This is a genomic window from Peribacillus glennii (assembly GCF_003429105.1).
Taxonomy (GTDB): Bacteria; Bacillota; Bacilli; order Bacillales; family DSM-1321; genus Peribacillus; species Peribacillus glennii.
Genome location: NZ_QVTD01000013.1, coordinates 57,672 through 115,342, shown reverse-complemented (window position 1 = coordinate 115,342; position 57,671 = coordinate 57,672). Strand labels below are relative to the sequence as shown.

At 43.8% G+C, this 57,671-nt stretch carries 54 protein-coding genes (2 of these 54 cut by a window edge); 9 read left to right on the top strand and 45 right to left on the bottom strand.

The window, feature by feature from the left end:
- Together miaA and D0466_RS17660 are read right to left on the bottom strand one after the other, a co-directional pair.
- Nucleotides 1-576, bottom strand: partial view of a tRNA (adenosine(37)-N6)-dimethylallyltransferase MiaA gene (miaA, locus tag D0466_RS17665; protein WP_117323873.1) — the 5' portion only. 381 nt of this gene lie to the left of the window's left edge; the window shows 576 of its 957 coding nt (coding positions 1-576); its start codon is at nucleotides 574-576; its stop codon lies off the left edge, out of view.
- Nucleotides 577-698: 122 nt separating this feature from the next.
- Nucleotides 699-1,313: a LysE/ArgO family amino acid transporter gene (locus tag D0466_RS17660; RefSeq protein ID WP_117323872.1), complete on the bottom strand. Its 615-nt coding sequence runs from the start codon at nucleotides 1,311-1,313 to the stop codon at nucleotides 699-701.
- A gap of 117 nt (nucleotides 1,314-1,430) precedes the next feature.
- Between D0466_RS17660 and D0466_RS17655 the strand changes: the two genes are divergently transcribed.
- From D0466_RS17655 to D0466_RS17645, 3 genes are all read left to right on the top strand, one after another.
- Nucleotides 1,431-2,891, top strand: coding sequence for an aminotransferase-like domain-containing protein (locus D0466_RS17655; protein WP_117323871.1), 1,461 nt, complete (start codon nucleotides 1,431-1,433; stop codon nucleotides 2,889-2,891).
- A gap of 114 nt (nucleotides 2,892-3,005) precedes the next feature.
- On the top strand, nucleotides 3,006-3,200 hold the full coding sequence (locus D0466_RS17650) for a hypothetical protein (RefSeq protein WP_117323870.1): 195 nt from the start codon (nucleotides 3,006-3,008) through the stop codon (nucleotides 3,198-3,200).
- Nucleotides 3,201-3,214: 14 nt separating this feature from the next.
- Nucleotides 3,215-3,517, top strand: a complete 303-nt coding sequence (locus tag D0466_RS17645; RefSeq protein WP_117323869.1) for a spore coat protein — start codon at nucleotides 3,215-3,217, stop codon at nucleotides 3,515-3,517.
- A gap of 61 nt (nucleotides 3,518-3,578) precedes the next feature.
- On the opposite strand, the gene D0466_RS17640 is transcribed toward D0466_RS17645, so the two are convergent.
- The gene (locus D0466_RS17640; protein WP_233522691.1) at nucleotides 3,579-4,070 is read right to left on the bottom strand and encodes a DinB family protein; all 492 of its coding nucleotides are present in this window, start codon (nucleotides 4,068-4,070) and stop codon (nucleotides 3,579-3,581) included.
- Between the two features lie 264 nt (nucleotides 4,071-4,334).
- Here D0466_RS17640 and D0466_RS17635 point away from each other — a divergent pair, with 264 nt between their 5' ends.
- Nucleotides 4,335-4,970, top strand: a complete 636-nt coding sequence (locus D0466_RS17635; protein WP_158555940.1) for a CGNR zinc finger domain-containing protein — start codon at nucleotides 4,335-4,337, stop codon at nucleotides 4,968-4,970.
- 196 nt (nucleotides 4,971-5,166) lie between these two features.
- Here D0466_RS17635 and D0466_RS17630 read toward each other — a convergent pair whose 3' ends face one another.
- A complete protein-coding gene (locus D0466_RS17630; protein ID WP_117323866.1) occupies nucleotides 5,167-5,370 on the bottom strand; it encodes a 2-hydroxymuconate tautomerase family protein in 204 nt (67 codons plus the stop codon).
- Nucleotides 5,351-6,547, bottom strand: a complete 1,197-nt coding sequence (locus D0466_RS17625) for a YbfB/YjiJ family MFS transporter (RefSeq protein ID WP_117323865.1) — start codon at nucleotides 6,545-6,547, stop codon at nucleotides 5,351-5,353. The genes D0466_RS17630 and D0466_RS17625 overlap by 20 nt, the downstream gene beginning before the upstream one ends.
- A gap of 124 nt (nucleotides 6,548-6,671) precedes the next feature.
- Here D0466_RS17625 and D0466_RS17620 point away from each other — a divergent pair, with 124 nt between their 5' ends.
- Nucleotides 6,672-7,571, top strand: coding sequence for a LysR family transcriptional regulator (locus tag D0466_RS17620; RefSeq protein ID WP_117323864.1), 900 nt, complete (start codon nucleotides 6,672-6,674; stop codon nucleotides 7,569-7,571).
- 84 nt (nucleotides 7,572-7,655) lie between these two features.
- On the opposite strand, the gene D0466_RS17615 is transcribed toward D0466_RS17620, so the two are convergent.
- The gene (locus tag D0466_RS17615; protein ID WP_117323863.1) at nucleotides 7,656-8,510 is read right to left on the bottom strand and encodes a DUF4037 domain-containing protein; all 855 of its coding nucleotides are present in this window, start codon (nucleotides 8,508-8,510) and stop codon (nucleotides 7,656-7,658) included.
- 225 nt (nucleotides 8,511-8,735) lie between these two features.
- A complete protein-coding gene (locus D0466_RS17610) occupies nucleotides 8,736-9,635 on the bottom strand; it encodes an alpha/beta fold hydrolase (protein WP_117323862.1) in 900 nt (299 codons plus the stop codon).
- 230 nt (nucleotides 9,636-9,865) lie between these two features.
- Here D0466_RS17610 and D0466_RS17605 point away from each other — a divergent pair, with 230 nt between their 5' ends.
- Nucleotides 9,866-10,348 carry a hypothetical protein gene (locus D0466_RS17605; RefSeq protein WP_117323861.1) on the top strand — a complete coding sequence of 161 codons (483 nt, stop codon included), beginning with the start codon at nucleotides 9,866-9,868 and terminating at the stop codon, nucleotides 10,346-10,348.
- On the opposite strand, the gene D0466_RS17600 is transcribed toward D0466_RS17605, so the two are convergent.
- The 4 genes from D0466_RS17600 to D0466_RS17585 form a co-directional block, all read right to left on the bottom strand.
- A complete protein-coding gene (locus D0466_RS17600) occupies nucleotides 10,341-10,934 on the bottom strand; it encodes a TetR/AcrR family transcriptional regulator (RefSeq protein ID WP_117323860.1) in 594 nt (197 codons plus the stop codon). The genes D0466_RS17605 and D0466_RS17600 overlap by 8 nt on opposite strands.
- 136 nt (nucleotides 10,935-11,070) lie before the next feature.
- Nucleotides 11,071-12,960, bottom strand: coding sequence for a DNA mismatch repair endonuclease MutL (gene mutL / locus D0466_RS17595; RefSeq protein ID WP_117323859.1), 1,890 nt, complete (start codon nucleotides 12,958-12,960; stop codon nucleotides 11,071-11,073).
- Between the two features lie 16 nt (nucleotides 12,961-12,976).
- Complete coding sequence (gene mutS, locus D0466_RS17590; protein ID WP_117323858.1) at nucleotides 12,977-15,622, bottom strand: DNA mismatch repair protein MutS; 2,646 nt, start codon at nucleotides 15,620-15,622, stop codon at nucleotides 12,977-12,979.
- A 231-nt stretch (nucleotides 15,623-15,853) separates the two neighbouring features.
- Nucleotides 15,854-16,390: an outer spore coat protein CotE gene (locus D0466_RS17585; protein ID WP_117323857.1), complete on the bottom strand. Its 537-nt coding sequence runs from the start codon at nucleotides 16,388-16,390 to the stop codon at nucleotides 15,854-15,856.
- Nucleotides 16,391-16,651: 261 nt separating this feature from the next.
- On the opposite strand from D0466_RS17585, the gene D0466_RS17580 reads away from it, so the two are divergent.
- Nucleotides 16,652-17,131: a hypothetical protein gene (locus D0466_RS17580; protein WP_117323856.1), complete on the top strand. Its 480-nt coding sequence runs from the start codon at nucleotides 16,652-16,654 to the stop codon at nucleotides 17,129-17,131.
- A gap of 147 nt (nucleotides 17,132-17,278) precedes the next feature.
- Here D0466_RS17580 and D0466_RS17575 read toward each other — a convergent pair whose 3' ends face one another.
- The 4 genes from D0466_RS17575 to tdh form a co-directional block, all read right to left on the bottom strand.
- A complete protein-coding gene (locus tag D0466_RS17575) occupies nucleotides 17,279-17,704 on the bottom strand; it encodes a RicAFT regulatory complex protein RicA family protein (protein ID WP_117323855.1) in 426 nt (141 codons plus the stop codon).
- Nucleotides 17,705-17,706: 2 nt separating this feature from the next.
- A complete protein-coding gene (gene miaB / locus D0466_RS17570; protein WP_117323854.1) occupies nucleotides 17,707-19,251 on the bottom strand; it encodes a tRNA (N6-isopentenyl adenosine(37)-C2)-methylthiotransferase MiaB in 1,545 nt (514 codons plus the stop codon).
- 234 nt (nucleotides 19,252-19,485) lie between these two features.
- A complete protein-coding gene (locus tag D0466_RS17565) occupies nucleotides 19,486-20,664 on the bottom strand; it encodes a glycine C-acetyltransferase (RefSeq protein ID WP_117323853.1) in 1,179 nt (392 codons plus the stop codon).
- Between the two features lie 66 nt (nucleotides 20,665-20,730).
- Nucleotides 20,731-21,771, bottom strand: a complete 1,041-nt coding sequence (gene tdh / locus D0466_RS17560) for an L-threonine 3-dehydrogenase (RefSeq protein ID WP_199484584.1) — start codon at nucleotides 21,769-21,771, stop codon at nucleotides 20,731-20,733.
- 227 nt (nucleotides 21,772-21,998) lie between these two features.
- Here tdh and D0466_RS22310 point away from each other — a divergent pair, with 227 nt between their 5' ends.
- Entirely contained in the window at nucleotides 21,999-22,394 is a 396-nt protein-coding gene (locus tag D0466_RS22310; RefSeq protein WP_158555938.1) for a hypothetical protein, read from the top strand.
- A 130-nt stretch (nucleotides 22,395-22,524) separates the two neighbouring features.
- Here the strand turns inward: D0466_RS22310 and D0466_RS17550 are convergent, their stop codons facing one another.
- The 20 genes from D0466_RS17550 to D0466_RS17455 all read right to left on the bottom strand — a co-directional run bounded on the left by D0466_RS17550 (nucleotide 22,525) and on the right by D0466_RS17455 (nucleotide 45,075).
- Nucleotides 22,525-23,391: a 2-oxoacid:ferredoxin oxidoreductase subunit beta gene (locus D0466_RS17550; protein ID WP_117323851.1), complete on the bottom strand. Its 867-nt coding sequence runs from the start codon at nucleotides 23,389-23,391 to the stop codon at nucleotides 22,525-22,527.
- Entirely contained in the window at nucleotides 23,363-25,129 is a 1,767-nt protein-coding gene (locus D0466_RS17545; protein ID WP_117323850.1) for a 2-oxoacid:acceptor oxidoreductase subunit alpha, read from the bottom strand. The genes D0466_RS17550 and D0466_RS17545 overlap by 29 nt, the downstream gene beginning before the upstream one ends.
- Before the next feature lie 254 nt (nucleotides 25,130-25,383).
- Nucleotides 25,384-26,304 carry a dipeptidase gene (locus tag D0466_RS17540; protein WP_117323849.1) on the bottom strand — a complete coding sequence of 307 codons (921 nt, stop codon included), beginning with the start codon at nucleotides 26,302-26,304 and terminating at the stop codon, nucleotides 25,384-25,386.
- 308 nt (nucleotides 26,305-26,612) lie between these two features.
- Entirely contained in the window at nucleotides 26,613-26,873 is a 261-nt protein-coding gene (gene spoVS / locus D0466_RS17535) for a stage V sporulation protein SpoVS (protein WP_003181955.1), read from the bottom strand.
- A gap of 203 nt (nucleotides 26,874-27,076) precedes the next feature.
- The gene (locus tag D0466_RS17530) at nucleotides 27,077-27,874 is read right to left on the bottom strand and encodes a TIGR00282 family metallophosphoesterase (RefSeq protein WP_117323848.1); all 798 of its coding nucleotides are present in this window, start codon (nucleotides 27,872-27,874) and stop codon (nucleotides 27,077-27,079) included.
- A 304-nt stretch (nucleotides 27,875-28,178) separates the two neighbouring features.
- Nucleotides 28,179-29,741, bottom strand: coding sequence for a ribonuclease Y (rny, locus tag D0466_RS17525; protein ID WP_117323847.1), 1,563 nt, complete (start codon nucleotides 29,739-29,741; stop codon nucleotides 28,179-28,181).
- A gap of 261 nt (nucleotides 29,742-30,002) precedes the next feature.
- Nucleotides 30,003-31,046, bottom strand: coding sequence for a recombinase RecA (gene recA, locus D0466_RS17520; protein ID WP_117323846.1), 1,044 nt, complete (start codon nucleotides 31,044-31,046; stop codon nucleotides 30,003-30,005).
- 337 nt (nucleotides 31,047-31,383) lie between these two features.
- A complete protein-coding gene (locus D0466_RS17515; protein WP_117323845.1) occupies nucleotides 31,384-32,622 on the bottom strand; it encodes a competence/damage-inducible protein A in 1,239 nt (412 codons plus the stop codon).
- 18 nt (nucleotides 32,623-32,640) lie between these two features.
- Nucleotides 32,641-33,225: a CDP-diacylglycerol--glycerol-3-phosphate 3-phosphatidyltransferase gene (pgsA, locus tag D0466_RS17510; RefSeq protein ID WP_117323844.1), complete on the bottom strand. Its 585-nt coding sequence runs from the start codon at nucleotides 33,223-33,225 to the stop codon at nucleotides 32,641-32,643.
- Between the two features lie 78 nt (nucleotides 33,226-33,303).
- On the bottom strand, nucleotides 33,304-34,212 hold the full coding sequence (locus D0466_RS17505) for a helix-turn-helix domain-containing protein (RefSeq protein WP_325048737.1): 909 nt from the start codon (nucleotides 34,210-34,212) through the stop codon (nucleotides 33,304-33,306).
- 8 nt (nucleotides 34,213-34,220) lie between these two features.
- A complete protein-coding gene (locus D0466_RS17500; RefSeq protein WP_233522689.1) occupies nucleotides 34,221-35,015 on the bottom strand; it encodes a DUF3388 domain-containing protein in 795 nt (264 codons plus the stop codon).
- A gap of 346 nt (nucleotides 35,016-35,361) precedes the next feature.
- Nucleotides 35,362-35,619 (bottom strand): DUF3243 domain-containing protein, encoded by a 258-nt coding sequence (locus tag D0466_RS17495; protein ID WP_117323841.1) that lies wholly within the window; start codon nucleotides 35,617-35,619, stop codon nucleotides 35,362-35,364.
- Between the two features lie 89 nt (nucleotides 35,620-35,708).
- Nucleotides 35,709-36,431, bottom strand: a complete 723-nt coding sequence (gene ymfI / locus D0466_RS17490; RefSeq protein WP_117323840.1) for an elongation factor P 5-aminopentanone reductase — start codon at nucleotides 36,429-36,431, stop codon at nucleotides 35,709-35,711.
- Nucleotides 36,432-36,517: 86 nt separating this feature from the next.
- Nucleotides 36,518-37,804: an EF-P 5-aminopentanol modification-associated protein YfmH gene (gene yfmH / locus D0466_RS17485; RefSeq protein WP_117323907.1), complete on the bottom strand. Its 1,287-nt coding sequence runs from the start codon at nucleotides 37,802-37,804 to the stop codon at nucleotides 36,518-36,520.
- Nucleotides 37,804-39,081 (bottom strand): EF-P 5-aminopentanol modification-associated protein YfmF, encoded by a 1,278-nt coding sequence (gene yfmF / locus D0466_RS17480; protein WP_117323839.1) that lies wholly within the window; start codon nucleotides 39,079-39,081, stop codon nucleotides 37,804-37,806. Before yfmF ends, yfmH begins: the two co-directional genes overlap by 1 nt.
- Nucleotides 39,082-39,404: 323 nt before the next feature.
- Nucleotides 39,405-40,325, bottom strand: coding sequence for an ABC transporter permease (locus D0466_RS17475; RefSeq protein ID WP_407675646.1), 921 nt, complete (start codon nucleotides 40,323-40,325; stop codon nucleotides 39,405-39,407).
- Between the two features lie 39 nt (nucleotides 40,326-40,364).
- Nucleotides 40,365-41,411, bottom strand: coding sequence for an ABC transporter permease (locus tag D0466_RS17470; RefSeq protein WP_407675645.1), 1,047 nt, complete (start codon nucleotides 41,409-41,411; stop codon nucleotides 40,365-40,367).
- Between the two features lie 37 nt (nucleotides 41,412-41,448).
- Nucleotides 41,449-42,984, bottom strand: coding sequence for an ABC transporter ATP-binding protein (locus D0466_RS17465; RefSeq protein WP_117323836.1), 1,536 nt, complete (start codon nucleotides 42,982-42,984; stop codon nucleotides 41,449-41,451).
- A gap of 189 nt (nucleotides 42,985-43,173) precedes the next feature.
- On the bottom strand, nucleotides 43,174-44,265 hold the full coding sequence (locus tag D0466_RS17460) for a BMP family lipoprotein (RefSeq protein ID WP_117323835.1): 1,092 nt from the start codon (nucleotides 44,263-44,265) through the stop codon (nucleotides 43,174-43,176).
- Nucleotides 44,266-44,349: 84 nt separating this feature from the next.
- On the bottom strand, nucleotides 44,350-45,075 hold the full coding sequence (locus D0466_RS17455) for a GntR family transcriptional regulator (RefSeq protein WP_117323834.1): 726 nt from the start codon (nucleotides 45,073-45,075) through the stop codon (nucleotides 44,350-44,352).
- 435 nt (nucleotides 45,076-45,510) lie between these two features.
- On the opposite strand from D0466_RS17455, the gene D0466_RS17450 reads away from it, so the two are divergent.
- Entirely contained in the window at nucleotides 45,511-45,804 is a 294-nt protein-coding gene (locus D0466_RS17450) for a DUF6509 family protein (RefSeq protein WP_117323833.1), read from the top strand.
- 64 nt (nucleotides 45,805-45,868) lie between these two features.
- Here the strand turns inward: D0466_RS17450 and D0466_RS17445 are convergent, their stop codons facing one another.
- From D0466_RS17445 to D0466_RS17395, 10 genes are all read right to left on the bottom strand, one after another.
- A complete protein-coding gene (locus tag D0466_RS17445; protein WP_117323906.1) occupies nucleotides 45,869-48,229 on the bottom strand; it encodes a DNA translocase FtsK in 2,361 nt (786 codons plus the stop codon).
- A gap of 131 nt (nucleotides 48,230-48,360) precedes the next feature.
- A complete protein-coding gene (locus tag D0466_RS17440; protein WP_117323832.1) occupies nucleotides 48,361-48,576 on the bottom strand; it encodes a YlzJ-like family protein in 216 nt (71 codons plus the stop codon).
- Nucleotides 48,573-49,301 carry a ClpP family protease gene (locus D0466_RS17435; RefSeq protein ID WP_117323831.1) on the bottom strand — a complete coding sequence of 243 codons (729 nt, stop codon included), beginning with the start codon at nucleotides 49,299-49,301 and terminating at the stop codon, nucleotides 48,573-48,575. Before D0466_RS17435 ends, D0466_RS17440 begins: the two co-directional genes overlap by 4 nt.
- A 432-nt stretch (nucleotides 49,302-49,733) precedes the next feature.
- Nucleotides 49,734-51,446 carry a ribonuclease J gene (locus D0466_RS17425; protein ID WP_117323829.1) on the bottom strand — a complete coding sequence of 571 codons (1,713 nt, stop codon included), beginning with the start codon at nucleotides 51,444-51,446 and terminating at the stop codon, nucleotides 49,734-49,736.
- Between the two features lie 829 nt (nucleotides 51,447-52,275).
- Nucleotides 52,276-53,142 carry a 4-hydroxy-tetrahydrodipicolinate synthase gene (gene dapA, locus D0466_RS17420; RefSeq protein WP_117323828.1) on the bottom strand — a complete coding sequence of 289 codons (867 nt, stop codon included), beginning with the start codon at nucleotides 53,140-53,142 and terminating at the stop codon, nucleotides 52,276-52,278.
- Between the two features lie 29 nt (nucleotides 53,143-53,171).
- Nucleotides 53,172-54,416: an aspartate kinase gene (gene dapG / locus D0466_RS17415; protein ID WP_117323827.1), complete on the bottom strand. Its 1,245-nt coding sequence runs from the start codon at nucleotides 54,414-54,416 to the stop codon at nucleotides 53,172-53,174.
- Nucleotides 54,417-54,486: 70 nt separating this feature from the next.
- Nucleotides 54,487-55,542 (bottom strand): aspartate-semialdehyde dehydrogenase, encoded by a 1,056-nt coding sequence (asd, locus tag D0466_RS17410; RefSeq protein WP_117323826.1) that lies wholly within the window; start codon nucleotides 55,540-55,542, stop codon nucleotides 54,487-54,489.
- Between the two features lie 175 nt (nucleotides 55,543-55,717).
- Nucleotides 55,718-56,317: a dipicolinate synthase subunit B gene (locus D0466_RS17405; RefSeq protein WP_117323825.1), complete on the bottom strand. Its 600-nt coding sequence runs from the start codon at nucleotides 56,315-56,317 to the stop codon at nucleotides 55,718-55,720.
- Nucleotides 56,314-57,216, bottom strand: a complete 903-nt coding sequence (dpaA, locus tag D0466_RS17400; protein WP_117323824.1) for a dipicolinic acid synthetase subunit A — start codon at nucleotides 57,214-57,216, stop codon at nucleotides 56,314-56,316. The genes D0466_RS17405 and dpaA overlap by 4 nt, the downstream gene beginning before the upstream one ends.
- 196 nt (nucleotides 57,217-57,412) lie before the next feature.
- On the bottom strand, nucleotides 57,413-57,671 hold the 3' portion of the coding sequence (locus D0466_RS17395; RefSeq protein WP_117323823.1) for a YlmC/YmxH family sporulation protein. Its footprint extends 26 nt past the window's final position; 259 of the gene's 285 nt are visible here — the last part of the coding sequence; its start codon lies off the right edge, out of view — the gene reads right to left on this strand; its stop codon occupies nucleotides 57,413-57,415.

The window sequence follows — 57,671 nt, the reverse complement described above, 5'->3', positions numbered from 1 at the left end:
ATATTTCAGTCTGTTCGGTTGTCCAGAAAGTTGCTCGCTCATAGTCTTGCCAGTACAATGGTGTATTTCAAGAGCCCGGATCACCCTCCTTACATTGTTCGGATGTATCCTTTCCGCACTTTCAGGATCAATGGCACGCAGTTTCGCAAAAACAGGTTCTATGCCTTCTTCCTCTACCTGTCTTTCAAGCTGGCTGCGGTATCCTGGATCGGATGGTGCTTCTGAAAAATGATAATCATATATCACAGATTGTATATATAACCCTGTACCGCCGACAATGATCGGAAGTTTCCCTCTTTTATGTATCTCTGGTATTATTTGATTCACACAGTCCTGGAATTCTGCCGCATTAAATGGTTCATCCGGCTCCTTTATATCGATAAGATAATGGGGAATCCCTTCTTTTTCTGCTTCAGTGATCTTGGCAGTACCGATATCCATCCCCTTATACACCTGCATGGAATCGCCGCTAATCACCTCTCCATTGAACCTTTTAGCAAGCTCGATGCTCAATTTTGTTTTCCCTACCGCGGTAGGCCCGATGATCACAAGAAGTTTAGCTGTTTTGGTCTCCAAATACTCCACTGCCTTACTTATTTTTCCCTATCTTACCATAATTGGAACGATAGCTGTTAAACATCTACTCATTATGTACAAAACATACGTAATTTATTCGGGATTTTTCCTTCATTAAAAAATTAATTAGGAAATATTGCTTTCGCCAAATAAATGGCAATTCCCCACATGATGAGGGCGGATATTTTATTTAAGAAGGTCATCAGCTTTCCTGAGGAATCAATCCGGCTTAACATTCTGCCAGCCACGGCCAATGAGGCAAACCATACCCATGAAACGGTGATACAAGATATACTGAATACAATCTTGGCGGTTCCGGAATATTGCAGCGAACTTGTGCCAATGACACCGATTGTATCGATGATTGCATGAGGGTTTAATAGAGAAATGGTGGCAGCAAAGACCATCTGCCTTTTAAATGAAAATGCTTCTGCTTTATCCTCGATTTTGGCCGGACGGCTTTTCCATGTCATCCAACCCATATACACTAAAAAAATGACTCCGCTGCTCATTAAGACAACTTTAAACCAATCATTTGCCAATACCAGGACCGAAATCCCTGTCACAGCAAGGATAATAAGGAGCGTGTCACATACAGCCGCTGTAATTACTACAGGCAGAGCCCTCCAGAAACTTCTCTGCGAAGCACCCTGCTGAAAAACAAACACATTTTGTGCACCTAAGGGCAGAATCAAACCAAATGCCAGTACTATACCATGCATCAGTACATTAAACATGCAAATCCTCCTTTACCACTTTTTCTTCATTTTATAAAACTGCTGAATTTATGTCTCCATCCATTTGGATGGTAGTGACACCAACCAAATTATATAATGTAAAGGAGGTGGATGAGTATGAAAGATTTAGGCTGGAAACCAAATCGCAAGTCGCATGTCCCATTGCATAAGCAAATTGAGGAGTATATAAAAGGGAAAATACTGAAAGGGGAGTGGCCTGTAGGCACAAGAATACCTTCACAGAGGCAACTTTCTGATATGCTTGAAGTGAATCGAAGTACCGTTGTTTCCGCCGTGGATGAACTGGCAGCCCAAGGGTTGCTTGCAGGGAAAAAAGGCGGTGGAACGAGGGTTATTAATAATACATGGAGTGTCCTTGCTGCAGATCCTCCATTGGATTGGGATACATACGTTCAATCTGGTACATATAAGCCAAACATGCCGACCATCCAGGAGATCAACCGAGCAGAGTTTCATCCAAACATAATTCGGCTTGGAACTGGAGAATTGTCCCCGCACCTATTGCCGCATGGTCAGATGCATAAGATATGGAACCGTACGTCTAATCGGCAAATTTCTTTAGGGTACCCTGAACCAAAGGGAGATTTATTCTTACGGACAGCGCTCGCTGATCATTTACAAAGAATCGGCATTCAAACTACCCCTTCTTCCATCCTGATCGTATCCGGTGCCCTGCAGGCTTTACAGTTAATTTCAGTCGGCCTATTGCATCGAGGTTCTAGCGTACTGCTTGAAAAACCTTCTTATCTAAATTCTGTCCATGTTTTTCAATCTGCAGGAATGAAATTAGTCGGAGTCCCGGTGGACCAGGAAGGCATTCAACCATCACTCGTTTGCAAATATAAAAGGCAGTATGGCGGTGATTTGTTATATATCATACCATCCTTCCATAATCCAACCGGCATTCTCATGTCCGAAAAACGAAGACACGATTTACTGGCTACCAGCGAACAACAAAGGCTGCCCGTAGTGGAGGACGATGTATACAGGGATCTTTGGCTTGATAATCCGCCCCCGTTGCCGTTAAAGAGCCATGATAAAAATGGAAACGTCCTTTATGTGGGCAGCTTTTCCAAAACCGTAAGTCCAGGATTGAGGATCGGCTGGATAGCGGGCCCGGAACCCGTGATGGACCGATTGGCGGATATTAAAATGCAAACAGATTACGGTTCCAGTTCATTATCACAATGGGCTGCGGCAGAGTGGCTGTCAACAGGGCTATATCAAGACCATTTGAACCAAGTCAGGAAGGAATTAAAATACCGAAGAAATTCAACAATCAAGCTTTTGGAACAACATTTTGGAGGAGTTGCATCGTGGAGCGTCCCAAGCGGCGGTTTCTACATTTGGCTCCACATCATTCCCTCGATTTCCATGCGGGAGCTTTTCGAAACAGCTTTGAAGGAAGGGATCCTGCTTAATCCGGGTACTATTTACGACCGGGATGCGGACCAATACATAAGAATTTCTTATTCCTATGCCTCACTTGAGGAAATGGAACAGGCTATTTCGAGGCTCTCCTTAATAATGAACGATTTAATCAACAGGAGAGAATAATATTTTTCTTCCCTACCATAATAAAGGTGAAAGTAAAAAGTTTTCTCTATTGACCGTTTTGTTAATAAGCGGGTAACTAATGGGATTAAAATTATCCAGTGGAGGAGGTAAAGTATGCAACAGAATTTAGGGCTTCACGAAACCCTCGAATTGCACGAGTTATTGACATTCAAAAATAACTGTTTAACAAAATCTTCTACGATGGGTGCATTGGCGAAAGATGACGAGTTAAAACGCCTGCTTGCGCTAGATGTCAAACAATCCAAACAGGAAATCGAGCAATTGCTTCAGTTTATGCCAAAACAATAGGAGGTAATTCAAAAATGAACGAGATTATCCAAAATATAACCGGCATGGGCGACATGACTGATCAGGTGATTGCCACCGATCTTTTGATCGCGGCGAAGTCTGCAGTGAAAATGTATTCATTTGCAGTTACTGAAACAGCCACCCCTGAGGTCAGGGCTGCTCTCCATTCACAATTAAACACTGCTATCAATATGCATGAGCAAGTCACAGACTACATGATTTCAAAAGGGTTTTACCATCCATACAATATGAATGAACAACTAAAGGTCGACTTAACAACTTCGCAAACAGCGTTGAATTTACCCCAGCCGCAGTAAAAGAAAAGAAGAAAGGACTACTGGCAGCCAGTTCTTTCTTCTTCAATCGTATTATTGTGCATTAATCCACTCCCAGTTCAGGACCCCAGGACCCTTGAGTTTTCCTGATGTGCACTATTTGACCGATATGGTAGGCTGTATGGATCGTTAGGTTTGACAGCGCTTGGCCCCATGTCGTCCCCGAATCATGTGGCACGGGACTATCAAGCTTTTCCTGCTCACATTCCTTCACAGCATTGTGCCACTCTCTAAATATTTCCACTACACTCGCGATTGTTTCTGCCCAGTTTAAATGATCCAGGTTTATAAAAGTGCTATCATTATCCCCCTCCATCTTACCAGTTACAATTCCTTTAAAACTGTTCAAATAACGTTGATTCCAAAATCTCAGGTGGTTTACTATCTCCCATATCGAATTAGTGGATTCCCCTGTCTTCCATGAAGCCTGCTCACTTGTAAGCCCTTTAACGGCATGATCAAATGATACAAACCACCCGTCCCTATTGTGGAGCATCGTCAACTGCTGTAAAAGCACCGATTTTTTATCCATCATAATCTCCTTTCAACCCGCTCTCGTCTTATTATTTTCCTTTCAAACAAGTACGTGTGAATGTTATGGAAATAAAAACCGAACATTAGCCAATCCAAAGAGCCATAGATCCAACGATAAGAAAAGGTAATGAGAATGGTTGGCAAGCATCCCCCCTTAGGACATAACCCTTTAAAAGTATTTTTGATGGTTATATATTATCCCATTTATTTCTAACTGTCAATTATTATCATAAGTGGTTATAATAAGCATGAAAGGAGCATGGACATGTCTAAAGACAGAAGTGATATAACGCGCTTAACTGTATTAGGTGAAAGCTTGTGCCTTGATTTTGCAAATACAGTCGGCTGGCATGCAAGCAGCGAACCGCAGGAATGGATTTCGGATTATGGCCAGCTCGCAAAATGGAGTGTTCATGCTGGAGTCATCACAGAAGAAAAGAAAAATGAATTGCTAATCCAATCTATCCAATTTGCGGATGAAGCAAACCAGGTTTATACGGAAGCAATCGAATTAAGAGAAGCAATATACAGGATTTTTAAGGATGAAATATATAAAGGAGAAATAAATAGAGAAGACCTGGCTGTCTTAAACAGGTGGATCAAAAGGTCCTTTTCTTATCTGGAGATTATTAAGCCCTCTGCAAGCTATAGACTTTCATTTAATGGTACAAAGGAGCTTGATCAAATGATATGGCCTATCGTCCAGTCAGCAATGGACCTTCTCACCTCTGAAGATAAAAAAAGGGTTAAGCAATGTGAAGGCGGGACATGCGGGTGGCTGTTCTTGGATACAAGCAGGAACAAAAGCCGCAGGTGGTGTTCAATGGAGGACTGCGGCAACCGGGCTAAAGCCAAACGGCACTACAACAGGAAAAAACATGAAAATCTGACAAAGCACTAGTTCCCAAGAACATTTTTGCATCACAAGAAAAATTGCATTTGTGCGTTTAGATACTTTCTGTTTACGCAGATAAGATAACGCTAAAAAGGCCACAAGCGGGAAAACTTGTGGCTTTTTGATATCCGTTATTTAAGGTGCGTTAACCGTTTTATGTGTGAAAAACACCTTCAACGGCCATTTTAATGAATGGAACTGTTTACAGTCCCTTTTTCCGGCGTGATGTAACATTTTCCCCCGCAATGCCCCAATTATCTGTAGATACCTCATCAATGACCACTACAGTGGTAGCCGGGTTTTTCCCCAATACATCTTTAAGGAGATTTGTTACCCCCGCAATAAGCTCCTGTTTTTGTTCAGCTGTTGCTCCTTCATTCGTTATTTTAATATTTACGTATGGCATAGTTCATCTTCCTTTCTCTTTTTTTAGTAAACAGTGTTCCAGCTGCCAACAGGAAAACGGCCAGCAATAGTATTCCTGAAGCCAGGACGAAGGCTATGGAATAATTACCTGATTTATGCACCAAAAGACCGGCGCCTGCCGGTCCAATGATCTGGCCCAAGCCATAAACAACAGTTAAGATAGCTATTATTCGATTACTCCCAGATGGTTGCAGCATCCTTGCATAGGATGTGGCCATTGCTGTGATTCCCATGAAAGTTGCCCCAAAAAGGAATGCGCCGAGTATCGCACCAAAGGGATTTTGAAACATCACCGGCAATGCTATTCCAACCGCCTGGATGATGAGTGCAGTACAAAGGGATTTTATATAATCCAATCGGTTAACTAGCGCCATCCAAAGGTATGTAGACGGAATAGCAGCAAGCCCGGCAATAATCCAGGTGAGAGAAGAAATTGCACCTGTCCCTTCAATGCCCCTCACCATATCGACCAGGAAAGTTCCGCTGACAATATACCCCAACCCCTCTAAGCCGTATGCAATAATTAGCCAAATGAGGATTGGATGGGTCGTCGTCATTTTTGTATTTTGCTGTGCATGATTTTCATCTTCGTTGAGTTGAGCTGCATTGAAAGAAATGAACACTACAACACTCAAGGATATGGAAAGGATTGAAAGGACAAGCCATATGCCCTGCCATGGAACAAAATGATTTGAAACAGGGACAATGATTCCGCTAATAAAGATTCCCATCCCTACACCGCTATAAAAAATGCCCGACAGTATACTTCTTCCTTTTCTTGCCAATTCATCCAGGACAATGCTGGAAGACAGGACAAATATTAAACCGCTTGCTGCACCAGCAATAAATCTCAAGAATAACCATGTACCATAATAATCGGCAATTCCCATCCCTGCCAATGTAAGTATGCATGCAATCAAACTCCCATTCAAGAAGATTCTGAGTTTTCCATGTCCTTTTACTAAGCCAGACATTGCCGCCCCAAGCAGGTATCCCGCATAATTGGCGGATGCTAGGTATCCCGTTTTATCTTCCGATAATCCCGCTGAGAATTTCATAAGCGGCAATATTGGTGTATAAGCAAACCGCCCTATTCCCATGGCCACTATCAATGCGCATATCCCGCCAGCAAGAAGGAAGGAAGTTTTTCTTTTCATCCATTGCCCCCTTTTTCAATTGATACTAATATTGTAAATTAATAATAGTATCGTTGAAAATGAATAAAGAAGATTATATCTATCATTTTTTTTGATACATTTCGCTAAAATGAAGGAGATTCAGATGGATACTACCAGTCTTAAAGTATTTTTGACGGTTGCAAAAGCAGGAAATATTAGCAAAGCAGCAAAAGAATTAAATTTCGTTCAGTCCAATGTCACAGCAAGAATCAAGCAGCTCGAGTCTGATCTTGGCACCCAGTTATTTTACAGGCATAGTAAAGGCGTTACCCCCTCACAAGCAGGAAAGACCCTCATTGATTATGCAAATCGAATCCTTCATTTGCTTGATGAAACGAAAAAGGCTGTACAGGACTCTCCTTTTCCTAGAGGATCTGTTTCAATTGGTTCAATGGAAACAACAGCAGCCGTAAGATTGCCTCCAGCTCTTGCAAAATACCATAAGCAATTCCCTGAAGTAAACCTGTCACTAAAAACTGGCCCCACCGAACAGCTGGTTGAAGCCGTGCTTCAATATGAGCTTGATGGGGCATTTGTAGCAGGACCCATTGAGCACCCGGAGTTAACCCAACAACCAATCCTGAAAGAAGACCTTGTTTTGGTTACAGATCCACTAAACGAAAATGGAATCGACAATGTTCGGGAAATGCTAAGAAAGCCGATCCTTGTTTTCCGCCAGGGATGTTCCTACCGCTCACGGCTGGAGGCCTGGCTAAGGCTTGAGGGCCTGCTCCCGGTTCAGGTCATGGAATTCGGAAGTCTTGAAGCGATATTAGGGTGTGTAATGTCAGGTTTCGGCATTACTCTCCTGCCAAGGTCAGTAGTGAAAGATTTGCAATCCAGCAATTCTCTAAGCTGTTACCCCCTGCCGAATGATTTTGGGAAAGTCACGACGATATTTATCCACAGAAATGATTTATTCATAACAAGTGCCCTTAAGAAATTTATCGAAATGGTAAAGGCTTCTGATACAGTAAAGCTGAAAGAAGGAACCACAGGCTAAATAATGAACTTTGTTTTGGTCAAACAAAAACCACTGTAGTCTTTTAAAAAACACAGTGGTTGCGAACCTCTGGTAACAAGTAATTTACCGGGTTATTTTTATTGCCTTTTCAAAACTGCTCACATCTATGGATGGCATATGTATTTTAATTAAATCGACTGTTTCTGCCAATAGCCTTTCCAAATCAACAACGCCATCCATTGTTTGCGAATAGATTATTTCATGAATGCGAGATTCAAGATTGATTGGCTTATATTTCATTTCGCTTAAAGTATATGATAACCACTTAAATCCCGGATGGGCCACGTACATGCCATTCAAGCCATGCAGCATTAACAGCATCTTTTCAATTACATCCATCACTACCTTTTGAAAAAGAAAAAAATCTTTCCTATTGATGAACGTGTATCGTGCGGACCACCTGCTGCTGAAGAAAAGCTGACTTTCTACCATTGCTCTTCTTAAATTTTCCGGATATACTTCAACTTCCTGCTTAAACTCCTTTATTAGTGATTCCCCATATAAGGGAACCCCATCCTTTACGGAAGATGCTATACATTGTATATCGATATCTATTACAGTGTTAATCGCTGCCTCTTTTAATATTCGCCTGATAGAGGATGATAAAAAGTTGCTTACTTCAATTTTAATCCCGTCAACGTGGTAAGCTTCAGACCATTCTTCATCTTCATAATCGTAAAATGAAATGACAGTTCCGTTTAATTGTTTAATAAACTCTTTTCGATCGATATCAGCAGGTTCACGGTCCCATAATATATATATTTCGATGTCAGAAAACTGATCATTCAACTTCCTCGATACAGACCCAGCCAGCATGACAGCATCCACATTGGGATGTTTCCCATATAATGTTGCGGCTTTTTTGTATATTTCCTCTAAATGACTCTTCATTTTCCCCTCCACTGTAACCTGATTCATTATTTAATGCGCTTATGTGCATTCCTAGTATGTATTATGATATTTTTATAATCTATGAAATTATATTATAACAATCATTTCATTAACAGAAGCAATTCAGCAATGATGATGATGTATTTCTACAATATTCTTTTAGCTGGCTGTAATAAAAAAACCAGCTGATTTGCTGGTTACAAGAAATATCATTAATAACGACTGGCTCACCCATTGCCCAATTTTCAATAATCAAGCTAACGCCAGTACCGCGTCTATTACTCTTTCAGGTGCCTCAAACGGGACAAAATGGCCGATTCCCGGCAATGTTTCTAACGTTACATCAGAAAAATGTTCCCCTAGTTTATCCGACCAGGAAACGGGAATTACTGGATCGTCCTCCCCCCATAAAACTTTGGTCGTTTGATGGATTGGAAGACTCGAATATTGATTAACAGCTTGAACAGTTTTAGCGGCCGCCCGGGCTTTATAATAGGCAATGCTTTTATTAAAATGGCCAGGCCTGCTATAAACTCTGATAATATCCGCTAAATCGCCAGCTGTTATGGTAGACTTCTTTCCTTTCCAATGATGATAAAAATGGGAAATATAATGATTGATGCTGTCAGCTGAGCCGCCTATCAGCATTTCAGCTAGCGGTAAGCTGTGAAGATGCTGGTACCAGAACTCCTTTTGGATGGAGGCGTCGAAGCGCCGGCTGCCAATTCCGGGATAAGGCGGATTCAGCAGGACCAGCCCCTTTACATACTCAGGATAATCACGCGCAATCGTTTGGGACACGGTTGCTCCTATATCATGCGCTACAAAAACCGCTTTTTGTATGTTTAATGTATTCATCAGGTTAATGATGTCACTCGCTAGATGCCCGGGAGTATACCCTTCAGACGGCTGGATCTCCGGTTTGCCCGAATCGCCAAAGCCGCGGAAATCCGGAGCGATGACATCGCAATGTTGAGATAGCCCCGGGATGACATATCTCCAATCAAACCAAAAACCAGGCCACCCATGCAACAGGATTACGGGCTGGCCATTACCTTTCCTGACATAGTGCAACGGTATATCGTCAGTTCCTTTCTCGTAAAAATGTTCCCAAGCTTTGCTATCCAAACTGGTATCGAATCCAACTGCCATGCTTTTCAACCTCCCGCTAAATCAAAAATAGATAGGTATAAAAACAAATTATCAGCAAGACTTTGATTTTTATAAGATTACGCATTTACCGACTGTAGTATGTTAAATATATTATAATATTTAGAGACCTGTCAATAATTGGACTTTTTACTGGTATTTGTTAACAAATGCTGGTTGTAGTATAATAAGAGAATGAGAGGAAATGAGAAAGAGAAAGGCAGGTCATAACCGTGCAGGCAAAAAGCAATTCATCTATATTCACAACATCCCTTTTACAGGCGTTATGCCATAAGACTGAATTAGCTGAATACTTTTTGCGGAAGCATAAAATAAATCCGGAAGATGAATGGATTTCAACAGCGAGCATGGTTGATTGTTTATTCCATGTCGAGGAAAAAGTGGGAAGCAGCACATTAAAGAGAATTGGCGCCAATATTGCCCATGCGGCCCCGGCTCCGGCCCCAATTAAGGGTTCTTTCTATGAGTTTTTGGAGGTTGACTTAAACGATATATATAAAATGAACCACCAGCAACTGAACGCAGGCTTTTCTGTCCTTCCTGTAAAAGGGAACTATCTAGTGGATTTAAATAATAATCCTTATCCAATTACATTCAATCGAGGCCTGATTGCCGGATTCTCATTCAAGCATCAGGCACTTCATAATATATTTGAAGTGGATAAAGATCGAATCATGGTCGAAAGAGTCATTTAGCCTTAAAGGCCCCGTTAACAATCAAATGAAAAATATCCCTAAACCGCTTAGGTATATTTTCTTTATTATAAACCCCTTTCACATCCAAACAGATATATTTTACTTCATAAAACAATAAGGTACTGGTATACCTCGAAACACGGGTAGTTTCTTGGTAGATTTCTTCTTTGGCCATGTTCAGGACATTAACAATGATTGTAGAAACTTCATGTATGAACACTTCTTCCAATGAGATATTAGTTTTATAAGAATCACTGATTATGATTTTTATGATTCGTTGCTTTTCGGCACAAAATAAACTGATTTTCTCAAAAATCCGCTCTAGAATATCCTGAGCAGCGAGCTGTCTATTTGTTTTAACGACAGTAAGCAAATCAGCAACTAAATCATCGATCATATTATTGTAAAACTCGATTAAGATAGCGTCTTTTGAAACGAAATGATGATAAAAAGCCCCTTTTGACAGGCCAAGGCTCTTTACGATCGAATCAATTGATACATTCTCATAGCCTTTCTCGATAAAGAGGGATATCGATGTTTCAAATATTTGCTTTTTCGTGAGTTCCTTCTGCTCTTTTCTATTCAAACAACTCAATCCTTTTAAACGATAATGTTTATAGGAAGTATATCATAGTTGTAGAGGATTGCTGTAATGGTTCAAAGCGAAAAAGCACCAATCTATATGTGGATAGATTGGTGCTTTACTAGAGACCCCGTTCGCTTCACATCACCCTCTTAAACATTTTCTCCATTTCATATGTGGAATAAGAGATGATAATCGGGCGGCCGTGCGGGCAGGTGAAGGGGTCTGTAGTCTGCCGTAGTTTATCCAGCAATGCCTGGATTTCATCATTCCGCAAATGGCGGTTGGCTTTGATGGAAGCCTTGCAGCTCATAAGGATTGCCGCTTCTTCCCTTAGCTTTTTGATATCCACCTTTTTCATCAAAAGCAGCTGTTCGATCATTTCTTCGATAATTTGCTGTTCGATTCCTGGCGGGAACCATTGCGGATGAGAGCGCACGATATAAGAATTGTATCCGAATTCCTCCAGAAAGACGCCTACGTTGGCAAGCTCTTCTTTGTATTCATTAATCCGGATGCATTCATCGGTTGCATATTCAAGTGTGATCGGCACAAGCATCTCCTGTAGTTCTTCTGCCACCTGCCCCACTTTTTCAGAGAAAAATTCATATTTGATCCGTTCTTGCGCAGCATGCTGGTCTATGATATACAGGCCTTTTTCATTCTGGGCAAAGATATACGTACCGTGCATCTGGCCAATTGGATACATTGGCGGTACCCGCGAGGCTGGCGTTTCAGTTGGTTTTTCATCCAATGTGTCGAAAGGACTGAAGTCAAAGCCGGCCTCTCCTTCAGGTGCCATGTCAGTAAAAGCTGTTTCCTTGTCTTTTATCATGTTTTGCGGTTCCGGCTCGATGGGTTCCCGTTTTAATTCCTGTGTAGGGATAGCTGGTTTGAAATCGGCCTCTCGAACAAGGGTCTGGTAGAATTGTGCAGGTTCACTGACCAGATCCCCGCTGGCTGAAATATGATCAAGTTCAAATGAAGGCTGCTCTGTCTTTGCCTGTGCTTTTTTAATGGTACCTGCACCGCTCGGAATCAGCTCCATTTTTCTCCATGCTGTTTTGATCGCCTCGGATACAAGCTGGGTCAGCTCCATTTCCTTACTCAAGCGTACTTCCATTTTAGCAGGGTGGACATTTACATCAACCAGGATTGGATCCATTTCAATCGAAAGCAGGGCAATGGGATACCGGCCAATAGGCAATAATGTATGGTACCCTTCCAGAATGGAATTGGCGAGAGGGTAATTCTTTATAAAACGGCCGTTTATCATGGTAGAAATATAGTTCCTGGATGCCCTTGTGATTTCCGGAAGAGCGATAAATCCTTTCACCGAAAAATCCAGCGAAGTCGCCTCGACCGGTATCATTTTCTTTGCAATATTGATTCCATAAATGGCTGCCAGCACTTGCCGGACATCTCCGTTTCCATTCGTGTGCAGCAGTTTTCTGCCATTATGGGTCATACGGAGCGAAACTTCAGGATGGGCAAGGGCCAGCCTGTTCACGACATCCGTAATGTTGCCAAGCTCCGTATGGACCGTTTTCATGTATTTCAACCTTGCCGGTGTATTGTAAAATAGGTCTGTAACAATAATATCCGTCCCTTTTCGGCTGGCTGCAGCCTCAAGTTCCTTTATTAATCCGCCTTCGAGTTTGATTCGTGTACCGGCGGCTTCACCTGTACTGCTTTTCAATTCGAAGCGGGAAACAGAGGCGATGCTGGGCAGTGCCTCACCGCGGAAGCCCAAGGTCCGTATCCTGAAAAGGTCATTTTCATCTTTGATTTTGCTGGTGGCATGGCGTTTGAATGCCGTCTCCACATCGTCTGGCAAGATGCCATCGCCATTATCGATAATGCGGATTTTAGCAAGGCCCGCTTCCTCCAATTCGATTTCGACAATGGAACTGCCCGCGTCGACGGCATTTTCAACAAGTTCTTTTACAACGGACGCGGGCCGCTCCACCACTTCACCCGCTGCTATTTTATTGGATAATGCCTCATCCAGCTGAACAATTTTCCCCATTGTTTACTCCTCGCTTTTATTTCAATTTCTTTTGCAGCTTATATAATACATTCAATGCCTCAAGCGGTGTCATTTCAAGGATTTCCATTGTTTTCAGCTCGTCGAGGACCTTTTTATCTTTTGGTGACGGAGCTTTTTTCTCCGGGTCATAAGGATTGGCAAAGAAGGAAAGCTGGGCTTCTTCTGCCGCAGCAGCCGCTTCTTTCTCCGTCCGGGATGTTTGCACTTTTTCTTCTTTATCCCCTACCGTTTCACTCTTGGATTCAATCTTCCAACCGGTGCTATCGTTTTGTTCAAGTTGCAACAAGATTGTATTTGCCCTGTTTATTAACGATTCCGGCAATTCCGCAAGCTGGGCTACATGGATTCCGTAGCTTTTATCGGCGGCACCTTCCTTGATCTTATGAAGAAATATAACATTCCCGTTATGTTCCACGGCACTTACATGGATGTTCTGAAGACGGGAAAGCTCGTCCGCTAATATCGTTAATTCATGATAATGGGTAGAGAAAAGCGTTTTAGCCCCGATATTTTCATGTATATATTCAATGATCGCTTGAGCCAGCGCCATTCCGTCATACGTTGAAGTTCCCCGGCCGATTTCGTCGAAGAGGATCAGGCTGTTTTCGGTGGCATTCACAATGGCATTTTTTGCCTCAAGCATTTCAACCATGAAAGTACTTTGGCCGGATATTAAATCATCAGCAGCGCCAATCCGTGTAAATACCTTGTCGAAGATCGGGAGAACCGCCTCAGCTGCCGAAACAAAACAGCCGATTTGTGCCAGGATAGCGGTGAGCGCAATCTGGCGCATATAGGTGCTTTTTCCTGACATGTTTGGTCCGGTAATGAGAAGGATTTCACGGTCGGCATCCATGATGCAGTCATTTGGCACATACTCCTGTGTTTGGAGTACCTTTTCTACAACAGGATGACGCCCTTCGTTCAGGACAATTATCCGTTCATCGGAAAAAACCGGCTTTACATAATGCCTTTCCTCGCTGACCGTTGCAAAACACTGAAGCACATCAAGCTCGCTGATCGCTTTTGCCAGTGCCTGGAGCCTCGGTATAAATGATTTTACCTGTTCCCGGATTTCAAGGAACAAATCATACTCCAGGCCGATGCTTTTTTCTTCAGCCTCCAGGATAAGAGATTCCTTTTCCTTCAATTCAGGGGTGACAAACCGTTCGGCATTGGTCAGCGTCTGCTTCCGTTCGTAAAGGCCTTCTTCAAGAAGATGGAGATTGGCCCTCGTTACTTCAATATAATAGCCAAACACGCGGTTGTAACCAATTTTCAAGGATTTGATTCCCGTTTTTTCCCGTTCATGCCGTTCAAGCTGAGCGATCCAGGTCTTTCCGTTCCGGCTTGCATCCCTGTAGGTATCCAACTCGGCATTGTATCCATCCTGGATGATGTTCCCTTCCTTAATGGAAAGAGGCGGGTTGTCCACTAACGACGATTCCAATAGATCGGTAACTTCCTCGCAAGGATCGAGCTTCTTTGTGAGAAAGGCAATCTCATCATGTCCCATGGAAGCCGCAACTTCCCTGATGGCGGGAATCTGCTGGAGTGACTTTTTTAGCTGGATCAAATCTCTGGCATTCACATTCCCAAATGCGACACGTCCTGCAAGCCTCTCTAAATCGTAAACATCTTTCAGACGCTCGCGAAGGTCCTGTCGTTCAAAATAGTTGTTTTTCAAAATTTCTACGAGTGTTTGTCTCTTTTCAATCTCTTTTCTATTGATCAGTGGCCTTTCGATCCACTGCTTCAAAAGCCTTCCGCCCATCGCTGTCTTTGTTTCATCCAGCAGCCAGAGCAACGAGCCCTTTCTTCCTTTGGAACGGATCGTTTCTGTCAGCTCCAAATTTCGCTTCGAATAATAATCAATTTTCATATAGGAGTTTGTTTCATAAGGCAACACAGGCTGTAGATGGTCAAGGCTGCGCTTTTGTGTCCTGTATAAATAATGCAGCAATCTTGAAACTGCAAGCCTCTGCTTTCTGTCTTGCAAAAATTTCAGCACGGATTCAAAATTCTGGCTTTCATCGGTGGCTTCTTCAAAGGAAAGGGCAGAGATTCCCCTTTCCTTCATTTTATGCTGCCAATCCGGCTCAAACCCGCTGCTTATCACAACCTCTTTTGCCCCTATAATAGAAAGCTCGTTTAAGATGTCATCAAAGCTGCCTTCAAGGATGGTCACCCTGGTTTCACCGGTGGATAAATCATTGTAGGCAAAACCGAAATGCCCATCCGCAAAACTGGAAATCGTGGCTATGAAATTGTTTTCCTTTTCATCCAGGCCCTTACCGTCCATTTTCGTTCCCGGGGTAATAAGCTGGACAACTTCCCGCCTGACGACTCCCTTTGCTTGCTTCGGATTCTCCGTCTGTTCGCAAATTGCTACCTTGTAGCCTTTTTCTATCAACAAATCTATATAATTGGCAGCGGCATGATAGGGAACGCCGCACATCGGGATCCGCTCGTCGCTTCCCCCATCCCTGCTGGTCAATGTAATTTCGAGCTCCTGCGAGGCCTTTAGGGCGTCTTCAAAAAACATTTCATAAAAATCGCCTAAACGGAAAAATAAAAAGGCATCCTGGTACTCTGCCTTGATTTTTAAATATTGTTGAATCATTGGGGTATAACCGGACATAGCTTCAAAACCTTTCTGCCAAGTATTGCTCTATGTAATCATGTACTATATTATATCATAAGAAATGGTGTTAGAAATAAATCCGGCCCCATGTTCATGACTTTGGATATTTTGGATAAAAATAAAGCCGGATGAAAATGACTCATCCGGTGATTACAAAACCTTATTATTCCACAAGCCGAGATTTCCATAGGGACTGGCCAAGCCGCAAATAGTCATCATTTGAAGTTCTTATTCGTCCTCAAAATCAACAAGGAAATCCGGATTCAAATCCTCAAACTCTGCATCAGAGTCGGAGCCCCATTCATCATCTTCACAGCCATTCGGATTAACAGCGACACAAATCTTTGTTTCTCCTACTACTTCCACGAAGAATTCCCTTTCCACATGTACCACGATTTTTTTTCCATCCGGTGAGATGCTGGCTTCGATGCAGTTCGGCTGTTGCACTGCCTTGGCAATAATGTCGTCATCATCATGGTAATCAGGATCCCGATACTTCAAAGAAACAGTATCTGAATATTGCACTTTTTCACACACAAGATCCGTTTTTGTATTATGTTGGGTAGAATACCAGACGTTAATTTCAAATGTACCGCGTACTTCCACTTTTTTGCCGATTTTTTTTGCCTCATACTTATGATTGATGATCCAGCAACCGAGAATGCTTGATGGTTGATGTGCCGGGGAAATGGTATGTGTAGACTTTGTATATTTACGCCCTTTTCCAACCACGGCCTTTGTTATGATTTCTCTGTATTGTGCCATTCTAGCGAACCCTCCTCATACAGTTTCCATTCATCCTATGCGTGTGAAATGTCTAGTGTGCTAATTATTTTTTATAAAAGAAACTGATATATGAATATTTGATTGCACTATTTTATGCTGTCATTTAATGTTATGTGCCAAAACATGCATTTATGGTTGCGGGATATGAAATTTCAAATTAGTTTTTTAACTTTACATAGGTAAAGTAACAAATGTAAGAGATATTCATATTTTATAGTGCTTATCAAAAGGAGAGCTGCTATGTATCCATCAATTTTTTCCTATCCAAATAATCAGCCCTTGCCCATAGATCCACCCTGCCGCTATCCACACATGGCTCATTATCGTTCAATTTACAATCCAAACACGCTTCCATATCTTCCTGTTGATAAACAGGCTAGTCCCAAACATCAGCCCCCATTCGATCCATTTAGGCAACAGTATCCTCCTGTGGACATCAAAGTGTTTACCGAATCTATCCATACTTTTCAATTTCTTATGCAACAGGGAGGCATTTTATTAGGTAAGCTTTCGAATCCTGATTTTTCATACAAGTTAATGGAATTGGCACAGCGAGGCAAACAGCGGGAAGTGGATGCACTGATTCAAACAATTGGTTTACAAGTGCGGGTGAGTACAGCTTTTACACCGACCGGAGTGATTTTTACAATAAGGCCAAAAGGCCAGCAGGACGGTCAGGATTGTTGTACGTTAACAGTTGCCATGAAGTGGGAAAAATAACCACGATATCTTGCTTTATGTGAGTTGCGAAGCAAAAGAACTTGACCCTTCCTGTCCCAAATAAAAAACTGCCTGTCACCGCTGAATTAGCAGGATAGGCAGTTTTTTTATTAGAATGGTAAACTTTGTGGCCTTATTTCAGGGAGGTCAGCAGCTTCCGCCGCCAGCCCGTACCTTTGATCCGGTTTCACCGCTCAGCAAGTCGCCGCCGGTGGATTCAATGATTAAGTCTGTTACACTATTGGACACTTGGGAAGCGACCATTTGCAGCAAATCATTAACGTCTACTTGAGATTGTTTGAACTCCTGGACAATCGGAATCTCATCCAGTTCGCGCTCGAGTGCATCAATTTTATCCTGTACCTGCTTATATGCCCTTTCTTTGCCATAATTCTGGAAATTAACGGCTTGCTTTTGCAGGCTTTTGATGCTGGCGATCATTTCGCGCACCTTTTGGTTATCATTGATTTGTGCTTCTGCACGCTTGAAGAAATCCACTTCATCAGTTTCTGCGATCATTTTCGCAAGGTCTTCCGCTTTAGCCAGTATGTCGTCTTTTGTATACTTCGCCATCATTATTCCACCTCTACCGCTGTAGCTTCTTCTACCATTTCTCCGTTTAGTGACCATGTTTTTGCTTCCGTGATTTTCACTTTTACAATCCGGCCAATGGCGGATTTAGGTCCTATGAAGTTCACAAGCTTATTTTTTCTGGTATAGCCGGCCAGAACATCCGGGTTATTCTTGCTTTCCCCTTCAACAAGCACTTCCACGATCTGCCCTTTCATTTCTTTCATTTTCTTGGCAGAAAACTCGTTAACAAGTGCATTCAGCTTCTGAAGGCGTTCTTTCTTGACTTCCATTGGTACGTTATCTTGCATTTTCGCTGCTGGAGTACCCTCGCGAGGCGAATAGATGAACGTATAAGCAGCATCGTACCCGACTTCCCGGTATAGGGACAGGGTTTCCTCAAATTGCTCTTCTGTCTCATTCGGATATCCGACGATGATGTCAGTTGTCAGTGCAACATCAGGGATGGCCGCTTTTATTTTTCTGACAAGTTCCAAATACTGCTCACGCGAATACTTGCGGGCCATGATTTTCAACACATCGGTGCTTCCTGATTGGACTGGGAGATGGATATGTTCCACAAGATTGCCGCCTTTGGCGAGAACATCTATCAGGTGATCATCGAAATCGCGTGGATGGCTTGTCGTAAAGCGTAAGCGCGGTATATCGATTTTTCGTATCTCATCCATCAAATCTCCAAGGCCGTACTTGATATCTTCGAAATCTTTTCCATATGCATTTACATTCTGGCCCAAAAGTGTGATCTCCTGGTAGCCTTGGGAAGCAAGATGGCGAACTTCCTGGATGATATCTTCAGGACGGCGGCTGCGTTCTTTACCCCGTGTATATGGGACGATGCAGTACGTACAGAACTTATCGCAGCCGTACATGATGTTAACCCACGCCTTAGTCTGGCCTTTCCGCACTTTGGGAAGGTTTTCGATGACATCGCCTTCCTTGGACCAAACTTCGATCACCATTTCCTTTGACATGTATGCATCATTCAGGATGTGCGGCAAGCGGTGGATATTATGGGTTCCGAAAATCATATCGACAAACTGGTGCTTAGAAAGGATCCGGTTGACTACTGATTCTTCCTGGGACATGCAGCCGCATACGCCAAGCAGAAGGTCCGGTTTTTCCGTCTTCAGTGCCTTTAAATGGCCGAGCTCGCCAAATACTTTGTTTTCAGCATTTTCACGGATCGCGCATGTATTTAGCAGGATTACATTGGCATCTTCAACTGTTTGGGACGGCTCATACCCAAGCGCCATGAAAATGCCGGCCATAACCTCTGTATCATGTTCATTCATTTGGCATCCGTACGTGCGGATGTAAAATTTACGGCCCTCGCCCATCCCGCGGAATTCTTCCGGTATCGCGAAGTCGTTATGGTATTGAATTTCTTCTTTGCCGCGTTTTTTTGCTTCCTTCAAGGAAGGCGGGACGTATACGGCCTGGAAGTACTTGCTGAAGTCCTTTTCGGATTTTTTGTCCGCTGGATTTTCAGCTTGCACTTTCTGTGAATCTAATCGTTGCTTTTCGTTCATGATTATCCCCTTTCCGGTAAGCCAATTCCCCATAAGGGCAAACTTTTGCTAGATATCTTGCGTACAGGGTGTGACTTGCTTCAGACGTATACCATACACATTACTATAGTATATAGCTTTTAATAGGAAGAAACAATACTTCACTCGAGGGGGGAGGGAATTGTTGGAGAGTTGTCACAGTCTTATATGTAATGCCTGAGGCAGGATGATCCTATTTCCCGCCCCAAATCATGTTTATCCAATAATGCCGAGATCCTTCCCTGCTTTTTCAAAAGCGTCAAGCGCCTGCTGCAGTTCTTGTTTGGAATGCTGGGCGGTTACGATTGTACGCACTCTTGCAGATCCCTTTGCAACTGTCGGAAAGGCGATACCCTGTGCAAAGACGCCATATTCCATCAACTTATCGGAAAATCCATGGGCAAGCGCTTCATCTCCCACGAATACCGGAGTTATTGGCGTTTCGCTCATTCCCGTGTTGTAGCCGAGGGTAATCAATCCCTTTTTAAAGAACTTCGTGTTTTCCCATAGCCTTTCTATTAACCCGGGTTCCTCCAAAAGAACATCAATCGCTTCCATGCATGCCATTGTGACACCTGGAGGATGGGAGGTGCTGAATAAGAACGGCCTTCCTTTATGAATCAAGTAATCTATCAATGTCCTGGTGCTTGCGACATAGCCGCCAAGGACGCCAATCCCCTTGCTCAAAGTACCTACCTGGATATGAACCCGGCCATCAAGTCCGAAATGATTCACGGTACCGCGGCCATTTTTTCCAAGAACGCCTGATGCATGGGCATCATCTACCATGATCAACGCATCATATTTTTCCGCCAGATCTACGATTTCAGGCAGAGGTGCGATATTTCCATCCATCGAGAATACTCCATCTGTAACAATAAGTCGTGTACGGTAATTTCCGGTTTCCTTTAACGCCGTCTCAAGCGATTTCATATCCACATGTTTATATACCCTTCGTCCTGCTTTTGTCAGGCGGATGCCATCTATAATAGAGGCATGATTCAATTCATCGGATATGACTACATCTTCAGCTGAAAGTATGGCGGATAGCACTCCTTGATTTGTTGTAAAACCGGATTGAAAGACAAGGGATGCTTCTGTACGTTTAAATGTGGCGAGTTTTTTCTCAAGCTGTTCATGCATTGTTAGTGTTCCGGCAATTGTTCGGACAGATCCTGTACCAGCCCCGAATTTTCGGGATGCATCGATGGCGGCTTGCCGGAGTCGCGGATGAGAAGTCAATCCTAAGTAGTTATTCGACGAAAGCTGAATGACTTCCCTTCCGTCAATCGTTACTTTTGACCCCTGCGCTGTCTGGAGAGGTACCAGCTTGCGGAATGTCCCAGCCTTCTTCATGTCATCTAACTCTGCTTGTAAATACTCAAAACCTTTCAGGCAAATCTCCTCCTCAACTATTACCTATCTATTATTTATTTTCAACAGGCATTAGAGAATACCTTTTTATGGATAAAGAATGACTTTTCCGCATTCTCCCTTGATCATTAAATCAAATCCCTTCTCATATTCGTCGAGAGGAAAATGGTGTGAGATGATTGGCGTAAGGTCCACCTGTCCTGATGAAAGCAAACCCGATACCTGCTGCCAGGTTTTAAACATTTCTCTCCCGGTAATTCCCTGTGCTGTTATCCCCTTAAAGACTATATCTTCCGTAATATTGATTTCCACGGGCTTTGACGGGAGGCTTAATATCGAAACACGGCCGCCGTTAGTCACCATTTTAAAGCCCTGGTTAATAGCGATAGGATTCCCGCTCATTTCACAAACTACATCGACTCCATTCCCCTCCGTCAATTGGTGCACTGCCTTTACAGGGTCCTGTTTTGCGGAATTGACCACAATGGCCGCCCCCATCTGTTTTGCCAAGGCAAGGCGATAATCATTCAAGTCAAACGCATAAACTTCAGATGCACCAGCTGCTCTGGCTACACATACAGCCATTATGCCAATAGGGCCGCAGCCGATTACCGCAACCTTCCTTCCGGCAACATCACCTGCAAGTACCGTGTGGACAGCATTCCCCATCGGTTCTTGCAGCGAAGCAACATCATATGGCATTTCCTTTGAATTTTTCCACACGTTTCCCTCAGGTAACACCACATACTCTGCAAAGCATCCCTGGGTATCCACACCGATGATTTTCGTATATTTGCAAATATGATACTTTCCGGACAGGCATTGCGGACATCTGCCGCAGGCGATATGCGTCTCTGCAGAAACATAATCACCGGGATTAACGCTCTTAACCTTTGAACCTACCTCCACCACTTCCCCGGAAAATTCATGGCCGAATACGTACGGGGGATTAACCCTGCGCTTGGACCATTCATCCCAGGTGTATATATGGACATCCGTTCCGCAAATCGAACTGGCTTTTACTTTAATCAAGACTTCTTCGTCATTGAATTTGGGAATGCCCACATATTGAATTTCGGCCCCAATCCCGCGGCGATGCTTCACGAGCGCTTTCATTTTTCCTTCCACATGTACACTCTCCCTTACCAGGATGAGATTATTCTTTCTGTAATAAATCATATTCCCGGAAGTTTCGGTTTGGAATGTGCGTTTGAATAAAAATTCAGAAAAGATGGACATAGTCCTATGCAGCTTGTCATTTGATACATACAATATCTTGGTAAATCAATTCCATTGTAAAAGAGGTGATATGATGGCGAAAAAAAGGCAAAGCAAGAAAAAACGAAATATATTTGATGACTGTTGTGACTGTGATTGTGATTGCGGAAATAATTATAATGACTATGATGAGGAAAAAAAGGAAGAATCCCACAAAGAAGACCGCCCTTGCAAGGGCTTGTTTGGAGGATGTCTGGATTCTAACAACAATGATGATAATTACAATGAAGAAGGCAATGAAGATAATCGGAACAAAGATGATGACAACCACAGCAATAGCAATAACAATAGTAATAATCGCAGCAGAAACTCTTTCAGCATCCGGAATAGAAGCAATGTTAATAGCCGCAGCAACAACAACAATGATACAAGGAACGGCCGAAAAAATGAGAATGAGAACAGACACAACAGACGTCGCGGTTTTAATTGGTTCTGAAGCGTCCGCGCGCCCTGACTGTGTTTTTCGGGCATAAAAAGATCCGGCTCCAATCCCTGCCGGATCTTTTCATCGTGTTCATTCTTAACACTAGCTGTAATTTTTACATAAGCTGGACTAACAATTTTGAATTTTACAGTCAATATTGTTATGTTTTGCTTAGGACATTACATAAATTCTGAAGCGAGTTTATCAAAGCTTTCCTGGCTTAGCTGCAGTTCTGCTTTAGTAAGAGATTCTTCCGCATAGCCTGGGATTAGTTCCTGATAGGACTGACGATCTTTATTTTGGTAAATGATGCCTGTTACCAAGCCATCATGTTCCATCACTGTTTGCATGGCCATTTCCCGGTTCGTAGAGTCATAGCCTTCAATAGTTGCAAGCTTCGTTAAGTTCTCCTTAAACCAGTCATACGTATTGATTTTATTATACGTTACGCAAGGGCTGAATACATTGATGAAAGAAAAGCCTTTATGCTGGATTCCAGCTTCAATGATGGCAGTTAAATCTTTCAGGTCCGTTGAAAAACTTTGAGCCACGAAAGTTGCTCCTGCTGACAATGCCAATTCCATTGGAGAAATCGCCTGCTCAATAGAGCCATCGGGAGTTGATTTCGTCTTAAATCCTGCTGCCGATCTCGGGGAAGTCTGCCCCTTTGTCAATCCATAAATTTGGTTATCCATCACAATATAGGTAATATCGATATTGCGGCGGATAGCGTGTATGGTATGTCCCATTCCAATCGCGAATCCATCCCCGTCCCCGCCAGAGGCAATGACAGTCAGCTCGCGGTTCGCCATTTTGACACCCTGGGCGATTGGAAGCGACCGGCCATGGATTCCATGGAACCCGTAGGATTTAATATAGCCGGAAATACGTCCTGAACAGCCAATCCCTGAAACAACGGCAAGTCCTTCCGGTTCAAGGCCGACATTGGCAGCAGCACGCTGAATCGCAGCCTGGACGGAAAAGTCGCCGCAACCTGGGCACCAGTTTGGTTTTACATTATTGCGGAACTCTTTGAATGTAGCCATTTTCGACCAACTCCTTGCATTGGGAATGTATTTCATGCGGCAAGAACGGATTTCCGTCATATTTAAGGATGCTCTTAATCTTCTTTACATTGCCCACATTCATTTTGATAATGTTGGCTAATTGCCCTGTGGCATTATTTTCAATTACCACCACATTTTTGGCAGCGTCCACAAACGGATGAATTTCGTCAGCAGGGAACGGATGGATCAAGCGGATGTGCGTGTGATTCACTTTGATGCCATCTGCCTCCAATCTGGCCATAGCTTCTTCAATGACCCCGCGGGTAGAGATGAAGCCAATGATCAGAAGGTCTGCTTCTTCATGTGGAGCATTTTTATAAACCGGGTTTTTAAAAGAAATCTGCTCAATTTTCCTCATGCGTTTATCCATTTGTGCTTTACGGTTCCCTGCAGATTCGGACGGCTTTCCTGTTTCGTCGTGCTCAACGCCTGTTACATGGAATATGCCGTTTGCTGTTCCAGGCAATACACGAGGAGATATCCCGTCTTCCGTCACTTCATAACGCTTGAAGTATTCACCGTTTTCCAATGCAGGAAGCTCCCCGGTAACCAGCTTGCCACGCCTGATTTCAACCTTGCTGTAATCAAGTGGCTCAACAGTCTGTTTACCAAGCGACAGCTGCAGGTCTGACAATACGATGACCGGGCATTGGTATTCTTCCGCTAAGTTGAACGCTTCTGCTGTATCGTAAAATGCTTCTTCCACCGTGCTTGGTGCCATGACAATTTTCGGGATTTCGCCGTGCGTGCCGTAAATCATAGCCATAAGGTCAGACTGTTCCTGTTTTGTAGGAAGACCGGTAGACGGGCCCCCGCGTTGTGTATCAACAATAACAAGCGGCGTTTCGGTAATGCCGGAAAGCCCGATCGCTTCCATCTTCAGGGATAGGCCAGGGCCTGCCGATGCAGTAAGCGCACGGATCCCGCCATAGTTTGCCCCAATTGCCATCGTTGCAGCGGCGATCTCATCTTCTGTCTGGATCACAGTGCCTCCAAGGGCAGGAAGCTTTTTAATTAAATATTCCATGATTTCGGATGCTGGGGTAATCGGATAAGCTGCCATAAATCGGCAGCCGCCTGCAAGTGCCCCTAAGGCGATCGCATCATTGCCAATCATGAATAATCTCTTTTTGCCATCCGCTTTTTCAAGTTTCATAGCGCCTACTTTGTCGCCGAGCTTTTCTATCATATATTCATAGCCTGCTTTAATTGCATCCATGTTTTTCTGAACAATCTGCTCGCCTTTACGGCCAAAAATTTCCCCGACTACTTCGGAAAATACATTGATATCCAGTTCAAGAACGGCACTGGATGCCCCTACAGCTACCATGTTTTTCATAAGGGATGTTCCAAGGTCAGCCGCTATTTCAGTAAATGGCACAGCATACATTGCCGCTTTCGCATCTTCCGGACGTACGGGGTTAAACTTGGCATCTGCAATGATGATTCCGCCACCATGAAGCTCTTTATAGTTAACGTCAATCGTCTCCTGGTCAAATGCTACAAGAATATCCAAGTCGTCGGAGATGGATCGTGTTTGCGCAGTGCTGACACGAATTTTGTTGTTGGTATGCCCTCCTTTTATACGAGATGAGAAATGACGGTATCCATACAAGTAGTAGCCTAACCTGTTGAGGGCAATGCTGAAAATTTCCCCCGTGCTTTCAATACCTTCCCCTTGTTGCCCTCCAACTTTCCACGAAAGTTGATTGATCATGTTTTACACCCCTCCAGATACGGTTAATATATTATTCTCTCGTGAAAACTACTAATGAGACACCTCTCTTAATAAATGGAAACAACCAAATATGTATAAATATACGCTCATTTTATCAAAGGAAAGGTGTACTAAACGCTTTCAATTCTAGACCTAAACCCTTAAAAAAGCAACCCTTTGCAAACAATAATTACCAGTTTCAGAGACAATTTTTTGTATATTTCGATAATTTCCCAGGAACAGTGGAAGCTTAATTATACCGGGAATCTAGATGTGAAATTTTCAAACAAAATTCCTCTTACAAAATCTTCAGTATAATGTTTTTGCAGCTCTTCTATCAGATTCCCATAGTCTTTATAAGATGATAGATTATCGACAGTCTGGGCAATGCCGTCAAAGTCAGAACCGAGGCCAATATGCTTCGCACCGCCCAAACCGGCTATGTAATCAATTTGATTAAGTACGTCCCTGATGCCTGCACTTGGTTTTTGCGTTAAAAATTGCGGAACGAAGGTGACCCCGATTACACCGTTCTTTTTAATCAATGCTCTAATTTGGGCATCTTTAAGATTTCGGGGATGCGGACAAATACTGTGGACATTCGAATGGGACGCGATTGGAAATTCAGCCAATTCAAGAGTGTCCCAGAACGAACTCTCAGACAAGTGGGAAACATCACACCACACAGATTGCTTATTCAACTGTTTTACCACTTGTTCCCCAAATACGGTCAGGCCTCCAGCCCGTTTTTCCATTGCGCCATTAGCTACCCGATTGGCGAAGTTCCACGTCAAACCAACGGCCGATACACCCAATCGAAGCAAGGTTTTCAGCTTTACTAAATCATCCCCGATGCAATCACAGCCTTCCAATGTTAAAACAGCACCGATTTCCCCTTCTCCAAGCGCCTCAATATCCTTTTTGCAGGTTACATGCTTTATACCGGGATGCGCCAGGATTTTTTCATAGAACAAATCAACCATAGCAAGCGCTGCCGGGAACCTTGCATCAGGATGGATTTCCTCCGGGACATAAATCGCAAAGCATTGGACCTTGCTGCCTGCAGCTTTTAGCGATTGATAATTAATATGAAGGCTTTCATCATATGAAAATGGGATAGATGGATCAAGAAACAATTTCATCAGAACATCACAATGAGCATCAAAGATTTTCATTCATTTCAATCCTTTCGCTGCAACTTTTATCGTAATAATCATATATATATTATTCCTGTTTGGAAACCTTCAATTAACAGCCTCTGTCATGATAGAGGGGATTCAGGACAGGAAAACACACCATTCCTTAACCTTGTAGAAAACTCGCTGATTTGCGAGGCTTTATAAAGGCGAAGACAGAAGGATGTGGCGGTACCTCCCTGTGTTCGGCTTTATGCAGGTAATAAAGTTTATACTTTCTTACCTGCCAAAAAAAGAACCTGTCTGCAAAAACGCAAACAGGAACACCCGATCAGTGCATCAGCCAATTATCTCGGCTCAACAATAAGCTTAATGGCCGTTCGTTCTTCTCCATCAATCTGGATATCTGTAAAGGCAGGAATACAAATCAAGTCCACTCCACTAGGTGCCACAAACCCTCTTGCGATTGCTACTGCCTTGACGGCTTGGTTTAACGCACCGGCACCGATTGCCTGGATTTCGGCCGCTCCTCTTTCTCTTAACACTCCGGCCAGTGCGCCTGCTACAGAATTAGGATTAGATTTTGCTGAAACCTTTAATATTTCCATCCCTAGTCCTCCTTGTTTTCCCTTACCCATTGGAAATTAGGTTCAATAGGTATATCTCTTTCCATTGTTACTATATTCAGAGAATAAACCCTATATGACAATTTCATCCGGGACTTGTCTAGAAAAAGGGAAAGGATAGGAGCTTTTTAGAATTTAGAAGCCAATATTAGGGTCATGAGGAAACCCCTCAGAAAACCTGGGTTTTACGAAAAAAACGGATGGTCATCATTTATCAGGATGCGATCGATTTTTCGTGACTTGCCTGTTTGTTCATCAATATCGAGTAAAACTGCACTTAAAATAGTTCTCCCGGTTTTCGGGACCTCAAAGCGAACAGGCAGGCTTGTCAAGAACCGATGGATGACCGCTTCACGTTCCATGCCTAATATTCCATCATAAGGGCCAGTCATCCCAACATCTGAAAGAAATGCCGTACCGTTTGGAAGGATCCTGTTATCCGCAGTTTGGACATGGGTATGGGTTCCGACGACAGCGGATACCTTACCATCAAGGTACCATCCCATAGCCTGTTTTTCGCTTGTGGCTTCTCCATGGAAATCAACAAAAATCATCGGCGTCCTTTTCCTTGCCTGTTTGGCCAGTTCATCCGCTTTAGCAAACGGACAGTCGAGAGGAGGCATGAACGTGCGGCCCTGAAGATTGATAATCGCAATCTCATATTGGTTCCATTTCAAAAACTTTAATCCCTCGCCGGGTGTCTCCGCCGGGAAATTTGCAGGCCGTACCAGGTATTTCGCTTTATCAACAAACTCAAAAATATCCCGATTATCCCATGCATGGTTGCCCAGTGTTACCGCCTGTGCTCCCCATTCCAAAAACTCACGATAAATTTTTTCAGTTATGCCGCGTCCGGCGGCAGAATTTTCCCCATTTACTACTGTAATATGCGGCCGGTATTTTTCCTTAATCCTTGGAAGGTATTCCTTCAGCATTTCTCTGCCGGGTGAACCGACTACATCTCCAACAAAAAGCAATTTCATTATAGGTTCCTTTCTAACTAGCCAATCCTTAAGGCGGACTTTTTTGGGGAGGTAAGAGAAGAGATAACTTTCTTACCTGCATAAAGCAGAACACAGACTAAGCACGCCACAATTCCTTATGTGTACGTCTGTGCCGCCCATCCAGCGCTTAACTACGCCTCTGTCTTCGCCTTTACAAAAGGCTTGCGAATCGGACTGTTTTTCATTAGCTTATGTATATATTGTAACATAATTCTTCAATGGGAGGCATTGCCGCTACACGGAGAAAGAGCATAAAAAAAAGCAAAGCGGTGAAAACACCACTTTACTTTGCATACTCCACAGCTCTCGTTTCACGGATGACCGTTACTTTGATATGGCCAGGGTAATCCAATTCTTCTTCAATGCGTTTACGGATATCCCTTGCAAGCCGATGTGCTTCCAGGTCATCAATTTGTTCGGGCTTTACCATGATTCGCACTTCACGTCCGGCTTGGATGGCAAATGATTTCTCCACGCCATCGTATGATTCAGAAATCTCTTCAAGCTTTTCCAGCCTTCGGATATAGTTTTCAAGCGTTTCGCTTCTTGCCCCAGGCCTTGCGGCTGAAAGTGCATCCGCTGCGGCGACAAGGACGGCGATGATTGAAGTTGGTTCTGTATCACCGTGGTGGGAAGCTATACTGTTAATGACAACAGGATGCTCTTTGTACTTGGTTGCCAATTCAACGCCTATTTCCACATGGCTGCCTTCTACTTCATGGTCAATCGCTTTTCCGATATCATGGAGCAATCCGGCACGACGGGCGAGCGTTTCATCTTCACCAAGCTCCGCGGCAAGCAATCCGGATAGTTGGGCGACTTCCATTGAATGCTTTAAAACGTTTTGGCCATAGCTCGTACGGAACTTCAAGCGGCCAAGAATTTTTATAAGATCCGGATGGAGCCCGTGAACACCAACCTCAAAAGTGGTTTGTTCACCTATTTCGCGGATATGTTCATCCACTTCGCGCCTTGCTTTATCAACCATCTCTTCGATGCGTGCGGGATGGATACGGCCGTCCTGTACAAGCTTATCAAGCGCTAAACGTGCAGTTTCACGCCTGATGGGATCGAATCCTGACAGGATAACAGCTTCCGGCGTATCATCGATGATAAGATCAATACCGGTAAGCGTCTCCAAAGTACGGATATTTCGCCCTTCACGCCCGATAATCCGGCCTTTCATCTCATCGTTTGGCAGGTTGACCACAGAAACAGTCGTTTCCGCAACATGGTCTGCCGCACATCTCTGGATGGCAAGTGAAAGCAATTCTTTTGCTTTCTTGTCAGCTTCCTCTTTCGCACGATTTTCGCTTTCTTTAATCATCACTGCGGTATCGTGAGTCAGCTCTTTCTCTAGACGGTCAAGAATGATTGCTTTTGCCTCTTCACGCGTCAAGCCGGAAATACGCTCGAGTTCAGTTTGCTGCTTGCGAACCATCTCGTCCACTTTGCTTTCCATCTCTTCAATATGCTGTTGTCTTTGGTTCAGAGAATCCTCCTTTTTCTCCAAAAGTGTTTCACGTTTATCTAACGTTTCATCTTTACGGTCAAGGTTCTCTTCTTTTTGCAATAATCGATTTTCTTGTTTTTGTAATTCAGTTCTTCGTTCCCGAACCTCTCGTTCTGCATCGGTACGAATCTTATGAATTTCATCCTTTGCTTCCAATAGGGCTTCCTTTTTGGCTGCCTCGGCTTCACGTTTTGCATCTTCTATAATTTGTTCCGCTGAGTTTTTCGCCCCTGCTATTTTGTTTTGGGATACAGACTTACTTACAAAATAGCCAACAACTGCACCGACGATTAGGCCAAGCAAAATGGAGATGATTACTGTAATGGGTTCCATCGTTTCACCTCCCCTTGCTATGAACTTGTTACTAAAGGTCTGTCGGCATGTACATTGTACATCACTTCAATATACAGCACTTTGCTTTTCAAAATTTCAGTTTGAAAAAATGTAAAATATACATATTAATTGTATAGTTGTGATTTTTTATTGTCAAGGGTTTGTCCTTTTTGTGATTTGAATAATCGAAAGATAATTTTTATTGCACCAATACGAAAAAAGGGTAGGCAGAAAAAAGCCTGCCCACCCCATCTTGTTCCATTAATCCAGCAATTCGAATTCCTCTTGGTCCTTTGAATCTTCAGGAGCGATATGCTCTCCGTCCAAATTGTAATGGTCGCGTATTTTCTGCATAATCTCTAAACGGAGCTCTTCATTTTCCTTTAAGAACAGCTTCGCGTTCTCACGTCCTTGCCCGAGACGTTCATCATTATAGGAATACCATGAACCGCTTTTCTGGATGATATCCAATTCAGAGCCCATATCAATGATTTCACCTTCGCGTGAAATTCCTTCCCCGTACATGATATCCACTTCCGCAGTACGGAAAGGAGGTGCAACCTTGTTCTTCACGATCTTGATTTTTGTCTTATTCCCGACAACATCATTTCCCTGCTTTAACTGCTCAGCGCGGCGGACTTCAAGCCGCACAGAAGAGTAGAATTTAAGCGCGCGCCCGCCTGGCGTTGTTTCGGGATTGCCAAACATGACACCAATCTTTTCACGGATTTGGTTAATGAAGATTGCTATCGTGTTAGATTTATTGATGGCACCGGAAAGCTTTCTGAGGGCTTGTGACATCAACCTTGCCTGAAGGCCTACATGTGAATCTCCCATCTCCCCTTCGATTTCCGCTTTAGGCACCAGGGCAGCAACAGAGTCAATAACAATAATATCGACAGCGCCGCTGCGGACCAAAGCTTCGGCAATTTCAAGCGCCTGCTCTCCTGTGTCCGGTTGTGAAAGTAGCAATTCATCGATATTGACACCCAGCTTTTGGGAATAGGCCGGGTCAAGCGCATGTTCAACATCAATAAAAGCCGCCTGGCCGCCCCTGGCCTGGACTTCTGCAATCGCATGTAAAGAAACCGTTGTCTTACCTGAACTCTCAGGGCCATAAATCTCAATAATTCTTCCGCGCGGATATCCGCCAACTCCAAGTGCAACATCCAATGCTACAGAGCCGCTCGGCACTGTTGAAACTCTCCGGTCTGATTGTTCACCGAGCTTCATGATGGAACCTTTGCCGAATTGCTTTTCAATTTGCTTTAATGCCATTTCTAACGCCGCTTGACGATCACTCACTAGGGTTTTCCTCCTCTATGTTCAACTAATCGGTATACCTGATTAGGCTAATATCATTTTGATAGATTTCATTGTCTCGTCTCAAAACCTATCTCTACTATATACTTTTTTCACGGGTTTGCCAAGCAAAAAATCGAACATCCATTCGTTTTTTTTATCATCGGCTAAGCTCCGAAACCATCTGTTTTCCCAATGGAATCTAATCTTTTATAGAGGTTAATGCATAATAAAGCGATATTTTATTGATTTGTCTGTCAATTTGTCATGGTAATCATAAGAAATGTCTGATTATGAAATAAAAAGCTGGGTTGGCAATCCGCCGGCCCAGCATACACGACTATTGAGTTAAATGCCGAAGCAGGTAGTGGCAACCGTATTTAACGCTCCGAATCCGGTTTTGTGCTCTGCTCCCCACCAGATTTAACCGTTCCGATTTCGTCTCCCCATTTCGGAAGGAGATGCCGATGAATACGGTTCCGACAGGCTTGCCTTCTTGTTCATCAGGGCCTGCTACCCCTGTAAAGCTGATGCCGACCTCAGCGTCCAGAAGCTCCCTGGCATGTTGCGCCATTTCCATTGCGCACTGGCTGCTGACAACACCATGCTCGGATATCGTTTTATCGCTGACTTTTAGCACATTAGCTTTTACATCATTCGTATAAGAAACAATCCCGCCTTTAAAGACTTTCCCCGCACCAGGAATGGTTGTGAGATATTCCTGGAACATACCCCCGGTCAGGCTTTCTGCAGCTGAAATTGTCAAATTCCTTACCGTCAACTCTTTAACGAGCTCCTTCACCAAAGAAGTGTCATTGCTGCCATAATAATATTGGCCTACGCGTTCCAGGATTTCCTTTTCCGCTTCCGCAATCATTTCTTCACATTTTTCCCGTGAAGAATGCTTGGCGGTGATCCTTAAGGTAACTTCACCATCCGAAGCAAGCGGAGCAATTGTCGGATTAGTCTGGTTTTCAAGCAAATCATCAATCTTTGTTTCAAGGAGCGATTCCCCTATGCCAAAGAACCGAAGTACCTTAGATTCAATCCTGTCATGCGACTTAAGTTTGTTCATGATGCTTTTAAAGCCGTAGCTTAAAAACATCGGTTCCATTTCTTTAGGCGGCCCGGGCAGCAGCATATAGGTTATTCCCTTTATCGTTACCACCATCCCCGGCGCCATTCCATGGTCGTTTGGCAGCACTTGGGCACCTTCCAATACCAGGGCTTGTTTCTTGTTGTTTTCGGTCATTTCACGCCCCGTTTTGCGAAAGTATTCCTGGATGGAATGTAAAGCCTCTTCATCATAAACAAGCTTCTTGCCAAGCTGGCGGGAAATCGTTTCCTTTGTAAGATCATCTTTCGTTGGTCCCAGGCCTCCGGTAAAGATAATCAGGTTAGCCCTCGATTCAGCGATTTCAATGGCAGCTGCAAGGCGTTTATCATTATCGCCTACAACGGTATGGTAAAAAACGTTCACACCCATTTCCGCAAACTTCCGGGATAAAAATTGCGCATTCGTATTCACAATTTGCCCAAGCAGCAGTTCAGACCCTACCGCAATAATTTCAGCATCCATCGCACACCCTCCGTCCATTTATTTCGAATTAATAAAAACCTGCTTATTTTTCGCAAAATAGTCCCATCCTGACCAAACGGTAAAGACTAAGGCAATCCACAAAGCTATATTCGCAAATGGAAAGGAAATCAAGGAAAACGGCAGATTATGCAGCAGCAAAGCCGAAATGGCAATGATTTGGGTCCATGTTTTTATTTTGCCTAGCATGTTCGCGGCCACTACTTCCCCGGTGCCCGCGAGCACTAGCCGTAGGCCGGTTACCGCAAACTCACGGCTTATAATGGCAATGACAATCCATGATTGGCCATAAACAAGATCCAAATCAACCAAAACGATTAACGCAGCTGAAACGAGAAGCTTATCCGCCAAAGGATCAAGGAATTTTCCCAGGTTGGTGACAAGATTCAGCTTTCGTGCATAGTAGCCGTCTACCCAATCGGTTGTAGCAGCGATGATAAATAACAAGGCCCCGATAACATGTGCTACCGGAATGGAGTCTTCTCCGAGGTTCCACTCTCCCCAATTGAAAGGGACCAGCATTAGTATTAAAAACAATGGGATCAAAAAAATCCTTGATACAGTAATTTTATTAGGTAAATTCACAGACGCAACCTCCAAATCGTACACGCTTGTACGAAAGATTTAAATGAACAAAGAGAAAAATAGCCACCTTAAAGATGACTATTTGGCTTTGGCAAATTGAATGGTTATATTCTGGGTAACCGTTTGAGTAGGCGAAATCGCATATTCCAGTTTCTGTCCATTTACAAATACTTCGGTATCGGCTGCATTCCCAATAATGATTACTGCCTCTTTTTCATTCGTAAAATCGATTTCCTGGCTTTGATTTTCCTTGAGAGTATTCTGGAAGAAGGACTTTCCGCTGCCATTTTTTATGTTTACCCATGTTGCCCCCGTAGATGAAACCTTTAAAGTGAATTTTTCGGCATTTTTCAGCTTGTAGGTGCTGTTTTTTCCGCTGGAGCTTACGGATGCAAGTTCCTGTTCTTTTTTAGGTTTTTCCGGTTTTGCCTTCTTTGCCGGGCTTTCTTGTTGTTCTGTTGTTTCTTCTTTATTGCCGGATTTTTCATCCTTTTTGTCGTTAGTCAGTGGAGAGTCTTTTCTTTCCTCATAAGCTACCTTTTCATCTGGCGTTTCTTCCTTTGCCTTGTCATCTGATGCATTGAAATTCTTTGCAATCAGAATATAAATCAAGACGGCGGCTCCCAGGATGAAAATGCCGGCCAGTATTTTAGGGAATAACTCCATGGCTTTAGAATTTCCCGAAGGAACTGTCTTTCTTGATTGCACCCTGGAAAGCTTGGCAGGCAGCTCCTCATTGGCAATACTCGGCACATCATTTTTGTACTGGTCGAAAATCTCTTCAGCAGGAAGGCCGACCGCTTCACAGTATTGCTTAATAAACGCACGCACATAAAACTTGCCTGGCATCATGTCATAATTTCCTTCTTCAATGCCAATCAAGTAACGCTTCTGGATTTTTGTTGCTTCCTGTAAATCATCTAAACTCATGCCCTTCGCTTCACGGGCTTCTTTAAGCCTGTTTCCTAGTTCAGTCAAAAAAACCACCTGCCATCTTAAAAATCAAATGAACCAAAATCCGAAGCCGAAAATTGATCATTCTGGTCTACAACTTCATATGTAATTTCCTCATCGGGATTATTCCGGAGCTCAATGATATAATCAAAATCATCCAGCGTATATTCTGTATTTTGGACGAAAACATCCGGGTGCTCGACAACCTTGACTGAATTTAATCGCATGATTTCACGGACCAGCTGCCAGTGGCGCTCGTTTGCCCTTCTGGTAGAAACGATTCCGTCAAGAATAAAAAGATTGTCATCGCTGTATTCATCTTCAATCAACTGGCTTCGAATCGTCTGCTTCAGCAAAGTTGAAGAAACAAACAGCCACCGTTTATTGGCACAGACGCTTGCTGCCACTACCGATTCTGTTTTTCCTACACGGGGCATGCCTCGGATGCCGATTAATTTATGCCCTTCCTGCTTGAACAGCTCGGCCATGAAGTCTACTAATAAGCCAAGTTCATCCCGTACAAACCTGAATGTTTTCTTATCATCAGCATCCCGTTGTATATAGCGGCCATGGCGGACCGCAAGGATGTCGCGCAGTTTAGGCTCGCGCAATTTAGTCACTTTTATCGTATCCATCGTCTGCAGGATTGATTCAAACCTTTCGATATTCCTGCTGTCCTTTGTCAATAGCAGCAAGCCGCGCCTGCCCTCATCGACGCCATTTATCGTCACTATATTAATAGATAGCATACCTAGCAATGAAGAAATATCGCCTAATAATCCCGGGCGGTTTTTTTGAATTTCATATTCGAAATACCATTCTTTGCTTTCTTCCAACACTCCAACCTCCCCGGCGACAAATTCCGGCATTTTCCGCGAGGTCAGGGAAAAATAAAGGCTGTTAAAACAAAGCCTGTCCTGCCTGCGTAAGCCTCCCTTTTAATCCATAAAAGGACAGCATGAATGTTCCTTTACAAAATGCATCATACTTGTCTGTTTGCTTAGGCTAAAGGCCCTCGTAAACGCGAGTTTGTAATCTAGATTCTATAATATAGCATTTCATAGTAAGTGAAAAGGAAAAACCTTTTTAAAAATTCCTTTTTCTATACCATGGCATCCGATACAAGTAAAATCCCCTTCCAGGCTGTTTGGAAGGGGATTTTAAAACGCGTTGATCCGGCAATTATCGTGTACCGTTATTTTCGACTAATTTCACCATTACGCTTGCGATTGCATGCTTTTCATCTTGAGAAGCCACTGACCAAAGATCTGCCAAGACACGTTCTTGTTCGTTTTTTGGATCAACTTGTTTGGCCAGGTAATCGCCGACTTCAGTAGCTAAATCATTTACGGCGCCATGGGACAGCCCTTGGCTTTCGCCTTGATGCAGCCTGTCGCCTAAGAAGTTTTTCCATTGATCCCAATTATCCAATACAGACATTTATGATCATCCTTTCCTTCAAAATGGTACAGTCGTATTTTGCGAAGGAATGGCCTTGTTTATACCTTTAATTTCAACCTAAAAACAATTTAAGTGTACCATCCGCCATTCACCCTTATGATTTGGCCCGTGATATACGAAGCTTTATCGGATAGCAAGAACACAACTGCATCTGCCACTTCCAATGGATCTCCCAGGCGGCCCATGGGAATATCGGCTTTTATCATGTGAAGTTCCTCTTCGTCAAAAGATTCCAGCATCGCTGTGGAAATCGCACCCGGCGCTACGCCGTTCACCCTGACCCCGGTTAAAGAAAGTTCCTTGGCTAACGCCTTGATAAAAGCATTTTGCCCCCCTTTTACCATGGAGTAAAGCACTTCGCACGAGCCCCCGGTCTCTCCCCATATAGAAGTAACGGCTACGATAGCACCATTTTCCAGCGTAATCTTTGGCAGAAGCTCTTTTGTTAATTGAAAGGGCGATTTCACATGCAGCTGGACCATTTGATCCACCAGTTCATCACTGACATCTGTTATCAGCCCGTAATGGCTGGTTCCGCTATTTAAAACAATGGCATGCAGCGAGAAAATATTCGAGGCCAATTTTTTATACCCCGCTTTTTGGCTAAGATCTGCCTGAATCGGGATCACTTCTATATCATAGGCAGATAGTTCTGACATCAGCAGGTCGATCGCAGTTTCATTTTTATTATAATGTAAATATAAAGAAAAATTCTCCTCGGCAAGTTTCAGGGCAATGGCCCTTCCAATTCCCCCGCTTGCTCCTGTTATAAGCGCAAAACGTTTTGCCAACCATGTCTCCACCTTTTTTCTTCATCTTGTGTAGCTGTACAACCGTATAAAAACCTTGTCACCACCAACGGGACAAGGTTTAATAGTTATTTCGGCAATACCTGGCAGACGGTGATCCGCTCTTCATCAATCAGTTTGTTTGCTGCCATTTTCACATCCTGGCTCGTAATTTGCTCAAGCGCAGGAACAACATCAAATAAATCCATATCATTAAACGCATAACGCGTAAATTGATTGGCTATATACTCAGGGGAATTTAATGAGCGGAGGAACGATCCGATCTTCTTCTTAATTGTTCTGGCTACAGTTTGATCAGTAATCCCCTCACCAGCTTTTGCTTTGGCAAGAATCTGCTTCAACTGGTCCGCCAACTCCTCCGGCCGGGCTGAATCCCCACCAATTAATGCAAAACCGAAACCCTGTTCCTGTGTATAATCATACGAAAACGATTGATCAATAAAGCCTTCCGAATATAACTCTTCATAAAAATCAGAGCTCTTGCCAAAAAGAACCTCCAATAGGACATTTACAGTCAGCTCGGCTCTAAGCATTGCTTCACCTGCAAGATTTACGTCGGAAGCTTTAATCCCTAGCATCACTTTTGGCGTTTGGACATTCATTCTCAGAATTTGGTTTTTCTTGGCGACACTTGCCGGCTCAGCTTCGAAATTCCTTCCGATTTCCGCCTGTTCCTTATAATCCTTGCCATTTTGATTATCCCTGATAAGGCTCATTGTATGGCCAGGATCTACAGGCCCGACGACAAACAGGAGCATGTTGCTAGGATGATAAAAGGTTTCATAACAGGTATACAGCATATCTTTCGTGATATTTGCTATCGACTCCACCGTACCGGCAATATCAATTTTGACTGGATGATTGTGGAACATATTTTCAATACAGCCGAAGTAGAGGCGCCAATCCGGATTGTCGTCATACATATTGATCTCCTGGCCGATGATCCCTTTTTCTTTCTCAACAGTCTTTTCAGAAAAATACGGTTCTTGCACAAAATCGATCAGGGTCGTAAGGTTTTTTTCGAAATCGGTAGTGCTTGAAAACAGGTAAGCTGTCCTCGTGAAAGATGTGAAGGCATTAGCGGAGGCACCCTGCTTACTGAATTGCTGAAAAACATCCCCATCTTCTTTCTCGAACAGCTTATGTTCCAGAAAATGGGCGATTCCATCCGGTACCTTAATGAACTCATCTGAATCCAAGGGTTTGAAATGATTGTCAATAGAACCGTATTTGGTTGTAAATGTGGCATACGTTTTGTTGAATCCGGCTTTGGGCAGTATGTATACCTGCAATCCGTTTTCCATTTTCTCGTGGAACAATTCCTCCTGCAGCTGGCCAAAAGTTATTTTTTCCATCATTCCTGCACCTCCGTCCCTGTTAAGAAATAAATCGTATCGCACTCAATTTTCTGTGCGACGTTCACGACTTGTTCTTTCGTTGTCTTTTCAGTTCTTTCCAGCCATTCGTCGAGCGGGATACTCGTGCCGGACACAACATTATGGTACAGGACTTCCACTAATCCCCGGGCAACATCTACGGTTTCTAATATTTGGTTCTTCACTACTGCCTTGGTTTGGGAAAGTTCTTCTTCTGTAAATTTTCCCTTTTTCATTTCTTCCATTTGCTCGCGGATGATATCGATGGCCTGCCCATAGTTTTTATTTTCTATTCCTGACATAACCATAAGCAGCCCTTTATGGCTCTCGATCCTGGAAGCGGCATAATAGGCAAGGCTCGCTTTTTCCCGAACGTTTATAAATAGCTTCGAATGGGAGAAACCGCCAAAGATACCGTTGAAAAGCTGAAGGGCATAGTAATCCTCTTCACCATAAACGACATTGGTGCGATAGCCGATATTCAGCTTCCCTTGTTTCACATCTTGTTTTTCAATGACCTCATTTTCATTTTCCACTTTTTTCTGTACGGGTTTTATTTTTTCGGGCTGCCTTTCATGCAGGCTAATATATTTGTCCGCAAGGCTTTCCGCTTCTGCTTCGTCAACATCCCCAATTATGTACAAGTCTATTTCATCTTCAGCCAGCGCTTTTATATAATACTCATACAATGAGCCGGGAGTTATTTTTTCAAGGTCTTCCTGATTTCCTGTTTGTTCGAGTGCATATGGCTCATCTTTGCACATCTCCTCAACGAGCCGCTTTGCAGAATAGCGCATTTTATCATCATAGATCGATTGAATGCGTTGCTTTAAGGAACGTTTTTCCTTCTGCACAGTATTTGAATCGAACGCATCTCCTTCAGTTTTGGGATGAAAAATCACATCCGTCAGCAATTCGAATCCCTTTGCGAGCAATGGTGTTGGATCGGACAGGAATTTTTCATTGGCAATTTCCATTGTAAAACTGATAATATGGTACTCTCCTTTTTTGGAAACATCAACATAAAGGCTTGCCCCATAAAGTTCATCCAGATATGAACGCAGTTCAGTGGAAGTGGGATGCCTTTCGGTGGTGCTCTGCAATACGTACGGCAGCAATGACCTTAAAGTAACAGTATCTGCACACAAAGGAGCTTTCATTTTAAAGACCAGCGTATTCGTTTTATACTTTTCGGTTTTCACGATATGCAGCTTATATCCCGGTCTCGCTTTCAAAATTTCCGAAGCAATCGCCATTAACAGTCCTCCTCGTAAAAATGCTTCTGTAATAAGCTTTATTGTTTGTTGAACGGCATTCTTTTAAACATAGATTGATGAAAATGAAAACAAAACCACAGCCAAGCCCTAGGAACTAAATTACTGTTGTCTGACATGGCAAGAAAGGTCTGTCATGTTACGGTTAAAAAGTGGATATTTTTTCTTCTTATTAAAATATACATGGTTTGGCAATTTTCATGCAAGCTGGACGAACCGTTTTTGAAATAAATAGTTAACATAACATTTTTATTTTAAAGTTCTCTTAAAAGAAAAGCTGCCCGCATTTCGCGGACAGCTTTTTCTTAACGGCTCCCTTTTATATATGGCTGGCCTGATGCTTTTGGAGCATCTGCCCTGCCGATAAATCCAGTGAGCGCAACAATCGTAAGGATATATGGTGCAATAAGCAGATACATGGCTGGTATATCCTTGAAGAACGGCAAGGACGCTCCTACGATGCTCAAAGACTGTGCCAATCCGAAGAACAGCGCTGCTCCCATTGCTCCAAGCGGATGCCATTTCCCAAAAATCATTGCGGCAATCGCCATGAAGCCCTGTCCATTAATCGTGGAATGGCTGAAATCAAGCGTAACGGTCAGCGCGTGTACAGCACCGCCAATCCCGCCAAGCGCGCCGGACAGCATAACGCCAAGGTACCGCATTTTATAAACATTGATTCCCATTGTATCTGCCGCCATCGGGTGTTCCCCTACCGAACGAAGGCGGAGGCCAAATGGGGTTTTATAGATGATATACCAAACGACAATTGATAAAAGTATCGCAATATAGGAAATGTAATAACCATTCGAGAAAAATATTTTGCCGATGACCGGTATATCCCCCAATAGTGGAATATCAATCTTATCAAACGTTTCTTGAATAATATCGGTCTGGCCTTTCTCGTAGATTTTTTTGACAAGGAATAAAGACAATCCAACGGCAAGCAAGTTGATTGCTACACCGCTGACAGTCTGGTCGGCCCTGAATGTAATGGAAGCCACCGCATGGAATAAGGAAAATATCATGGCGGCAACCATTGCTGCGAGAATGGAAATCCATGGAGTCCATGCGCCCAGCTGTTCATCAAACGTTAGATTGAATACGATCGCAACAAATGCCCCGATCACCATTAGTCCTTCAAGGCCGATATTTACAACCCCGGACCGTTCAGAAAAAACGCCTCCGAGCGCAGTGAAGATAAGTGGTGCAGCAAGGGCAATCATCGATGGTACGATAATTTGCAGAATCTGGTAGAAGTCCACTTATTTCACCCCCTTTTTAGAAAAACGAGAAAGAATCCAGCGAATAAAATAACTCGATGCAACAAAGAATATAATGAGCGCAATGACGATATCAACGATTTCATTTGGTACTCCTGCTTCCAAAGGCATATTCAGGGCACCACTTTTTAGGCCGCCGAACAGGGCTGCAGCAAGCACAATCCCGATGGCCGCGTTTCCACCAAGAAGCGCAACAGCGATGCCATCAAAGCCAACACCGGTAAAACCGCCTTTAATTGCGGCATATCCAAATGTGCCGAGACCCTCCATAGCCCCTGCCAGACCCGCAAATGCTCCTGAAATGACCATTGAAAGAACAATGTTTTTGTTGACGCTCATCCCGGCATACTGTGATGCGTGATGGTTGAAACCAACAGCTTTCAATTCGAAACCGGTCGTCGTTTTTTCAAGGATGAACCACATTATGATGGCACAAGCAAGTGCGATGATGATTCCCCAGTGCATACGGGAAAGATCTGTCCAGTTTTCGAATAAAACGGAACGCAATGATGCTGACTCTGCAATATTTTCCGTTTTATCCTGCTTATCCGAAAGAACATTTAATATCAAATAGTTTGTTATATGCAAAGCTGTATAATTAAGCATGATCGTCACGATTACTTCATGAACCCTGAATCTTGCCTTCAAAAGGCCCGGAATAAAGGCCCATAAAGCCCCTGCGGCCGCTCCCGAAAGTACTGCGAGGGGCAAATGGATGAATTTTGGGAGGTCAAACTCAATTCCTACCCAGACCGCCGCCAACCAGCCTACAATCAGCTGGCCTTCTACACCAATATTGAAAAGGCCCGTCCTGAAGGCAAACGCAACAGCCAGTCCTGCGAGGATGTATGGTGTAATTTGGCGGACCGTTTCACCTAAATAATATTCATCCCCAAAAATACCGTTTAGCATCGCGGAATAACCAGAAATCGGATCATAACCGCTTACCAGCATAATTCCCGCCCCGGCAAGCAACCCCAGAATGACGGAGAAAATCGGGATGAGCATGTTTCGAGCAGATGTTATCAAATATTTGATCGACCTTTGTCCATACTGTTTTAATTTATTAGACATGAAAATTCTCACCTGCTTCCAATCTCTTGCTTCCAGCCATCAGCAATCCCAGTTCCTGTTCATTAGTTTCCTTTGGATTTAGGATGGCGACTATTTCCCCTTCGTAAATAACGGCAATTCGGTCACTGATATTCATGACTTCATCCAGTTCGAAGGAGACCAGCAATACTGCTTTTCCATTATCCCGCTGCTCGATCAGCCGTTTGTGAATATATTCAATGGCTCCCACATCCAGCCCACGGGTAGGTTGGGCAGCAATCAGCAAATCAGGGTCACGGCTGACTTCGCGGCCGATTATTGCTTTTTGCTGGTTCCCACCTGATAATGCTCTGGCAGGCGTATACTCGCTCGGCGTTCTCACGTCGAACTCTGCAATTATATTTCTCGCCTTTTCGTATATCCTTCGATAATTCAACACACCGTTTCTGGAGTTTGGTTTTTTATAATATGTTTGCAAGGCCACATTTTCACCGATTGTGTAATCGAGAACCAGTCCGTGCTTATGGCGGTCCTGGGGGATATGGCCTACGCCGGATTCTGTGATCCTTCGGGGCGTTTTATTTGCGATTTCTTTTCCATTGATCTTAATGGATCCCTCCTCAAGCTTTCGGAGGCCTGTAATGGCTTCAATCAATTCGGACTGTCCATTGCCATCTACACCAGCGATCCCGACAATTTCCCCGGCCCTCACGGACAGATTAAGACCCTTAACAGCATTGACTCCTCGTGAATCATTGACTTTCAGCCCTTTTATATCCAATACATCCCCTGCTGGTGCTGCATCAGACTTTACTGTTTTAAAGACCACATCACGTCCCACCATAAGGCTTGCAAGAGCGTTAGGGTCCGTTTCACTGACATTGACGGTCCCAATCCCCTGTCCTTTACGGATGACTGTAACCCTGTCGCAAACTTCCATTATTTCCTTTAACTTATGGGTGATCAGGATAATCGACTTGCCTTCCTTTACCAATGCTTTCATGATAGCGATCAACTCTTTTATTTCCTGGGGCGTCAATACCGCTGTCGGTTCATCGAAAATTAGAATTTCAGCTCCCCTGTACAGGGTTTTCAGGATTTCAACCCTTTGCTGCATTCCAACGGAAATATCCGCAATTTTCGCTTCTGGATCAACGCTTAAGCCATAGCGTTCAGACAGCTCGCGTACCTCTTTATTTGCAGACCTAATATCAATTTTCCCGGCCACACGCGGTTCTTTACCGAGTATGATATTTTCTGTTACCGTGAAGGGATCGACAAGCATGAAATGCTGGTGCACCATCCCAATTCCTAGATCATTTGCTATGTTAGGGTCGGTAATTTTCACCGATTTCCCGTTCACACGGATTTCGCCCTTTTCCGGCTGGTATAATCCGAAGAGGACATTCATGAGCGTGGATTTCCCGGCTCCGTTCTCCCCTAGGAGTGCATGGATTTCCCCTTTTTTCACCTGAAGCGTCACATTATCGTTCGCAACTATTCCAGGGAATTCCTTTCGGATATTAAGCATTTCAATAACATATTCCACTTATTATCAACTCCTAAAAAGATCGCTGGTCTACTTATTTATAGCCTTACATCTTTAAGAAAAAACTAAAGGAAAAACTACAAAGCTTGCTTTATAGTTTTTCTTTTACCTTTTTCCAGTTTGGCAGTCTCATAAAAAGGAGGAATAAGCGGCGATTGCCCCAGTTATTCCTCCTATTCTTTCCATCTATTAAAATTTCATTGCTTTTAGTTCATCGCGAGTTTTAGGTACTTTAACCTCGCCTGATTTGATTTTTTCAGTCCACTCTTCAGTGGCTTTTAACGCAGCTTCTGAAACATTTTCCTTGTGGTCTGCGATTGCGACCGCGTTTTGGTCAAGGCCGTATTCAATTACCTTGCCGCCAGGGAACTCGCCGTTCTTCGATTTATCGGCAAGGTCTTTCACTGCGATATCCACACGCTTGACCATTGAAGTCAATGTCACGTTGTACTCTTTATCGCCAGCCTTAACTTTACCTTCTTCAAATTGGTCACGGTCAACACCGATTACCCAAATATTGTTGTTTGGATCTTTTTTCTTTAATTCCTTAGCTGCTGCAAAGACACCATTCCCGGTTCCGCCTGAGGCGTGGTAAATCACATCGATGCCTGATGAATACATGCTTGATGCGATTGCCTGCCCTTTATCGGCAGCACCGAAACTTCCGGCATACTGGACTTTAACATCAGCTTTAGGGTTTACAGATTTAACGCCAGCTATAAAACCGGCTTCGAACTTATTGATTAGGGAGCCGTCAACACCGCCGACGAAGCCAATTTTATTCGTTTTAGTCGTTTTGGCGGCGATAACACCGACAAGGAACGAACCTTGCTCTTCCGTGAACGTGATGCTGGCCACATTAGGCTTTTCTACTACAGAATCAACGATCGCGAAATTGGAATCTTTACGCTGGTCAGCAACTTTCGCCATTGGCTCCGCTAATAAATATCCAATTCCATAAATCAGGTCAAAATCGTTGCGGACCAAAGTGTTTAAGTTTGTTGTATAGTCAGCATCAGATTTAGACTGGACATAATCAAAACCTTCTTTGCCTTTCTGCAGGCCGTTTTCTTTACCAAACTCCTGAAGGCCTTCCCATGCGGATTGGTTAAAGGATTTGTCATCAACACCACCGATGTCCGTAACCATACCGACAGTGAAATTGTCTTTCTTAGATTCGCCACCCTTTGACGCTGATTCTTCATCATTGCCGCATGCACCCAGTATTGTTCCTGCTGCTAGAACCAGAGACAGCGCTAAACCAAATTTACGCTTTTTCAAGGTTTGTTCCCCCTAAAGAATATTGTTGATTAGTCAGAAATGGATGGAAAGTAGGAAGAACCGCGTTTTCACCTGCAAAATGAATTAAATCCGTTTACGCAATACGTGAAAACTAAAAGTATCAGCTTTAAAAAAATTGACTGAATATAACACAGGCTCGTCTTTCTCATCATAATGCATTTGTTTTAAAACCAGGAGCGCGGCTTCCGGGTCGCATTCCAGGATGGGAGAAACCTTTTCATGGTATCCAAGCGGTTCTATTTTTGCAACAGCATAAGCTATTTTCCGGTCCGCTTGTTTCTCCAATATTTCAAAGATTGACTCATCCTCATGTGAAAATGTTTCCGGAAGCAAGTGTTCCGGAATTTTATCCACACAGTATACTACCGGTTCCCCATTTGCAGTACGGACCCGCTCCAATAAAACAATTCCTTCATCTAATGAACTTGAAAAACGGCGAATGTCCTCATCAGTCGGTTCCTCTGTCTTTGAACTTAAGAAAATCGTTCCCGGTTTCATGCCTGCTTGCTTGATCATGTTCGTAACACTGTTCAACTGTTCGATTCCCGAAGTGAACACTGGCTGGGCATTTACAAATGTGCCAACACCATGGCGGCGGATAATGATATTTTCCTCTTCAAGAATCCGCAGGGCTTCCCTCAGCGTCGCCCGGCTTACGCCAAGCTCCTTTGCTAAATCAAATTCAGAGGGCAGCTTTTCCTTTTCCTTGTATATTCCCTGTTCAATGTCTTGTTTTAGGCGATCGATGACTTGAAGATACAAATGCCGGTTATCTGACTTGATAGACATGCAGGTTCCTCCACCAATTTCTTAAGACATCAGACCTCTGATGTGTAATCATTCCTACTAATCGAAAATACTATATCACTTTTTCGATTATAAATAAATAGAGAATTGCCATTTGCCCTAAAAAAGAACTGCCACTCAGAGTATCGCGCGGTTTATTGGTTTTTTTCTTTTTTTTCGTTAAAAAACAGCTTGTATATTTATGCAGGCTCTTGTGTTTTCATTATAAAAAACCGTTTGTGAACTATGTATTTTGATAGAAGGAGTACTACCAGAATAATTTGTATGTCACAATTATATTCAAGAAAAATTCGTATGTTAGACTGCACTCTGCAGATAGCGAATCAGAACTTCGCATTTTCATTTCAAAATTCTCTATGTTTCTTTTTAATGCTTTTTAGGTATAATAACTTGTAGCTTGGAGAAAGGATGATAAAGATGTTGGCCATTACCGGGTATAGCGTGGAAAGGCTGAAGGATCCGTTCGGGATTCTAAGCGGGGAAAGATATGAATTCTTCCTTGATATAGATGTTCCGGAAGATGATGAATTGTTTTCCGAGAAAGGTTTGTACATAAGGGTCCTTTACACTGTGGAAGCAGATCGGCACGAGATCATAAAATACGATATTATGGAAAAAGAAACGGAACAAATTCTCGACTTCGAACTGGAAGAGGATGAAGAAGCGGCAATTGATTCCTTTTGTAAAGAACACCTGTCGGAAGCAATATAAAGCAATGCGATCAAAACATAGAGGCTGATCACGACTTCCGTCGTAATTCAGCCTCCTTTGTATTTTATGAGCTGTGTGCCTCGTTTCCGGGGTCCTTTGAAACAAGGACATTCCTGGGCTTGCTTCCTTCATATGGGCCCACTACCCCTCTTGCTTCCATTTCATCTATTAGCCTTGCTGCGCGGGTATAGCCAATCCTGAACCTTCTTTGGAGCATGGATACCGAGGCCGTCTGCATTTCAACGATCAGCTGAACCGCTTCCTCATAAAGGTCATCATCGACCTCCCCGACCGCTTCACTGGCTTCATCCGGAATCATTTCTTCATTGTATTGCGCCTTCTGCTGGGAAATCACATAATTCACAACTTCCTCTACCTCCTGGTCCGATAAAAACGCTCCCTGTACACGTACAGGCTTTGAAGCACCTACGGGTAAAAACAGCATGTCGCCTCGCCCTAACAACTTTTCAGCACCGCCCATATCAAGGATTGTCCTGGAGTCTGTCATCGAAGATACACTGAAGGCAATTCTTGAAGGAATGTTGGCTTTAATGACACCGGTTATGACGTCAACTGAAGGCCTTTGAGTCGCGATGATGAGATGGATCCCGGCTGCCCGCGCCATTTGGGCAAGCCGGGTGATTGCATCTTCGACATCGGAGGAAGCAACCATCATCAAATCCGCAAGCTCGTCCACTATAACCACGATGTATGGCAAAAGCGGCTGCTTGTCATCTTCCTCCATGTTGTGGCGGATCACATGGTCGTTATAGCCTTCGATATTCCGCGTCCCTGTATGTGAGAATAATTCATAACGTCGTTCCATCTCACTGACTACTTTCTTTAATGCCTGAGAAGCTTTTTTCGCGTCTGTAACAACCGGTGCGAGCAAATGGGGAATCCCGTTATACACGTTTAGCTCTACCATTTTAGGGTCAATCATCATCATTTTTACTTCGTGGGGTTTCGCCCTCATAAGGATACTTGTAATGATGCCGTTTATACAAACTGATTTACCGCTGCCTGTAGCCCCAGCGACGAGCAGGTGGGGCATTTTATTCAGCTCGGCAAGTACTGCCTCCCCGGAAATATTGCGGCCAAGGCCGATTTGAAGTTTTGCCTCGGGCTTGATATATTCTTTTGCTTCCAGGACTTCCCGCAGAGATACCATCGCAATATCCGAGTTTGGCACTTCTATCCCTATGGCGGATTTGCCCGGTATAGGGGCTTCGATGCGGATATCTTTCGCTGCCAGGGCCAATGCTATATCATCAGCGAGGCTTACAATCCTGCTTACTTTAACCCCGACGTCCGGGTGCACTTCGTACTTTGTTACAGCAGGCCCGAGGTGGACCTGGGTGACCTTTGCTTTTACGCCAAAGCTCTGGAAAGTACGTTCCAGTTTCGCGGCATTTTCATTAATCAATCGATATTCACCGCTTTGGTCCGTTTTTTTCGGTTGATTTAGCAGTGCTATAGACGGAAGGCTATACTCTTTATTTTCCACTTCTGTAAAACGGATCGGAGGTGCGAGGTCTTCTTTTTCCGAATCATCGATGGTATCAGCGACTTTGTTCTTTCCGGCTTTACTTCCCACCGTTCCTGATGGTCCATTATCGGTATCTTCATGTTCCGATCCATACGCCGTATCAGCAAAATTTGAAATGATCCGTTTTTCCGATTCAATAGGCTTAAATACCTCAACATGCTGGTCTTCTTGTTCGGATGGTTGTTCTTGTTTGGCCAGAGCTGCTTCCTTCCGCTGTTTCTTTTTTTCCCGTTTTCCTTCATTCCAGTTCCTCAAATCTTCCTGGAACGCCTGCCATTGTCCAACAAGAAAACCCGCAATGGACGCCATCATCCTACCAAGCGTATCTCCAACCGTTTTTCCCGTTAAGAGGACAAACCCTGTAATGATCAACAAGAAAGCTACGATTTTCGAACCAGCTTCATCAAAAAGGAAGTAAGATACAGCAAACATTAAAGCGCCTATCATCCCTCCGCCGAGATCAGTCGTGCTTGTTTTCCCGCTAACTTCCATCCAAAAGAGCTCCCAAGTGTTTGAAATGACACTCGGCTTTTCGAACGGCCCGCCTTCGGCAAGAAGTTCGAAAAGAGTCACATGGCTAAGCAATAGTATGCTCAAGACAATAAAATATGTCCCAACAAGCTGCCTTTTTAATAAAAAAGGTATTTTCCGCTTGATCATTAGATAAAAGCTGGCGACAATGAATCCCGCCAACAAAAGAATGTACCATTCGCCCATGAAGAAACGGACAAGATATACGATGGCCTTGCCGACCGCTCCTAGCTTTGCGATTGCAATTGCACATAGTCCGAGGATAATCAGCCCTGCCAATTCAAACTTTAATGCCGATTTTAATTTTTCCGTGCTTCTTGAATTCCTGCGTTTTCTCTTTGCCATTTTATCACCTGTATTTTCGTGCAATCTATGTATGTCACCCGCTGAATAAAGAAAGCAGCCGAATGGCTGCTTAATCTGAGTTAGTTTTAGTATAACATATTTATTACTATCTTGGACGATTTTTCTAAGTTCTAATCGTTTAGATATACAGTTGACCCAGGCTGAAAAGACTGATCTAAATAGTGGGCCGGGTCTGTGCTTAAGATCCGTTCTACACGGTAACCCCTGCCCTCTTGCATTTCCGCTGAAAGCTGTACACCGCCTATGTTCACGGTCACTAATCTGGAATACTCGTTCTCGGCTGCAGGGAAAATTTGCTCAAGCGGCATCAAGGTATAAAGGATCATTGTATCATTCCTTCTTGATTTAGAAATTGCCCCTTGGATTGTTCAATCAGTTCATTGAGCTTTCTCATTGCCTGCCCTACTCCACCCACTTCATCTATTAATCCATATTCAACGGCATCTGTACCTACAACATTTGTGCCAATGTCCCTTGTCAGATTGCCCACTGCAAACATTAATTCCTTGAATCTTTCAGCAGGAACCCTTGAATGCTTTGTCACAAAATTCACGACCCTCTCCTGCATCTTATCCAAATATTCAAAAGTTTGGGGCACGCCTATAACCAGTCCCGTCAGACGGATAGGATGAATGGTCATGGTCGCGGTTTCCGCGATGAATGAATAGTCTGTTGAAACAGCGATCGGTACCCCAATGGAGTGGCCGCCTCCCAACACGATTGAAACGGTCGGCTTTGATAATGAAGCAAGCATTTCAGAGATCGCCAACCCGGCTTCCACATCTCCTCCTACTGTGTTTAGTATAATAAGCAGCCCTTCGATATTTGGATTCTGCTCGATCGCGACGATTTGCGGAATCACATGCTCGTATTTCGTTGTTTTATTTTGGGGCGGAAGCTGCATATGCCCCTCGATTTGGCCCACGATGGAAAGGCAGTGAATGCGTGAATCCTGTGACATTTGAGGCACATTCGTTTGGCCAAGCTGCTGGATTTTTTCAATCAATGGTGTAGTTGGCTGCGGCTGCATTTCAGCGGGCGCATTCGGCATTGGCGCATTGGGAACCGGTGCGTTTGGATTGGGTCCATTTGGGTTTATCGTGTTAGGGTTTGGCGGATTCTGTGACGATGCACCTTGATAAAGTTCATTATAAAATGAGCCATTCTGGACGGGCGCATTTTGAAATGGTGCATATTGAAACGGCCTGTTTTGGAATGATTCATTCGGCGTATTTTGAAAAGACAGGTTTGGTGAACTTGGTCTTTGGTCCATTCAAGGATCCCCTTTCATTATCGTATGAAGTTATTATTATCTTGAAAAAGCAGCTTCATTCTTTTTTTGGAAAAATTTTAGAAATTAAAGGCATGATTGTGTTTTATGGTGAAAGAACAATGCTTACTAAACTGATGTAAAAATAAATAAAACCCCGGCAAGCATTGCAATAGCCGGAGTGAAATTTATTCATTCATGAACAGTAATTTATTATATTTCCATGATGATAGGCATGATCATTGGACGCCGTTTTGTCTTTTCAAATAAATATTGGTTTAATGAGTCCCTTATATCCTGTTTAAGGGTAGACCAATCGAATGCAGGACCGCTGGCAGCCTTCTTCACAATCTCGGTTACCTGACTTGCTGACTCATCCATGAGTTTCTCGGATTCCCTGACATAGACGAATCCCCGCGAGATGATTTCAGGACCCGCAGCGATTGATTTGTCCCTCCTGTTTAACGTAACAACCACAATCAAAATTCCATCCTGGGACAGCAAGCGGCGGTCTCTAAGTACGATATTCCCTACATCGCCAACTCCGCTGCCGTCTATAAGAATATTTCCGGCAGGAACTTTTCCTGAAATACGGATCTTGTCATTTTTAATTTCAATGACATCTCCTTTTTCAGCAATCATGATATTCTCTTTCGCCAGATTGGCTGAAACGCCAACCTTGGCATGGGCAGTAAGATGTCGGTATTCGCCATGGACCGGTATCAAATATTTTGGTTTCATTAAGTTGATCATCATCTTGAGTTCTTCCTGGCTGCCATGTCCGGAAACATGCACCCGATAGCGACCCGAAACAACATGCGCGCCTGCCCTGTATACCAAATCGATCGTTTTATACAGGATGACTTCCCCGCCCTTTAAAGGCGAAGCAGCGATCAAGACTGTATCTCCTGCTTTAATGTGCACCTGTTTATGCGTTTGCTTTGCCATTTTCTGGAGGGCTGTAATCGGTTCACCCTGATGGCCGGTAGAAAGGATGACGATTTCGTCATCAGGATACTGGTTAATTTCTGAAATTGGAATGATAATATCTTCATCAACCTTTAAATAACCAGTAGTAAGTGCCGTCTCGTAAACACGCTCAAGGCTTTTTCCGGCTACGGCGACTTTCCTTCGGGTTAATGCCGCAGCATTAAATACATGCTGGATCCGATTGAGATTGGAGGCAAAGCATACAACGATGATCCGCCCGCTGGCATTGTAGAACGCATCAGCCATATCCTTGGCAACAATTGCTTCACTCGGCGTATAGCCTGGATTTTCCGCTCCTGCGCTGTCAGATAGCAGACAGAGGACACCCTGTTCTCCGATTTTGGCCATCGTACCTATGTCAGGCTTGTACAAATCAACGGCTGCCTGATCGAACTTGAAATCACCCGTGTAAACAATCGCTCCTTCTGCAGTGTGAATGACAATCCCAACCGAATCAGGTATGCTGTGATTGGTCCTGAAAAAAGAAACATCAGCTTTTGAGAATGATAATCGATCATGAGGGTCCACCTCAATGAATTCTGCGGAGGCTTTATAGTTATCCTCCAGCAATTTGGCTTTAGCCAGCTGTGTTGTCAGCCTGGTCCCATATACCGGTACATTCAAATATCTAAGGATATATGCAAGAGCCCCCATATGGTCCTCATGCCCGTGGCTTAAAAAAATTCCCTGCACCCGTTCCCGGTTTTCCATTAAATAAGTGATATCCGGGATGACAGCATCGATCCCGAGCATCTCCTCTTCAGGGAACATCAAGCCCGCATCCATTACAAAGATGTCACCATAAACCTCCGCGGCATACATATTTTTTCCTAGTTCACCCTGGCCGCCCAGGGGAATGATTTTTATGCTGTTATTATCTTTTGGCAATAGTATATCCTCCTTAAAAAATCCGTACAAAACAATAGTTGTAACCATTATACCCGATGCTAAAAAAACATGACAACACATTCACTTTTTTTAAGGAGAATTTGAGAAGTGTGTATCCCTCTAGTTCTTCTGTAATTGTCAAATGATCTTCACATGAAATACCCGCTATCCATTATTCAAAAGATGGCATAGCTTATTTTCGGTACATTGTCCAAAGAGCAATTGTCTTAAACCCTAGCTTTCATAAATGCCTCTAGCAGAAGGGTTATGAAAAAACAGGCAAAGCGATTTGCCTTCCGACAGGGATAACCTTGGCCAGCCTATCTACAACTGCCAGCAAATCCTTAATTCTATAACCCTTTGCAGTGCATAAAAAGAGTTTTCTGCGGTAGTCGATGCGGCTGCCGCCATTTGTACGTCGACTTCCAAATAATAGGTCCTTCCTGTTTTTTTTCCCGACGTTTCTAATCCCCGATTATAAACAGGTTGATTGATGCTTCCTCTTCAAAAACTCCATGACTTCCTTATCGTCAGCAACCGTTAAATTTTCTGATCAAGCATAACCTTCCCCTTCGTATATGTAAGCCCAAACAGATAATTAAAAGTATAGGGGTAACCCCACAAATTGGGAAGAAAAATTTATCAATCAAGTAACTCTCGAGCAATCATTAATATTTTCCGGAATAGAAAACTTTCCGTTTGATGAACCATTGTAAAGCTGAGGCAGAGGCGCAGGCAGGCCCAAAGGATGTGCGTCTCGCAGGCGAAGACATAAGAATCTGGTGTGTTTTGCTTTAGCAAAAAAGAACCTTATATACTTTCTTTCTTTTTAAAAAAACCAACCCCGGGGCGATGGGTTGGTTTTGGTTTTTACGAATTAATTTAGCAGCTGATTTAAAGTAATTCTTTCTTGTTCTGTAAGAGGCACTAGCGGCAGCCTTACTGATCCGACGTCCAGGCCTTTCAGCTGCAGGGCTGTTTTGACAGGAGCCGGGCTTGGTGCTGTAAACAAGCCTTCCATGATTGGCAACAGGCCTTGATGAAGCTTGGCAGCCTCCTTAACGTTCCCCTGTAAAAATTGATCGATCATTGCCTGCATTTCTTTTCCGATGATATGGGAAGCAACAGATACCACCCCTGCCCCACCGATGGAAAGTACAGGCAGCGTGATGCCGTCATCACCGCTATAAACCATAAAATCATCGTCGGTTCCCGCAAGGATTGCTGTCATTGCATTCAGATTGCCGCTTGCTTCTTTTACAGCGACAATGTTTGGAACTTTTGAAAGCCTGATGACCGTTTCCGGTTCAATATTGGCAACAGTGCGGCCGGGAATATTGTAAATCATGACAGGCAGCGAAGTGTTTTCGGCGATTGTTTTAAAATGCTGGTACAAGCCCTCCTGGTTCGGCTTGTTGTAGTAAGGCGCTACAAGCATAATAGCGTCTGCACCGTTCTGTTCCGCCTTTTTCGTAAGCTCAATGGAAGCGTAAGTATTGTTGCTTCCTGTACCCATGATGACCGGAACACGCTTATCCGCTTCCCTGGCCACATGCCGCAATAAAGCAATCTTCTCTTCGGTAGACAGTGTCGGGGATTCTCCGGTCGTTCCAGCCAGTACAATGGAATCAGTCCCATTTTCGATTAAGTAATTTACTAATTGTGTGGTTTTGGCAAAATCGATATTCCCCTTCTTGTCGAATGGGGTAACCATTGCAGTTGAAACTCTTCCAAAATTCACCATAATCATACACCTCTTGAATTAATAGACAATCATATCTCCGTTATGCGGTACTCTGCTTCATCTTTATGAAGCTGGAAGGCATCGTGCAAGGCATTGACAGCTTCTGCCAAATCCTTTTCCTTAACAAGGACCCAAATGGTAGTATGGCTATCTGCCGATTGGAGGATGCTGATTCCCTTCTCGGAAAGGGCCATGACGATTTTCGCCGCTACACCAGGAACACCGTTTATTCCGGCTCCTACTACAGAAACTTTAGCACACCCTGTCTGGATGAGAGGCTCATGCCCAAGTCCCTCAAGGATTTCGGCGGCCCTCTCTGTCATCTCGTCGGTTACAGTGTAGACAACCCCATTCGGAGAGATGTTAATAAAATCGACGGAGATGGACGCATTTGCCATCGCCTTAAAAACCTCTGCCTGTAAGTCATATTGGCCCTTTTTTGCGGTCACTTTAATTTGGGTAATATTTGACACATGGGCAATCCCGGTAACAAGGCGCTCCCGGATGTCGCTCCCATTCTTTTCCCTGTTAATCGTTGTCACCAGTGTGCCCATGCCGTCTGTATATGTTGAACGGATTCGGATTGGCACTTTTGCCTGCATGGCAATCTCCACGGCACGGGGATGAATGACCTTTGCTCCCTGGTACGCCAGATTGCAGACCTCATTATAGGTTACTACAGAAAGCGGCCGGGCGTTTTCAGCGATCCTCGGATCGGCTGTCATGACACCTTCCACATCGGTGAAAATATCAACCCATTCGGCACCGATTGCGGCTCCCAGAGCAGCAGCGGATGTATCGCTGCCTCCCCGCCCGATGGTGGTGATGTCCCCATTCTTGGAAGCTCCCTGGAACCCTGCCACAACGATTGCCTCACAGAGTTCTAGTTCTTTAAGGATGCGGTCGCTCTTCATATCGATGATTTTAGCATTCGTATGGTCTCCGTTCGTCCTAAACCCTGCCATGGCTCCTGTAAAGGCCGTTGCCTTTATGCCGTTCTCAAGCAGCATATTCGTAAAGACTACCGCTGAAATGGTTTCACCAACAGACAGAAGCAAATCCTGTTCCCTTTTTGAAATTTTGCTTTCAGAACCGTTTACTAGCGAAAGCAGCGTATCTGTTGCATAGGGCTCTCCCTTTCTGCCCATTGCCGATACGACCACTACCACTTTGTAACCATCACCGATCGCTTTTCGGATATGCCGTAAAGCGTGCGATCTGCTTTCTTTGTCACGGACAGAAGTTCCTCCGAATTTCTGTACGATGATTTTCATAGTAACACCTCAAATGTAAGCCAGCCTTCCCCATGGGAAAAAGCTGACAATGCTATTGTTGTTGTTGCGATTATTTTACTGTGACTAATTCTAGTTTTAAAAGGCTTTCCGCGATTTGGACGGAATTCCAAGCCGCTCCCTTTAGGAGATTATCAGAAACAATCCATAAATGGAATCCTTTTTCTTCGTCAAGGTCCTTCCGGATCCTTCCCACGAAAACATCGTTTTTCCCGACTGCAGCTGCCGGCATAGGATAAACCTGGTTATCCGGATCATCTTCCAATACAATGCCAGGTGCCGATTTGAGAAGCTCTTTTACCTCAGCAGCGGTTACCCCTTCTCTATCTATTTCTATATAAACAGACTCCGAATGGCCGGTAACGACCGGAAGGCGAACGCAAGTAGCCGCTACAGGAAGTTCTTGCATGTGCATGATTTTTTTTGTTTCATTGATCATCTTCATCTCTTCAAAGGTGAAGCCGTTATCCTGGAACTTATCGATTTGCGGGATTACATTGAAAGCTATTTGATAATGGTTTTTGTCACCCTTTACCGGAAGCACTGATGCTGTTGCTTCCTCATTGTTCAGAATTGCCTGTGACTGGTCCAGCAGCTCGGATATGGCAGCCGCCCCAGCACCGGATACCGCCTGGTAAGTGGACACTACTACTTTATTAAGCCCGAATTTCTGCCTGATTGGCTCTAGCGCTACTACCATTTGGATGGTGGAGCAATTCGGATTGGCAATGATGCCGTTATGCCATTTCAAATCCTCTTCATTTACTTCCGGTACCACAAGCGGTACGTTTTCGTCCATACGGAAGGCGCTCGTGTTATCGACAACGATGGCCCCGCGCTTTACGGCTTCTGGCGCCATCTCCTTTGAAACGCTGCCGCCAGCGCTGAATAAAGCTATATCGATGCCCTCAAAGCTTTCCGGCTTTGCTTCCTGTACTTCTATTTCTTCGCCTTTAAATAAAACCCTTGTACCTGCTGAACGAGCCGAAGATAGAAGGGTTAACTTTTTAATTGGCAAATCTCTTTTTTCCAGTGTTTCGATCATTTGCTGTCCTACTGCCCCCGTTGCTCCCAGAACAGCCACATTCAATCCGCGTACTTCCGTCATCGAACATTCCCCTTTTCAAAAAACCATACAGATTTGAAATCAATCTATAGCAATACATTTAACCTATGCTATCAAGAATATCATATATTTTATCATATTAGTACGTGAAAGAAACAATCTTTTCACCTAAAATTGCATGGAAGCTCCATATGGTTTTTTTCTTTTGATCATTGCCTTAAACGGGGTCTTTATATCGTTCTACGATAACAGGCTGGATCTGTTCACCATTCAAGGCGCAAATGATCGTATCCCTAATCATGTTCATGCGGGCTACCATGGAGTTAGGCTTCTTTTCCGGATCATCCTGTCCGTATGGAACAAAATAAACGTCCTTCGTTGCCATCAATCTCATTAAATTAACACCATTTAAACCAAGAGCGTCATTTGTGGATATACCGAGCACAACCGGACGGTGGTTTCGCATGGTTGCTTTTGCTGCCATCAACACGGGCGAGTCTGTCAAGGCATTAGCCATTTTGCTCATGGAGCCACCGGTTAATGGCGCTATAACCATACACGCTAAAGGCATTTTAGGGCCAAGCGGTTCTGCTTTCACAATGGTATCGATCACATGATGGCCCGTCAGTTTTTCGATCCTGTCAATCCAGTCTTCCCCTTTGCCAAACCGTGTTTCAGTATTCTTGACCGTTGATGTAACGATTGGAACGACTTCAGCGCCTTCGTTAACCAATTTCTCGATTTCCGGAAAAACTATGTCATAGGTACAATGAGAACCGGTAAGTCCAAACCCGATTCTTTTTCCTTTTAAATTCATGTCGTTTTCCCCTTTCTTTTCTTCATGTCGTCCTGAATGAGCTGTGCCAGTACATTTGCCAATATTTGCCCTGCCGTTTTTGGAGCTACGATCCCTGGCAGGCCCGGAGCAAGCAACGCTTTGATTCCCCTTTTTTCCGCATAACGAAAATCGGTGCCCCCCGGTTTCGAGGCAAGGTCGATCACGAGGGTATGCACAGGCATGTTTGCCAGCACAGACGCTGACACTATTAGAACCGGAATTGTATTGATACATATATCGACATCGCGGACAGCTGTGGCCAAATCGTTCAAATGGAATGGAGTCATGGCCATTTCAGTAATTCTGGCGAGGTCCTCGCTCTTTCTTGCCCCTACCTTCACCTTGGCTCCAATTGCCTGGAATGTCCTGGCTACACTCATTCCTGTCCGGCCAAAGCCAAGCACCGCAACCGTGGACCCATGGATGGTAAAATCAGTATGCTGAATCGCCATCATAATGGTTCCTTCCACAGTCGGTATCGAATTATAGATCGCCACATCATCTCTTTCAAATAGCTGTACCAGCCTTCGGTTGGCTTTCTTGATAATTCCGTTTAAGTATTCATTGCTGATCCCGGAGTACACTGTGCAATGTGGAGGGGTTTTAGAGAGAATTTGCTCTGTTATGATTACTTCCTCATTAGAAAAGATTGTTTCTACCCTACCTGTAGAATTTGTGCCCGGAACCGGCAAAATGATAGAATCAATTTCGGAAAGATTGAGATCGTCCAGCTTCTCCTTGACTGCGCCGGTAAACGAATGGTCCAGCTGTTCAAAGCCTACCAATGACAGTTTGGCATCAAGCTCCGTAAGTTTGCGGACCACCTCGAGCTGCCTAGCATCTCCGCCGATCACTGCAATTTGCACGCCTGTGAGCATAAAGCCGTCACCTTCTTTTATTGAGATAAGCCTGCAATATCCAATTACGTGTTTTCCCTTCTCATCTTATGTTTTTTTCTTCAAAGAGGTGAATCGTTAATGCCGGGACTGATGCTCTAAATTGGAAAAGTAAAGACCGCCTTATTACAAGGCGGCCAGTCGGGTTTTCTTATAACGATTTCTAAACGATTATCAATCAATCAGGGAATTTAATATTTTGGGGCATTTCCTGCTCTGAAAGTGGCTGGTGGTCGGGGATATCAATGATGATCATATCAGTGCCTATTTTTTTTATATGCCGCCAAGGGACACGGATTTCATTTCCGTTTTTTTTGAGCCCGAACCATTTCACAGACGGTATGATCAAAGCTGTTATCTGTCCGCTCTCATTTATTTCAAGATCTGTCTGCCCCAGGATTCCTAAGCGTTGCGCCCGTTTAACATCCACGATTTCT

Coding starts and splice junctions, on each gene's coding strand:
- D0466_RS17660 (WP_117323872.1), bottom strand. CDS start 1,313: ATGTTTAATGTACTGATGCATGGTATAGTACTGGCATTTGGTTTGATT.
- D0466_RS17655 (WP_117323871.1), top strand. CDS start 1,431: ATGAAAGATTTAGGCTGGAAACCAAATCGCAAGTCGCATGTCCCATTG.
- D0466_RS17650 (WP_117323870.1), top strand. CDS start 3,006: ATGCAACAGAATTTAGGGCTTCACGAAACCCTCGAATTGCACGAGTTA.
- D0466_RS17645 (WP_117323869.1), top strand. CDS start 3,215: ATGAACGAGATTATCCAAAATATAACCGGCATGGGCGACATGACTGAT.
- D0466_RS17640 (WP_233522691.1), bottom strand. CDS start 4,070: ATGATGGATAAAAAATCGGTGCTTTTACAGCAGTTGACGATGCTCCAC.
- D0466_RS17635 (WP_158555940.1), top strand. CDS start 4,335: ATGTCTAAAGACAGAAGTGATATAACGCGCTTAACTGTATTAGGTGAA.
- D0466_RS17630 (WP_117323866.1), bottom strand. CDS start 5,370: ATGCCATACGTAAATATTAAAATAACGAATGAAGGAGCAACAGCTGAA.
- D0466_RS17625 (WP_117323865.1), bottom strand. CDS start 6,547: ATGAAAAGAAAAACTTCCTTCCTTCTTGCTGGCGGGATATGCGCATTG.
- D0466_RS17620 (WP_117323864.1), top strand. CDS start 6,672: ATGGATACTACCAGTCTTAAAGTATTTTTGACGGTTGCAAAAGCAGGA.
- D0466_RS17615 (WP_117323863.1), bottom strand. CDS start 8,510: ATGAATCAGGTTACAGTGGAGGGGAAAATGAAGAGTCATTTAGAGGAA.
- D0466_RS17610 (WP_117323862.1), bottom strand. CDS start 9,635: ATGGCAGTTGGATTCGATACCAGTTTGGATAGCAAAGCTTGGGAACAT.
- mutL (WP_117323859.1), bottom strand. CDS start 12,960: ATGGGGAAAATTGTTCAGCTGGATGAGGCATTATCCAATAAAATAGCA.
- mutS (WP_117323858.1), bottom strand. CDS start 15,622: ATGTCCGGTTATACCCCAATGATTCAACAATATTTAAAAATCAAGGCA.
- D0466_RS17585 (WP_117323857.1), bottom strand. CDS start 16,390: ATGGCACAATACAGAGAAATCATAACAAAGGCCGTGGTTGGAAAAGGG.
- D0466_RS17580 (WP_117323856.1), top strand. CDS start 16,652: ATGTATCCATCAATTTTTTCCTATCCAAATAATCAGCCCTTGCCCATA.
- D0466_RS17575 (WP_117323855.1), bottom strand. CDS start 17,704: ATGGCGAAGTATACAAAAGACGACATACTGGCTAAAGCGGAAGACCTT.
- miaB (WP_117323854.1), bottom strand. CDS start 19,251: ATGAACGAAAAGCAACGATTAGATTCACAGAAAGTGCAAGCTGAAAAT.
- D0466_RS22310 (WP_158555938.1), top strand. CDS start 21,999: ATGACTGTTGTGACTGTGATTGTGATTGCGGAAATAATTATAATGACT.
- D0466_RS17550 (WP_117323851.1), bottom strand. CDS start 23,391: ATGGCTACATTCAAAGAGTTCCGCAATAATGTAAAACCAAACTGGTGC.
- D0466_RS17545 (WP_117323850.1), bottom strand. CDS start 25,129: ATGATCAATCAACTTTCGTGGAAAGTTGGAGGGCAACAAGGGGAAGGT.
- D0466_RS17540 (WP_117323849.1), bottom strand. CDS start 26,304: ATGAAAATCTTTGATGCTCATTGTGATGTTCTGATGAAATTGTTTCTT.
- spoVS (WP_003181955.1), bottom strand. CDS start 26,873: ATGGAAATATTAAAGGTTTCAGCAAAATCTAATCCTAATTCTGTAGCA.
- D0466_RS17530 (WP_117323848.1), bottom strand. CDS start 27,874: ATGAAATTGCTTTTTGTTGGAGATGTAGTCGGTTCACCCGGCAGAGAA.
- rny (WP_117323847.1), bottom strand. CDS start 29,741: ATGGAACCCATTACAGTAATCATCTCCATTTTGCTTGGCCTAATCGTC.
- D0466_RS17515 (WP_117323845.1), bottom strand. CDS start 32,622: ATGGATGCTGAAATTATTGCGGTAGGGTCTGAACTGCTGCTTGGGCAA.
- D0466_RS17495 (WP_117323841.1), bottom strand. CDS start 35,619: ATGTCTGTATTGGATAATTGGGATCAATGGAAAAACTTCTTAGGCGAC.
- yfmH (WP_117323907.1), bottom strand. CDS start 37,804: ATGGAAAAAATAACTTTTGGCCAGCTGCAGGAGGAATTGTTCCACGAG.
- yfmF (WP_117323839.1), bottom strand. CDS start 39,081: ATGGCGATTGCTTCGGAAATTTTGAAAGCGAGACCGGGATATAAGCTG.
- D0466_RS17475 (WP_407675646.1), bottom strand. CDS start 40,325: ATGATTGCCCTTGCTGCACCACTTATCTTCACTGCGCTCGGAGGCGTT.
- D0466_RS17455 (WP_117323834.1), bottom strand. CDS start 45,075: ATGTCTATCAAGTCAGATAACCGGCATTTGTATCTTCAAGTCATCGAT.
- D0466_RS17450 (WP_117323833.1), top strand. CDS start 45,511: ATGTTGGCCATTACCGGGTATAGCGTGGAAAGGCTGAAGGATCCGTTC.
- D0466_RS17445 (WP_117323906.1), bottom strand. CDS start 48,229: ATGGCAAAGAGAAAACGCAGGAATTCAAGAAGCACGGAAAAATTAAAA.
- D0466_RS17440 (WP_117323832.1), bottom strand. CDS start 48,576: ATGATCCTTTATACCTTGATGCCGCTTGAGCAAATTTTCCCTGCAGCC.
- D0466_RS17435 (WP_117323831.1), bottom strand. CDS start 49,301: ATGCCGAATGCGCCCGCTGAAATGCAGCCGCAGCCAACTACACCATTG.
- D0466_RS17425 (WP_117323829.1), bottom strand. CDS start 51,446: ATGGTTACAACTATTGTTTTGTACGGATTTTTTAAGGAGGATATACTA.
- dapA (WP_117323828.1), bottom strand. CDS start 53,142: ATGGTGAATTTTGGAAGAGTTTCAACTGCAATGGTTACCCCATTCGAC.
- dapG (WP_117323827.1), bottom strand. CDS start 54,416: ATGAAAATCATCGTACAGAAATTCGGAGGAACTTCTGTCCGTGACAAA.
- asd (WP_117323826.1), bottom strand. CDS start 55,542: ATGACGGAAGTACGCGGATTGAATGTGGCTGTTCTGGGAGCAACGGGG.
- D0466_RS17405 (WP_117323825.1), bottom strand. CDS start 56,317: ATGAATTTAAAAGGAAAAAGAATCGGGTTTGGACTTACCGGTTCTCAT.
- dpaA (WP_117323824.1), bottom strand. CDS start 57,216: ATGCTCACAGGCGTGCAAATTGCAGTGATCGGCGGAGATGCTAGGCAG.